This is a genomic window from Pseudoalteromonas sp. A25, assembly GCF_009176705.1.
Taxonomy (GTDB): domain Bacteria; phylum Pseudomonadota; class Gammaproteobacteria; order Enterobacterales; family Alteromonadaceae; genus Pseudoalteromonas.
The window spans coordinates 2,875,214-2,932,884 of sequence record NZ_AP021846.1; the positions used below are offsets into that span (position 1 = coordinate 2,875,214).

Here is a 57,671-nt window from a genome sequence, read left to right on the forward strand (position 1 = left end):
TGATGCAAAAAATATGAAGGAACGTCATCGAGATAACGCGGTATATACAGGCTTTGCCCCTTTTGACGACCCACGAATCGTAGTAGCGATTGTGGTTGAGAACCAAAAAGCAGGTGGCGGTGCAATCGCCGCTCCTATTGCTAGGCAAATAATGGATTACTACTTCTCTGCCTACCCGCTAGACACGGAGACGCCATGACCCCGTTGCACAATAAACGTACCATTTGGCAAAAAGTCCACTTAGATTGGCCATTGTTATTAGCATTGACGCTAATGATGTTAGGTAGTTTAACGGTTGTATATAGTGCCAGTGGCCAAGATATGGGAATGATGATCCGTCACAGCACCCGTATGGCGGGCGCTATCATCGCTATGTTGTTTATGGCGCAACTCTCCCCTAGTACCTTAAAACGCATTGTAATTCCGATGTACCTAGTTGGCTTGGGTATGTTGGTTGCCGTACTCTTTGTTGGTGTTAGCAGTAAAGGCGCCCAACGCTGGCTCGACTTAGGTATTACGCGTTTTCAACCCTCAGAGATCATGAAAATCGCCGTACCTATGATGGTTGCATGGTATATTGGCCAACACCGCCTTCCACCTTCAATTTGGAATTTGATTGTTGGCTTTACGATTGTTTTAATACCAACGATATTAATTAAAGAGCAACCAGATTTGGGCACATCAATTTTGATCGCAAGTTCAGGCATTTTCGTGCTTTTTCTCTGTGGCTTAAGTTGGAAGCTTATTGGTATGTTTGCGCTGCTCGCAGGCCCAGCAGGCCTCGCATTTTGGCATTATGGTATGCATGCCTATCAAAAACAGCGCGTACTTACCTTTTTAAACCCTGAAAGCGACCCGCTCGGCTCAGGCTATCATATTATTCAGTCAAAAATCGCTATTGGCTCCGGAGGAGTGGAAGGTAAAGGTTTTCTGCAAGGCACCCAATCCCAACTTGAGTTTCTTCCCGAACGGCACACCGATTTCATTTTTTCTGTGCTAAGTGAAGAGTTCGGTTTATTTGGCGTAGTAATGCTGTTAAGTGTTTACTTATTTATCATCGGGCGCGGTTTATATATTGCAGTAAACGCGCAAGACGCATTTAGCAAACTGCTAGCCGGAGCGCTGACCTTAACCTTTTTTGTCTATGTTTTTGTCAATATTGGAATGGTTTCTGGATTACTGCCCGTAGTGGGTGTTCCTTTACCGCTCATCAGTTATGGCGGTACATCGATGGTGACCTTGATGGCGGGATTTGGCATTATTATGGCTATCGCAACAGATAAGAGGATGCTATTGAAATCATGAACAAAGCGCAAATAAAAATCAGTTTGTGTTTTCTTTTGATAACACTAATTAGCGCTTGTAGTAGCCGTTATCACATCAAACATGACAAAGCCCCTCTTCGGGCCCCGACCGAGCTTGAAATGCAAGATGCGGTGATCACGAATGAGGCCAAAAGTGTCGCGGCAGGACGCCCTTATGTGGTGTTAGGAAGAAAGTATACCCCTATGTCTGATGAGCAAGGCTATACAGAGCAAGGTATCGCCTCTTGGTACGGCAGAAAGTTTCATGGCTATCACACCTCTAACGGTGAAATATTTAACATGTTTGATATGACCGCGGCTCATAAAACCTTGCCATTGCCTAGTTTTGTCAAGGTTACGAATCTAGATAACGGCAAAAGCGCCATTGTACGTGTTAATGACCGAGGTCCTTTTCACGATGACAGATTGATCGACCTCTCTTACGCCGCAGCATACAAATTGGGATACCACCTCAATGGTACAGCCAATGTTAAGGTTGAAGCCATTACCCTTGAACGCCAAGCGCCCCGCTTAACTTACATTCAAGTAGCTGCAGGCAGCCAATTAGATAAAATTCAAGAGATAGCTAACTCATTAAAACAAAAGATGACCCTTGATAACGTCATCACTTTAGAAAATGGACTATACAAGTTGCGTTTAGGGCCTATGCAAGGTGACAAACACGCACAATCGGTCTTAAATAGCTTACGAAAAGGTGAATTTACTCAAGCCTTCTTGCTTTATAGTGAACAACAACTTTAGAATATTGCGGTGACGCTGACTAACCAAACATGAAATTGCGAGCATAATGACTTTATTAAAATCAAAAATTATTACTCAAATTTGCGGCCTTGTGTGTTCTGCTTCTATTTTTGCAGCCAACGCGCAAATTCTGCCCTCTCCTCCTCAAGTAAACGCCAAAGGTTATTTTTTAGTTGATTTTACGACTGGCAAAGTCATTGCTGAAGGTGAAGCTGATACCAAACTTGCCCCAGCTAGCTTAACTAAAATGATGACCAGCTACGTCATTGGTACCGAAATAAACGCAGGTAATATTTCTCCTAGTGATATGGTCACAATTAGTGAGAAAGCGTGGGCAAAGAACTTTCCAGAATCATCAAAAATGTTTATTGAAGTAGGTAAGCAAGTAAGTGTTGATGATTTAAACCGCGGTATTATTATCCAATCGGGTAATGACGCTTGCGTTGCTATGGCTGAGCACATAGCTGGTAGCGAGAGTGCGTTTGCAGATCTCATGAATGCTCACGCAGAAAAACTGGGCATGAGCAACACCCACTTTATCAACAGCCATGGCTTGGATACAGACGAGCACTACACCACACCTCGAGATATGGCAACACTTGGCGCGGCACTAATTCGTGACGTGCCTGATGAGTATGAGCTGTATAAAGAAAAGTCTTTTACCTTCAATGGTATAAAGCAATATAACCGCAACACACTGCTATGGGACGCAAGCCTAGATGTTGACGGAATTAAAACAGGCCACACCTCAGAAGCGGGTTATAGCCTAGTCACATCAGCAACAAAAGACGACATGCGTCTGATTGCTGTTGTTATGGGTACTGCCAGTGAGCGTGCGCGTAAGGTTGAAAGCAAAAAGTTACTCAATTATGGCTTTAGATTTTTTGAAACAATCACGCCTTACAAAGCCGGTGATAGCTTTGTAGATCAACGTATTTGGATGGGTAACAAAGAAACGGTGTCACTCGGTATTTTACAAGATACGCCTATTACCATTCCACGTGGACAACGCAAAAATCTTAAAGCAAACTTTGAGCTAGATAAAACGCTTGAAGCTCCCCTAGCCAAAGGCACTAAGGTAGGCACTTTATTTTTACAACTGGAAGGCGAAGAAATCGCACAATATCCACTTGTAACACTTGAAGAAGTTGGTGAAGGAAGCTTTTTCTCGAAGATTTACGACTATCTACGTTTACAGATCGCGCAATAATCCAAAAATCAGAAATGAACGCCTCCAATGTGAGGCGTTTTTTTTTGCCGTAAAAATGGTAGAATGCCGCCATTATTTTCGGTTAGTAACCATAAACCGATTTGTTGAACTTGCAAGCTAGCAAGATAGTTCCAGTAGTGAGGACACCGTTGTGGTAAAGCCAGTAAAAAATACTAAGTTTGATGAATACTTAGAATTCCCATGCCCGTTCACCTTTAAAATTATGGGTGTTGCAAACGTGAACCTTACGGACCAAGTATTAACCAAACTGCAAGCAATCGCACCTGGTGATTATGCACCAAAAGTGAAGCCCAGCAGTAAAGGCACCTATGAGTCTATTACTGTGGTGGCCACAGTGACATCAAAAGAGCATATTGAACAAATCTATACTGAAATTGGCTCGTTAGAAGACGTACGTTACGTACTTTAATGGACATATCGACTATGAGTCAGCATAAAGTGATCGTGCGCCAACTTGGCCGACGTAGCTATGAACCTATTTGGCAAAAAATGCAAGCATATACCGATCAGCGTGATGACAGCAGTGCTGACGAAATCTGGCTGGTTGAGCATGAGAGTGTCTTTACCCAAGGCCAAGCAGGAAAAGATGAGCATTTACTTGCCCCTGGTGATATTCCCGTGATCAAAGTCGATCGAGGTGGTCAAGTGACCTATCATGGCCCTGGGCAGCAAATGATGTATGTCCTGTTCAACTTGCGTCGTTTGAAAATCGGTGTTCGTGAATTGGTCACCTGGTTAGAACAGTGCATCATAGACTTTTTGGCAGAACATAACATCACAGCATACGCAAAAGCCGATGCACCAGGCGTATATGTTGATAATAGCAAAATTGCCTCTTTAGGACTGAGAGTTCGACGAGGTTGCTCTTTTCATGGCTTAGCACTCAATGTCGATATGGACATGTCGCCATTTTTAAGAATTAATCCGTGCGGCTATGCCGGCATGAATATGGTGCAAACAAGCGAATTAAATGGCCCAGCCTCTATGGAAAAAGTAGGCAATGGGCTCGTCAAACACATGCTAAAGCGACTTAATGCTGAAGTTGTAGAGCACACACAAGGGTTTGAAAACGAATGAGTAAACCAGTAAAAATGGAGCCTGGGGTAAAGCTTCGCGATGCTGAAAAAATGGCATTGATCCCCGTAAAAGTACTCCCCACTGAACGACAAGAAATGCTACGCAAACCTGATTGGTTGAAGATCCGTTTACCAAAATCAAGTGAGCGCATTGATGGTATTAAACAAGCCATGCGTAAGCATGGTTTACATTCAGTATGTGAAGAGGCATCTTGTCCAAACCTATCTGAATGCTTTAACCATGGTACTGCCACATTCATGATCTTAGGGGCAATTTGTACCCGACGCTGCCCATTTTGTGACGTTGCCCACGGCCGTCCACTGAAGCCCGATGCTGAAGAACCAGAAAAGCTAGCACTGACGATTAAAGATATGAAGTTAAGCTACGTGGTCATTACTTCAGTAGATAGAGATGATTTACGAGATGGCGGTGCGCAACACTTTGCCGACTGTATAACAGCCATTCGTAAACATAACCCAGATATCACAATAGAGATTTTAGTGCCTGATTTTCGTGGTCGAATGGAACGTGCACTCGAGATATTAACCGAGACACCACCGGATGTATTTAACCACAACCTAGAAACAGCGCCACGTTTATATAAACTGGCACGTCCTGGCGCCGACTATAAGTGGTCATTAGAGTTATTACGCCGCTTCAAAGAGGCTCACCCTAATGTTAAGACCAAATCAGGCTTGATGGTTGGTCTGGGTGAAGAAATGTCAGAAATCGAAGAAGTACTTAGAGACTTGCGCGCGCATAACGTTGATATGTTAACGGTCGGTCAATACTTACAACCATCTAAACACCACTTACCAGTTAAACGCTATGTGCCGCCGGTGGAGTTTGATGCATTAAAAGAATATGCAGATAACATTGGTTTTACACACGCGGCATGTGGTCCTTTCGTTCGCTCAAGTTACCATGCAGATCAGCAAGCTGCTGGTAAAGAAGTAAAATAACACTGTTAAAAAAGCGCCTTTCAGGCGCTTTTTTTATGCCAAACACATCTCATTACCTCTGTCATTTAAGATCAGGTAAGACCATTATCAAGCACATAATTTGCTACATTCCGTACCTGAATGACAAACTCGTAAAACATAGATTACAATCCTTAACATTGATTTATGGCAAAACTATTTCATTTTTTTATCGACCAGTATATCTTGCTGGACTCTCTCACAAATAAAGGGGCAATTTGTGCTTAAAAATAAAACGCTGGGGAGTATGCTGATCGTCGCAGGTACGACCATAGGTGCAGGTATGTTAGCGCTACCTATTGCATCTGCCGGCCTTGGCTTTACCACAGCTTTGATACTCATTTTGCTGTCATGGCTGCTGATGACCTATACCGCGCTATTGATGCTTGAGCTGCACCAATACGCCAGTGCTGATGCAACACTTAATACCTTGGCTAAATCAATTTTAGGCAAACGGGGGCAGTATGTTGCAAATTTTGCAATGGTCTTTTTGTTCTACGCCTTATGTGCAGCTTATATTGCAGGGGGAGGGGCACAGTTACAAGAAAAAATCAGCAATTTACTTGGCATCGAAGTAGCCCCTCAGGCTGGCTCAATTTTACTGGCCATTGTGGTTGCCTGTGTCGTAACAGCAGGCACTGGTACTGTAGATAAACTCAATAAAATGCTCTTTGCAATTAAAATTACCGTACTTGCCAGCTTGTTTTTTGTATTGAGTCCTTATGTTCACGGGCAACACTTACTCGATATGCCAATTCAACAAGGGCTCGTGCTATCTGCAATTCCCGTTATTTTCACTTCTTTTGGGTTTCATGGCTCAATTCCTTCTATCGTAAAATACGTTGGCTTAGATATTAAATCGCTACGCAGAGTCATGATGTTTGGCGCAGCACTGCCGCTGGTTATTTATGTATTTTGGCAATTGCTCAGCCAAGGCGTTATGAGTCAGCAAAGCTTGATGCAAAGTGAAGGTTTATCAGGCTTCGTCAGCAATATTTCTAGCATTGCACACAATCCTCATATCAGCACATTTGTTACTGTTTTTGCTGACTTGGCCTTAGCCACCTCATTTCTAGGAGTAAGCTTAGGTTTATTTGATTTTTTTGCTGACGCTTTCAAAAAAGGCAATGGCAAACTAGATCGCAGTAAAACAGCACTCATTACCTTTTTGCCACCACTTGGGTTTGCCCTGTTTTACCCTAAAGGTTTTATTATGGCATTAGGTTATGCAGCAATCGCACTGGTAGTGTTGGCTATATTTCTGCCTGTAGCGATGGTTTGGTCGCAGCGCCGCCAAGGTCTTCAAAGTGAAGGCTATCAAGTGCGTGGTGGATCACTTGGGTTAGGTGTCGCCGCATTATGTGGCATATTGATTATCGCCGCACAGGGGCTGCAAATGCTAGGGCTCATTCCTTCTTTAGGTTAAATAACCTCAGCACTGAGTGAGCAAATATTCTCACTTGTGGCGTTAAAGTGTACGTATCGAAAGTTTATAAGTTCGATGGTGCTTAGATATAAAAAAACCCCTGTAATTGGCTAGTCCAACCATCAGGGGTTACTTCAATTTAGTTCTGTCCTGAGACTTCGATTGGATCTGACTCTTTTGGTTTACCTTGTAAAATAGAGATCTCCACTCGCCTGTTACGTCTTCTATCCGCATTGCTTTCATTGGGAACCAGTGGTCTTGTATCAGCATGCCCTACAACTACTAAACGATTTTTATCAAAGCCCGACGCTTTAACCATTTCACTGGCAACTGCAACCGCTCGTGTGGCCGATAAGTCCCAGTTATTGCTATATAACTCGTTACTTACTTGAAAGTCATCAGTGTGCCCTGACACCGTTATTTCTCCGGGTACATCTTTGAGTAAATCTGCAATCTCTAAAATAGTAGGCGTAAATTTGGGTTGTAAAAAAGCACTCCCCGATGGAAAGGCGCCATTTTCTTGAATTCGTATGATAATTTGCTGACCCAGAGACTCGAGCTCTATTGCTCCGTCCATAATCTGCTTTTCTAATTGCTGTGCTATTTTCTTTACAAGCTCATTCACTTGCTCTTGTTCTGCAGCTGATACAGCTTGTGTCATTGCCTGCTCTTGCGAAGTACTTTGTGATTCACCACCGCGTTTATTTCCACGCTGCTCCTGCCTGCCCCCAGCAGAACTCTCTTCACCAGCTTGAAACTCTAGCATTTGCTGAGTCATTTCTACAGTTTGTTGCTGTATCGTTTCAATTGGCGTCGGTTCGGGTTTACCAGGGGTAAACTCCATCGCAATAACACTGGTCCCCTTTGGAATATCTTTTACTTCTATTTTGTTTTGTACACCAAATGCAAACTTCATCGAGCCCGCAATTTGTTTGAATTTCAAAACGTCCATTTCCGAAAATGCTAAAAGCAGAACGAAAAAGCACATCAGCAAAGACATTAGATCTGCAAATGTTCCCATCCAAGCAGGTAGCCCAGGAGGAGGACATTTACACTCTTTTTCGTCAGACATCTGCGCTATTCCTCTTTCTCTTGCGAACGTTTTGACTCTGCAAGGTAGTTTTTCAAAATACCTTCGATGACTTTCGGGTTCTGTCCATCTTGAATGCCAAGAATTGCATCGAGGATAAGCCTTTGATTTAACTCCTCTTCATCCCGTCTTAATTCAAGTTTAGCCTGAATAGGAATAGCCACAACGTTTGCTAAAAAGGCACCATAGAGCGTCGTTAACAAAGCCACCGCCATGGCTGGACCGATAGCCTTTGGGTCATCCATGTTTGATAGCATTGCAACCAAACCAATTAGAGTACCAATCATACCCATCGCAGGTGCGATGTCGCCGAGTTTTTTAAACAAAGACGCCCCTTCATCGTGGCGGTTTGTTGTTAAAGAAATGTCTTTTTGCAAAGTAGCACGCACAACATCAGCATCGTGACCGTCAACCAGCATATCGACTCCTTTACGCATAAAGGAGTTAGGTATTTCCGCCTCTTCTAGTGCCAAAAATCCACCTTTACGCGCCGAATCAGCCAATTCAACCGCTTTTTCTATTAATTCCTCTGGCGTTTCGATTTTAAACATAAACGCTTTGCCCACCACTTTACCAATGGCGAAAAACTTTGGCATGCTAAAGTTAGCCAAAACGATAAAGAGTGAACCACCGAAAACGATTACACCAGAAGCAGCATCGGCAAACATAATTATTTCACCGTCACTACTCATGAACATGGACATCACAATCAGGCCTATTGCGCCTAGGATCCCAATAACGGTTGCTAAATCCACATATCCTCCAGAGAGTTTGATCTATTCTAATTCTTGCCCAAGCGACTCATGCAGATAAGGCATACAAAAGGCGTACCATAAATTATTGAACATAAAACAATACTTATGGCCCATTTTTAACTATCGGCAAGCTACTGAATATCTTAAATCAATTATATTAAAAAGCACTAAATTTGCGAGCAGCATTAGTTCACTTATCACAGCCAGATGCTTTAATAGTATAGTAAAAGCACGCGACAAACTTTGACCTTACCCCTTATTGCCCCTAAAATTGGCCTTTTAAAATTTAGGGCGAAGCACTTTTTGCATGAATGTGTGTCTATTCATGGAACTATTATCAATAGTTTACCAAGTAAAACCACACACATCTAAAAGTAGCTCCAACTCATATAAAAATTGCGAACAAGTATTTTTAAATAGAGTTTGTTCACATCCCTAAGGGGCTGTTGAGTTTTAGCGTCAACACATACACAATGACTATGCTTCGCAGGCTAAGTATTGCTAAAATACTCACCCTGCTGCCACATTCAGTAGATGACAATCCGTCCTAAATAATGGCAAAAATCAGCTAGAAAAAGAGACAAAATCATGGCAACAAAAAAACCAGACAATCTGAGTTTTGAAGAAGCAATGGCAGAGCTAGAAGGGATCGTTCAGTCGATGGAGCAAGGCACATTGACTTTAGAGCAATCTTTAAAGCAGTTTGAAAGAGGCATTGCACTTGCAAACTCATCTAGTAATAAGCTTCAACAAGCCGAGCAAAAAGTGTCTATTCTGATGGCTAATGACAGCCAAAGTTCTGCGCTCCCATTTCAAGGTGATGTGGAATAAATTGTGGAATTAAAAGAAAAATTACATCTAACTCAAGTGCGCGTTGCGGATACTATTGCTAATTACTTTTCACGCTCTCTCGATACTGATGAGACCATTAAAGAAGCAACTTACTACAGTATTAATAACGGTGGTAAGCGATTACGGCCTTTTCTAGTCTATGCAACAGGTCAGATGCTAGGCGCTAAAATAGAGGACCTTGATATCGCCGCAGCCGCTATAGAGTGCGTGCATAGTTACTCTTTGGTACATGACGACTTACCAGCTATGGATGACGATGAATTGCGTCGAGGCAAGCCCACCTGTCACATTGCGTTTAATGAGGCGCAAGCCATCTTAGCGGGAGATGCATTACAAACAATCGCCTTTGAGTTACTTAGTGGACATACCTTTAAAGTACCAATGACTCAACAAATGACTATGCTCAATACCTTAGCTAAAGCATCTGGAATTGAAGGCATGATTGGCGGTCAGGCGCTTGACCTTGCTGCGACAAATAAAGTAGTAACATTAGATGAGCTTGAACGAATTCATAAGCTAAAAACCGGCGCTTTGTTAAAAGCCTCTATTGAGCTTGGAGCGCTATGTGCAATCAATGTTAAAAGCTCAACGCATGACGCGCTCAAACGTTACGCTGAATATATTGGCCTTGCTTTTCAAGTTCAGGACGATATTTTGGATATTGAAGGCGATACGCAATCACTGGGTAAACCGCAAGGCTCAGACATTGAAAACAATAAATCGACTTACCCTGCACTACTTGGCTTAGAGGGTGCAAAGAGTAAAGCTCGAACGCTAATCAGCGAAGCAATTGCCGCACTTGCTGAAATAGACGAAGATACTTCTGTTTTAGCTGATTTAGCCCAATACATTATTGAAAGAGATTATTAAGCAACGCCTATTGAGCGCTGTTCATGACAAATTAATGGCTAATTTGTATAAATAAATAAAACTAACAGCAGCCTTTGTATATAATTGTGCGAAGTTTGCGTAGGACACATAATTAATACCATGAAATTGGATAGTAGCAAGTACCCCTTATTGGCGTTGGCTGACGAACCAGCGCAACTGCGGACAATACCGCAGCACAAACTTACCACACTCAGCAATGAGCTCAGAGAGTATTTATTAAACTCGGTGTCACAAAGTAGTGGCCATTTTGCATCAGGTTTAGGCACAGTTGAGTTGACCGTTGCACTTCACTACGTTTATAACACCCCCGAAGACAGACTGATCTGGGATGTAGGACATCAGGCTTATCCGCACAAGATTTTAACTGGCAGACGTGAGCAAATTCATACTATACGTCAAAAAGACGGATTACATCCTTTTCCTTACCGTGAAGAAAGTGAGTATGACACTTTTAGTGTTGGGCACTCGAGTACGTCTATTTCTGCAGCTCTAGGGATGTCTATCGCTGCGCAAAAAGAAGGTAAAGGCAGAAAAACAGTTGCTGTAATCGGCGACGGTGCGATTACGGCTGGCATGGCGTTCGAAGCAATGAACCACGCGGGCGATGTAAAGTCAGATATGCTGATAATATTAAACGATAATGAGATGTCGATCTCTGAAAACGTCGGCGCACTGAACAATCACTTTGCACGTATTTTATCTGGTAGCTTTTACACCAACATCCGTGAAGGGAGTAAACGTTTGCTATCAGGCGTTCCGCCAGTAAAAGAGCTTGCCAGTAGAATGGAAGAGCATTTAAAAGGGATGGTGATCCCCGGTACATTCTTTGAGGAGTTAGGCCTTAACTACATTGGCCCTATTGATGGCCATGATGTAAATATGCTGGTCGATACACTGCGTAATATGCGTAACCTAAAGGGCCCTCAACTGCTGCACATCAAAACACAAAAAGGCAAAGGCTACAAACCTGCTGAAGCAGACCCTATTGGCTACCACGCCGTACCAAAGTTTGACCCGAGCATTCATAGCCTACCAAAATCAAAACCGAGCGCCCCAACTTTCTCTAAAGTATTTGGCGATTGGTTATGCGACCAAGCGCAAGCCGATAAAAACTTAATGGCTATCACGCCCGCCATGCGTGAAGGCTCTGGCATGGTGAGGTTTTCAAAAGAATTCCCACAGCAGTATTTTGATGTTGCAATCGCAGAGCAGCATGCAGTGACACTTGCCGCAGGTTTTGCTTGTGAAGGATTAAAGCCCGTTGTGGCAATCTATTCAAGTTTTTTACAACGCGCATATGACCAATTGATCCATGATGTCGCACTGCAAAACTTGCCTGTCTTATTTGCTATCGACAGAGCGGGAGTCGTGGGAGCGGATGGCGAAACTCACCAAGGTGCTTACGATTTGAGCTTTATGCGTTGCATTCCAAATATGGTCATCATGGCGCCCAGCGACACCAATGAGTGTCGCCAAATGCTGCATACAGGTTACCTTCATCAAGGTCCAGCTGCCGTGCGTTATCCTCGCGGAAGTGCGGGGGATGCAAGTATCGAATTAGCAATGCAACCTATTGCAATAGGTAAAGGTAAAATAGTTAGAGAGGGCAAAAGGCTCGCAATCCTCAACTTTGGTACTTTGTTGCATAATGCCAAACTGGCCGCCGAGCAATGTGATGCCACGTTGGTCGATATGCGTTTCGTAAAGCCGCTTGATGGCGCTTTGCTAAAAGATTTACTTACCACTCATGAGCACATTGTCACTATTGAGGATAATGCTATTGCAGGTGGCGCAGGCAGCGCAGTGGCAGAGTTTTATGCAAGTATTGGTGAAACGATAAAAATGACGCATTTAGGGCTACCAGATGAATTTATAAAACACGGTACTCAAGAGCAAGTCCATGCTGAACTCGGACTAGATGAACAAAGCATCTTGAAAAAAGTTCAAGAAATTCTATAAAAAAGGAGCATATGCTCCTTTTTTTGTACATGAGGTTTGCTATGGCACAACAATTTAAAACCTTTGCCGAGTTTTACCCTTTTTATTTAGAACAACATCAACACCCTTGGTGCAGAGCGTGCCATTATCTGGGCAGCACATTGGTTTTGGTCAACCTATTTGCGGCTCTTTTTTGGCATAGCTTGAGCTTCATTATCTTAATGCCAATATGTGGCTACGGTTTTGCTTGGATTGGGCACTTTGTGTTCGAGCGCAACCGCCCTGCCACCTTTTCTCACCCTCTTTACTCATTAACAGCAGATTGGGTGATGTATTTTCGCTGGCTAGTTGGTAAAGATTAGCGCATCCAAACTTTTACCTCAGCCAACCCATTGCTTTGCAAGACTTCGAGCTGAGACTCTATATTACTGCTTTGTTCAAATTCAAATGCGTCAAGTTGATCATCAAACACGATAGTTGCAGCACCATCTCCCCCTCTTTGCTTTACTTGGTGTAACGCGATATCTGCTAAGTTAACAGATGCTTCCCAGCCTATCACTTGCCCTCCTAGCAACGGTAAGGGATATAAAGACCAGCCCATAGACACACTAAGCGCAAGGGGTTTGCCATTGGGTAGTTTAAAATCAAACTCGGCCACTGCTTTACATAACTCTCTGGCATAGCTTTCAACATCGTCACGCTTAAAGTCTCTTAACAGCAGCAAAAACTCATCACCACTCCAGCGCGCCACATAATCGGAGCCTTGGGTACGAGTATTCAGTAACGCCGCCATTTGCTGTAAACAACTGTCACCACCAAGCGGACCATAAGCATCATTTACTTTACTGAACTTGTCGATATTTAAAATCATCAACACAAGGCTTTTATTTTGCTGCTGTAATGATTGTGCGTTACGTTGAAAGTGCTCAACGTCTTTAGGCAGCTGATCGAATAAAAAGCGACGACTTCTCAGTCCTGTCAGCTCGTCAGTATGGCTGACGAGTTTGAGCTGTGTATTTACCTGATTAAGCTTTTCATTCGCTTTTCTAAGCTCTGTGGTACGCTCTGCAACTAAATCTTCCAAAGCTTGGTGCTTACGTCGCTCTTGAGCTCTAAATACCCAAAAAATCAGATAGAACAAGAAAGCAAAGCCACATGTGATCAACAGCCTGAAGTACATCGTTTCGTCAAATCTTCTCGGAATGAAGATGTTGATTTGTTTTGCTGTTGCCGCTTGCCAGTCTTGTCCCCTTCTTTTAGCTTGCAACTCAAAAGTATACTCACCTGGAGACAAGTTAGTATAAATAGCATCCTGACGCCTTTGTGTTTCTCGCCAGTCCGCATTGGTTGCACCATTACTTAGTAGCCTATACCTAAATTCAACACTCTGCGGGGCATAAAAATCTATCGCGGTATACTGTACCGTTAGATCTCGCTCACCGGTATTTAGCAATATTTTATTGTTCAGCTCTTCGCCTGATAGCCTGCGCTCGGGCGTAAATAAGGCCTCAAGTTTCAATGCCAGCTCTTCTGAACCAAACAACTGCATATTTTTAGGTATTTTCACAATCCCTTGAGAGCTGGGATACCAAATTGCCTCTTGCGTTTCCATCACGGCATCATGACCAAACCCTGAACAACAACGACTTGCTTTACCATCGAGTTGTCGATCAAACTGACTTATTACCTGATCAACTTTCAAGTTTGTGATTGGTCCTTTAAATTGGGCCACCGGCATTCGATATACGCCTTTTTTAGTGCCAACCCACACTTGCTGAAGTTGCTTATCATAGTGTAAAGAGGTGATGGAACCATATGGTAGGCCATTAGATGCATCTAACTGATACCATTGACCTTCGGGGGTAAGATAGAAAAGCCCGTCACTCCATGAGCCAATCAACGTGGCCACATCTTGGATATGAAAAATGCTGGTAATATAGGCACTCTCTAAAGACGTCTGCCCACCTAACTTTTCAATACCACGGTCGTTATAGCGATAAGCGCCTTTATTAGTGCCAATAAAGCCAAAATTAGGAAAATCAACAACAAAAGTGACAAACTGACTCCCTAAAAACGTGTTGTAGCTAAACGGTGTTAACTCCGAGTACTCTAATCGATACAATCCACGACCTGTACCAAACCACACGCCACCTTCATTTGAAGGACTAATAGAGAACACGGGATTTTGGCGTAGCTCTCGATATGGCAAGCTGCGCAAATTGCCCTGCTCGTAGACAAGTACACCCCGGTCCGTGCCCATCAGTAGCGTCTCACCTTGGAACTCTAAATCATTTACAGTCAGACGCTCCAAACTATTGATATCAATGACTTTTTGATATTGACCATTGGTATCCAAGGTGCCAATACCATAGCGATTCGCAACCCAGATCTGCCCGGTGGGCGAGCGTGTAATGGCTGTGATCCCTTGATTTGCATCGTTACCGACCGAGTAACGCTCCACCTTTCCAGCATGCGCAAACCATAGTCCTTCATTTAAGCTAGCTAACCAAATATTATTTTCACTGTCCTTAAAAATATCTGAAAACCAAACACTTTGCTCCGATTGCACAGGCCGAACTGATTGCCACGGTTCTCGACCTTCTTTAAACATTAAGTTATTGGACGTAGACACCCACAAGCCGCCCTCGCCATCACTCATGAATTTATAGACCGCAGTGTTACCTATCGCGTCATAGCGACGAAGTACTTCATCAATATCAAGAAAGTAGGCACCTAGTTCTGTAGCTAAGAATAGCCGACCATCAATCCAGGCCAAGTCATGCAAAATAGTTTGCGCCAATTGCTGAGGCAAAGATAGGCGACTAGATAATTCCAACCTAAAGGTATTTTCAGTCGAAGCGCTGGCTGGTTTAATCTTTAATAAATGCCTTTCATTTACTAGCCAAATACCATCATTGGCTAATGCCATTTTAGACACAGCGCCCACTATCTGGTTAATTTTAACAGACGACAATTTGCGTGGTTGCACCGCGCTGCTAGCAAGCGACAAGCTATGATGAGAAATATAGTGCAGGCCATTCGCAGCGACCCAAATACTACCTTGGTTATCTTCAATGATATCTCTCACAGGCCCTGAGATATTCAATGATTCAACAGCAAATGTTTGAGGGTTTAAGCGGTGCACGCCGCGACGAGTTCCTACCCACAGCATGCCATCTTTACCAACAAGTAATTTGTGGATAGCATTAGAGCGCAGAAAGTCTGTATTCTGAGTTGTTAGGTTAGTGAACTTTTGGCCATCGAAACGGCTCAGCCCAAACTGAGTCGCCAGCCAAATATAACCTTGCTTATCTTGTGTAATACTTTTGATAGACTGTGAAGGTAGGCCATTTTGTAAATTCCATTGCTTGACAACATAGTCATTGATAGACGCGTTTGTTGTATGCGCCATAAAGCTGATGACCACAAAAAGTATGAGCCTGAACAATCTATCCATAGTTGACACTATTTTCTGCCTAATATCAGAGTGTTAATACACCAGTTTTAAACAAAGCCTGCAAACAAATCAATGAAAAAATACCTGCAAGGACATCATCCGCCATAATACCAAATCCGCCATGCAAGCGCTTATCGAGCATTTTTATCGGTCCAGGCTTTACAATATCAAAAAAGCGAAATAATAAAAAACCTACGATCAAAGACTGCCAGCTTAAAGCCGCACCAATCATGGTAATATAAAATCCTGCTACTTCATCCCATACAATAGCTGGATGATCGTGCACTTGTACATCTCTTGCGGTCTGTCCACACACCCACAAACCAAAAATACTGATCACAAACGCAAACACTAATTGTAACCACAGCGGAAAAGTCGCCGTTATAAAAATAAAAGGTAAAGCCGCGAAGGTACCCATGGTACCCGGTGCGATAGGAGATAACCCAAGTCCAAACCCTAAACCAAAAAATTGATGTGGGCGTTTAAGGTCAAATTTATACTGCTTAGCCAAATTAACTCCTAGCTAAAGTGTTCAAAGCCAGCCTCTGGAAATGGCCATGCTTGATGGTTGTAAAATAGCTCTATGCAACCATCATTGTTAACTATTTGCCCAATACACACGGGCTCTACCCCATATTGATTGAGCTTTGTTTCAAGCATACTCTTATTGTCATCACTAACAGTAAAGAGCAACTCATAATCATCGCCATAGGCTAATGCCAACTTCAAGCGAAGCTCAACATCGCTCAAACTGTTTAATGCATCAGAAGTTGGCACTTTATCAGCATGAATAACGGCCCCCACGCTAGATTGTTTAAGAATATGCGAAAGATCAGCCAGCAAACCATCTGAAATATCGATAGCCGACGTAGCAACCCCTCTTAATACTTGCCCTGCAGCTACTCTGGGTGATGGAAAGTGAAAACGCTCATTCGCATTTTTAAGATGCTCTGCGTCAATAGACCAACCTTGCTTGCGTGTCTCAATAGCTAACCCTGAATCGCCTAACGGGCCGGTGACATAAATCCAATCACCATTTTTAGCGCCCGAGCGCGTTAACGCCTTGCCATTGGGTACGATGCCTTTGGCACATACTGTGATTGTGAGTGGCCCTTGAGTTGTGTCACCACCAATAATTTGTACATTGTAGTACTCAGCAATTTCGTGCATTCCATCGGTGAATTCTTCCAACCATTGCGTATCAATATTCGGCAATGTAAGACCTATGGATATCCATGCGGGCTCAGCGCCCATCGCCGCCAAGTCACTTAAATTGACAGCAATAATACGATGCCCCAAAGCGCGAGGTGGTATATCGGCAAAAAAATGAACGCCTTCAACTAATGTATCTGTGGTAATAGCCAATTGACAATTTTCAGGTACATTTACTAAAGCACAATCATCCCCGATCCCAAGGTCGACATCTCTGCGCGAAATGCCGCGACCGGTAAAATAACGATTTATGAGTTCAAATTCCTTCATACACAAAAAAGCCGGCCAACGCCGGCTCTCCTTATCTTTAGCCTTACTTTCGCAACTCTTTTACGGCTTTGTCCAAGACACCATTAACAAATTTATGGCTATCTTCAGCACCAAAAATCTTGGCAAGCTCAATCCCTTCGTTGATCGCAACCTTATAAGGTACGTCTTCTCTAAATTTAAGCTCGTATGCACTTAATCGTAACACCGCTCTTTCAACTTCATCTAAATCATCAAACGGTCTCGATAGATGTGGCTTTACAATTTCGTCAAGTTGTTTTTGGTTAACGGCAACGCCGCGCGCCAAATCTTTAAAATACTCAACGTCTACTTTAGATACATCGTTTTCGATCAACATTTGCTGTTCAATATCAGCGATTGGGTTAGCGCTTAGTTGCCATGAGTAAACGGCTTGCAAGGCCAATATACGTGCTTTACGTCTTGCTGCTGGTTTCACAGAGGATCCTCTTAAATTTGCTCTAGCACGTTTACCATTTCTAAGGCACCAAGTGCAGCTTCGCCGCCCTTATTGCCCATTTTGGTACCCGCACGTTCAATGGCTTGCTCAATACTTTCAGTGGTCAGTACGCCAAATGCAACTGGAATATCATAATCCATAGATACATTTGCCAACCCTTTATTTGATTCATTAGCAACTAAATCAAAATGCGGTGTTCCACCACGAATGATCACACCTAATGCAATGATGGCATCAAACTGCTTTTTCATCGCAATGCGCTTAGCTGCTAAAGGTAACTCAACTGCACCAGGTACGTATACCACAGTGATATCTTCATCACTTACACCACCGGTACGCTTTAACTCATCCACAGCACCTTCTAGCAGGCTTTTACCAATAAAGTCGTTAAAACGAGAAATAACAATGGCAAATTTTTTGCCCGGTGCATATTTGTTACCTTCAATAATGTTCATTAGATGATCCTAATCTTATAAATACCAATGCTGAAGCATGTACCGAAAACTTCGGTAAAGCAATTGCCAAATTGGGGCGCATAATAGCACAAATTTACCCATCCCCAAACAACTAAAAACGGGCCTGTATTAGGCCCGTATTTTCGTTACCATTGAGTACTATCTTGGCTCAACATAATCAGTTACTTCGAGATGGAATCCCGATAATGCGTGGTACTTTTTAGGCATACTCATCAAACGCATTTTTTGAATGCCTAAATCGGCAAGAATTTGTGAACCGACCCCCACTGTACGAGAGGTCCCTTGAAACTTACGAACATTTACTTGTTCGCCTTGGTCTTGAGCCGCAAACGCCTTAACCATCGCCTCTATTTCATGACTTTGCTCTTGTTTACCCAGTACCACCAACACGCCATTATTTTCACTAATATACTGCATCGCACTGTGTAAACTCCAACTTCTGTCGGCACCGCGATCTGATAACAAAATGTCATTAAACGTACTTTGCAGGTGCACTCGCACTAACGTGGTATCACCGGGCTTTACTTCGCCTTTTAGTAGTGCGTAATGGAGTTGACTGTCAATAGTATCTTTATACGTCACTAGATCAAACTCACCATACTCTGTTGGCAGCTTACACTGAGCCACTTTTTCAATGGTTGTTTCGTTTAAATTTCGATACTCAATTAAATCAGCAATAGTGCCAATTTTAATACCGTGCTCTTTGGCGAACACTTCTAACTGCGGACGACGCGCCATGGTGCCATCGGGGTTTAAGATTTCAACAATGACCGACGACGGCTCAAGACCCGCCAAACGAGCAAGGTCACAGCCCGCTTCAGTATGACCCGCTCGAGTCAATACACCACCCGGTTGCGCCATAATTGGGAAAATATGTCCGGGTTGAACAATATCACTGGGTACAGCCCCTTTTGCAACTGCAGCTTGAACAGTACGCGCTCTATCTGCAGCTGAAATACCGGTCGTTACCCCTTTGGCGGCTTCAATTGACATTGTAAAGTTAGTAGAAAACTGTGCACCGTTGTTGCGCACCATCAGTGGCAAATCTAATTGTTGGCAGCGCTCTTGAGTCATTGTTAAACAAATTAAGCCTCGACCATACGTTGCCATAAAGTTAATCGCATCTGCCGAAATATGCTCGGCAGCGATAATTAAATCACCTTCATTTTCACGGTCTTCATCATCCATCAAGATAACCATTTTACCGGCTTTAATGTCATCAATGATTTCTTGTGCGCTGTTCAAATTCATAATCTACCTATCTAATTAAGGTTTATTGGGGTTATTTTATAAAGCCCGCTTTGGCTAACAAACTGGCTGTGAGAGTAGACTCGCTAGCCTGAGGTTGCGCTCCTAGCACTAAGCGCTCTAAATAACGGGCGATCTGATCGACTTCTAAATTTACCTGACTACCAACTTTAAAATCGGCAATCGTGGTCTCTTGTGCTGTATGAGGCACAATGGTTAATTTAAATTGCTGCTGCTTCACTTCATTCACAGTCAGGCTAATACCATCAACAGCAACAGACCCTTTATGGGGTATATACTTCATCAGCTCAGCTGGCGCTTCGAGCCAATATTCGGTCGCTCGCGCATTGGCCTCTACGGCAACAACAGTAGCAATACCATCCACATGCCCCGACACTAAATGCCCACCTAAACGAGAAATGGGTTGCAAAGCTTTCTCTAAATTAACTTTCTGACCTTGTTTATAGTGAGAAAACTGAGTGAGCTTTATGGTTTCGTTTGATAAATCAGCTCTAAAGCCATCTTTAAACTTCTCTACCACTGTTAAGCAAACCCCGTTTGTCGCAATGCTATCTCCAAGGTTAACATCACTCATATCTAAGTTGTCGCTACTGACACGCACGATAAGGTCGCCTTGTGACGGTGTTAACTCGCTAAGAGTTCCTGTTGCTTCAATAATACCTGTAAACATATTGCCTCTTTAATTAGCGGGTTCTGGCCGTAATACGAATATCATCGCCTATTTGGCAAACATCCAAAAACTCTAACTGAGTAAGCTCATCCATTGCGGTGATTTCCGGTAAGCTAAATAAACTTTTGCCATCGCAGCCAATTAATTTTGGTGCTAAATATACCACATATTCATCAATTAATTTTTGCTGTGTAAACACCCCCGCTAAGGTGGCACCCGACTCCAGCCAAACGTGATTGACACCCCGCTGCGCTAATTGCTCTAAAGCTGCACGACAAGATATTTTTTGCTGTTGTGACTTTATCTCAATTTGTTCTACGTAATGAGGCCATTGCTGTTGATTATCAAGGCGTGTGCGTAAAATTAAAATGGGGGCGTCTATTTGAAATAGTGCCAGATCGGGCGTTAACCTATTTTGTGAATCGATGATCACTCTAAGTGGCTGTCTTACACTTTGACCTTCGGGTAATTCAATCTCTAACTCGTCCAGTCGCACGTTAAGCTTGGCGTCATCCGTAATAACCGTATCGGCACCACTTAGTATCGCACAGCTTTGCGCTCTAAAAATTTGTACGTCTTTGCGTGCATCAGCACCTGTGATCCATTTACTTTGACCGTTTTTCAGCGCTGTTTTACCATCTAAGCTGGCTGCCAATTTACAGGTAACAAAAGGTAAGCCTTGCTCCATACGCTTTAAAAAGCCCTTATTTAAGGCTCTTGCTTGCTCTTGCATTAAACCTGAAGCGGTTTCAATACCCGCATTTTCTAGCATTGCTAAGCCTCTACCCGCCACTTGAGGATTAGGGTCAACCATCGCGGCCACCACACGAGTCACGCCAGCTTTAATCAAACCTTCGGCGCAAGGCGGGGTGCGACCGTAGTGACTACATGGCTCTAATGTCACATAAGCGGTTGCGCCTTTTGCGTTTATACCAGCTTGTTTTAAAGCATTAACTTCCGCATGCCCTTCCCCTGCACGTTGATGATAACCTTGCCCTACTATCTGGTCATTTTTAACAATCACACAACCAACATTTGGGTTGGGTGTCGTTGTAAAACGCCCTTTTGCCGCAAGCTCAATGGCCAACGTCATGTAACGGCGATCATCGCTTGTAAACATGCTTAGTCACCCAGTCTTGCTATTTCTTCACCAAACTCGCGAATATCCTCAAAAGAGCGATATACCGATGCAAACCGCACATAGGCCACTTTATCAAGCTTCTTCAGTGCTTCCATAATGCATTCACCAATGAGATGGCTAGACACTTCTCGCTCACCAGTGGCTCGAATTTTTGATTTTATTTCGTGGATCACTTCATCAATTTGCTCGGTACTAACTGGGCGCTTTTCTAAGGCTCTTGCCAATCCGTTTATCAACTTATCTTCATTAAATGGTTCACGAGAACCATCTTGTTTGATCACCCGAGGCATCACCAGTTCAGCACCTTCAAATGTCGTAAAGCGCTCATGGCATTCGATACACTCTCGGCGTCTTCGTACTTGGTGGCCAGAGCTCACTAAGCGAGAGTCTATTACTTTGGTATCTTTAGCAGTACAAAAAGGACAGTGCATATATGTTTCACTTTAGAAATCTGACAAAAAAGGCCGCTAAATAGCGGCCTATATCATAACAAAAAATGCTGTTTTGTGCGTAGAATTATGCGTAAACCGGTAATTTAGCGCAAATTGCTTTCACTTTTTCTTTAACCTGAGCTTGTACAGATTCATCATTGATGTTGTCTAATACATCACAGATCCAACCTGCTAACTCTTTTGACTCTGCTTCTTTGAAACCACGGCGAGTGATCGCTGGAGAGCCAATACGCAGACCAGAGGTTACAAACGGCGAACGTGGATCATTTGGCACTGAGTTTTTGTTCACTGTGATATTCGCACGACCCAGCGCTGCATCTGCATCTTTACCTGTGATGTCTTTATCAATTAAATCTAGTAAGAATAAGTGGTTATCTGTTTTACCAGATACAACTTTGTAACCACGCTCTTGCAGTACAGATACCATTGCTTGTGCATTAGCAACAACTTGCTTTTGGTAAGCTACAAACTCAGGCTGCAGTGCTTCTTTAAATGCTACCGCTTTTGCAGCAATTACATGACATAAAGGACCACCTTGGCCACCTGGGAATACCGCACTGTTTAACTTTTTGTAAATATCTTCATCATTACAAGCTGAAATGATCAAACCACCACGAGGACCCGCTAACGTTTTGTGTGTCGTCGTGGTCACAACGTGTGCGTGAGGAACTGGGTTTGGATAAATGCCTGCAGCAACAAGACCTGCCACGTGAGCCATATCAACAAGTAAGTATGCACCTACTTTGTCAGCAATTTCACGGAACTTAGCCCAGTCAACAATGCCAGAATAAGCAGAGAAACCGCCAATGATCATTTTAGGCTTGTGCTCAAGTGCTAGCGCTTCAACTTGTGCATAGTCAATCTCACCCGTTTCTTCATTTAAACCGTACTGGATCGCATTGTACGTTTTACCTGAAAAGTTTACGTGTGAACCGTGAGTAAGGTGACCACCGTGCGCTAAGCTCATGCCTAATACTGTATCATGTGGCTGAAGTAGTGCTTGGAAAACCGCAGCATTTGCTTGAGAACCAGCATGCGGCTGAACGTTAGCATAGTTTGAGCCAAACAGCTCATTTGCACGGTCGATTGCTAGTTGCTCAACGACATCTACGTATTCACAACCACCGTAATAACGCTTACCAGGATAACCTTCAGCGTATTTGTTTGTTAACTGAGACCCCTGTGCCTCTAGAACACGTGGACTACAATAGTTTTCAGACGCGATAAGCTCGATATGTTCTTCTTGGCGCGTTGTTTCTTGCGCAATCGCTTTCGCTAATTCAGGGTCAAAATCTGCAATATTCATGTTACGTTCTAACATGGGGTCTCCTAGGTGCACGTATGGTATTAAAAGCCGTATTGTACGCTCAAACGCGTTTGATGCCTATGATCTTGGCATGAGCATATTTAAACAGGGATTGAATTTATTTCACAGTATTAAAAGAATGATATTTTTTTATTTAAACATTAATTTAATTAATGTTTTTTGTAGTAAGAATTAAGTATTTTTATGTTTAAGACAGACCGCCCTTTGCAAAGAGCGGTCTAGCATGACGGTTAATTACAGCAATTTAGCAAAAATTGCAGCCTTAAGCCTATCGTAATCCGCTGTCATCGGCTGTGCCAAACAATCTTTATTCAAGGCTTGTTGCAATACTTCTGGCATGTCAATTTGCTGCCCGAGTACTTGTTCTACTGACTCTTTAAATTTTGCAGGGTGCGCTGTCGCTAGAAATATACCTGTACTGTTTGCTGTCTTATCTAATGTCAGCCCTTCATAAGCAATGGCAGTATGCGGCTCGGCGATATATCCACGTGCCGCAACCTCTCGCATCACTTCCTGAGTGCGTTGCTCATCGACACAACGTGAATAAAATTCATGTTTGTCAAATTGACCACTGTCTAACATGCTTTGAACACGAGGCCAATTATTAGGTTTACTCACATCCATTGCATTTGATAACGACTCAATGGTCTCATTTGGTGACCACTCACCTGACGCGATATAACGTGGAACTGTATCATTTTGGTTAGTTGTAGCCGAGAGTTTTCTGACTGGTAAACCAATGACTGACGCTATCATTGCAGCACACACATTACCGAAATTACCGCTTGGCACCGAAATATGCACATCACTACGCTGCTCCTTTGGCAGCTGCGCTAGTGCTTCAAAGTAATAACAAACCTGAGCAAGCAACCTGCTGATATTAATTGAGTTTGCTGAGTTTAAACCCAGCTTTTGTTTTACTTCATCATCTAAAAATGCTTGCTTAACTAAACTTTGACAGTCATCGAAGCTTCCTTCAACGGCATAACAATGAATATTACCACCGAGCGTAGTGAATAGCTTTTGCTGCGCCAGTGAGATTTTGCCTTCTGGATATAAGATAACCACGTCAACATTCGGTTTATTGTAAAACGCATGCGCAACTGCGGCACCGGTGTCGCCACTGGTTGCGGTTAAAATGGTGACACGCTCACCTTCATTGAACAGACCAATACACTCGGCCATAAAACGACCGCCAAAATCTTTAAACGCTAAAGTAGGGCCATGAAATAGTTCTAAACAGAAATTTGTATCATCAACTTGTGCCAGTTCAACAGGAAAGTTAAACGCACGAGTGACCATTTCAGTCAATGTATCTTTAGGTAATTCGTCACCAATTAAGTGAGCGAGTATTTGTGCGCTACGCTCAACAAAAGGTAAATCTAATAACGCTTGCACATCGTCTAAACGCGTTAGATCTGTTGGAAAAAACACCCCTTGATTACGCCCTAGCCCTGTTTTAACAGCTTCTGTAAACGATACTTTTTGATGTTCATCTTTTAAGTTAACCAATTGCATTACAAATTTACTCCTTGAGAAATAGCACGAGTGCCTAAGTTATCGAGTTTACAGATATGGCTAAAGCCATGTTCATTAATATAATTTTTTTCAAGCCATTGCTGGCATTGCTGCGCTTCATCTAATGTTTTACAAATAGCAAATAAGGTTGGCCCTGCACCTGAAATACTCACTAATTGAGCACCATACTCAGGTAAAGCCACTTTGGCATCGCTAAAACCAGTAATTAAAGACTGCCGATATGGTTCAGCCAAATCATCTTGCATCAATGCAAGTGCTTCATCAAAACGCCCACTTTGCAGCAAAATACAGTAACTAGATAAACGCTGTGCAAATTCTACCGCATCATGCGTAGACATGTTCTGCGGTAATACGCCTCTGGCCTTTGCGGTATTAAGAGCAAAGCCTGGGTAGGCAGCCACATAGTACCACTGCTCATCAACGGGCAAAGCAAGTGCTTTGTTAGGTACTAAATCGGCAGTTAACTGCAAGCCTCCCAAGTAGCACGGCGTAATATTGTCATAATGACGAGCACCGCTGACTTTACCTTCAAAGTCAGCCATCAATTCGATCATCTGAGACTGAGACAGCTGAGTGTCTGCATATTTGTCTAAAGCAACAAATGTGGCAACTACGGAACAAGCACTAGAGCCAAGCCCCGAACCTATTGGCAGACGCTTTTCCAACGTCAGCAGGGCTGCAGGCATGCTTGGTGCGACATGCTCTCTGAAATGCAATAAACACTGGAAAGATAAATTCTCCTGCGCGTCGCTTGGTAGTTTAGCAGCATACGGACCCACACATTGAAATGTATCTTGCTCAGCGTGTTCAATATGAACAACATCGCCTAGCAAAGTGCCATCAATGGGCGCAAGAGCTGCGCCTAATGAATCAAAACCAACACAAAAGTTACCAATCGAAGCAGGTGCATAAATCGAAATCATCAAAAGCTCCCTTCCCTAAAGTGTTTTCAATATATCAGCAAAGACACCTGCTGAGGTCACTTCAGCACCCGCACCATAGCCACGTATCACAAACGGGCGAGGTTGATAATACTGGCTCAAAATAGCCAACGCATTTTCTCCGTCACGGATATCATAAAGCGCATGCGTTTTATCAACCGCTTCAATTCCCACACGACAGTGACCATTTTCGATACTGCCTACATAACGCAGTACCTTGCCTTCGTTGGCCGCACTTTGAATTTTGTCAGCAAAACTTGCATCAAGCTCAGGTAGGCGCGCCATAAACTCTTCAACAGACGTACCTTGCGCAAAATCAGCAGGCACAACCGGCTCAACTTCGATATCACTAAGCTCTAAGTTCAATCCCGACTCACGCGCAATAATAAGCAGCTTTCTCGCCACATCAGTGCCAGATAAGTCATCTCTTGGATCTGGCTCAGTAAAGCCATTGCTTTTGGCTTTTTCAGTTGCTTGAGATAAGCTCAAGCCATCTTGTAATGCACCAAACATGTACGATAAAGAGCCCGATAAAATACCATTAAACGACAACAGCTCGTCACCTGCACCAAATAGCAATTGCAAGTTATCAAGTACTGGCAGACCGGCACCAACATTGGTTTCGTATAAGAACTTTCTTTGTTTACTTTGCGCCGCTCGCGTCAATGCTTGGTAATATTCATAACTGCCAGTGTTAGCCTTTTTGTTCGCTGCAACAACATGAAAACCAGCATTTAAAAAGTCAACATATTGATCAGCAAGATGCTGAGAAGAAGAGCAATCTACCAAGACGGGGTTTATTAAATGGTTTGCTTTAACAAATTCCTCAACACGTTCTAAGGAAAAACCTTGCTCTTGGTTTGCCAGCTCAGACTGCCAAGTGTCAAATGGTACGCCGTCAGCATTTAAATAAAACTGTTTTGAGTTAGCAACCCCGTATAAATTAAGCTTGATATTACGCTTTTCTAACCATGCCTGTTGCTTTTCAAGCTGCTTGATAAGCTCTTGCCCAACCAAACCACAGCCCAATAGAAATACGTCAATTGAAGGAATATGCGTGAAGAAATTCTCGTGGCAAACCTTCACCGCATCGTTGCACCTTGTACCATCAATAACAGCTGAAATAGCACTTTCTGTAGAATCTTGTGCAATAGCCACGATGTTCAATTGTGCTTGTGCCAAAGACGCAAAAAACTTAGCGGCTAAGCCTTTATGGGCTTTCATATTATCGCCAACTAAGGTGACGATTGCCAAATCTCGCTGTACTTGCACCGGTTCGATTAATCCTGCTTGAGCTTCTAACTCAAATGCTTGCTCTAACGCATTGAGTGCCAACTCAAGATCGCTATCGTGAACACAAAAGCTAATACTAAATTCACATGAACTCTGGGTGATAAGGACTATTGAAACATTATCATTGGCCAATGCATTGAAGACACGCGACGCCATACCCACTTTGCCTTTCATGCCTGGGCCTGAAACTGTTAACATAGCTAAGCTTTCTAGGCTAGACAGTGCTTTAACTGCTTCATCACCACGACGTTCATTACTGATCACAGAACCTGCAACATCTGGATTGTGCGTATTTTTTATTTCACATGGCACAGAAAACTTAGCGCAAGGTAAAATGGTTTTGGGGTGCAATACTTTGGCCCCAAAGTATGACAGCTCCATGGCTTCTTTATAAGACAGCCAATCCACTTTGGTCGCCTTTTTAATAAAGCGCGGGTCGGCGTTATAAACACCATCAACATCAGTCCAAATTTGGCAAACTTGCGCCCGTAAACAAGCTGCCGCAACGGCTGCGGAGTAATCAGAGCCATTGCGGCCTAATGTGGTCAACTCTCCACGCAAATTGCTCGCTGTAAACCCTGGCATAATATAGTACTTACTTGGACGAGCGTTCATTGCTGATGCAAACTTAGGCTGGCTCAATTGTAAATCCACCTCAGCATCTAAATAACCACCATGACTAACAATACAGTCTGTTGCGTCAAGATATGTGGCTTGCGCCCCCAACATAGCCTGCATTAGCGCTACGCTGATGCGTTCACCAAAACTAATTACATAGGCTCTGATAGGATCTGGGCAATTTTTTAATAATTTAACACCAGCTAGTTTATCCTTGAGTTCATCCAAGCTTGGCCAGTGCGCAACAACACCATAAAGCGTTTCAACTTGAGCGTGTAGCGAGTGTGCTCGCTCACACAACGCCTCCCATTTTGCAGCATAGTCTTGCCCTTGCTCAGCTAGCGCCGCTAGTTCAACAAGTTGATCGGTCATGCCGCCGGGGGCTGAGAGCACAACTAACGCCTCTTCCCCTGCTTGATTTAATATTAAGTTTTGTACCTGTTTAAGACATTCAAAGTTAGCCAGCGAAGAGCCGCCAAATTTCAAAACACGCATGGTTATATTTCCTCATTCCTAAAACGAAAAAGGCCTGTGTTCGTAGTGAACACAGGCCTTTTTTAAATACGCACTGACCTATGCCACTATCCAGATTGGATGGTGGTTGTAATAATGGTCGTAGTGTTAAAATTTGTTTTCATGTTTTTAAGCTTGCCCGAAATATAGGCACTTTGTCAACAGATAAAATAGACAATTAATATGCAAAATAATCATGGTAAGTATAAGCAATTGCAAAATGTATGCAGCCTAGTCTCAAAAGGTAAGTCTCAGAGCAGTAAAAATGGGAACATAGAGATAACTTTAATAAGCTGTAAATGATGCGCTAACGGATGCCGTAGCGATGCAATAACTCTATTAAACGGGCGCTATCAATCGGTTTTTCTAAAAATGCAATAGCACCTAGTTGCGTTACACGTTGCTTCATTTCAGGTTGAATATCAGCAGATATAACAATGACAAAAGTTTCGATATTGGCATCTTTTTTTATGTGCTCAAGCACTCCAACACCATCCAATCTTGGCATCGTTAAATCTAAGCACAGTAAGTCCACATGTTGACTTTTCAGCTGTTCAATTGCCTCTACGCCGTCATTTGCTTGTTGAACATCAGCGTCCAACACTTTGCTTAAACAGCGAACAACTTGTTTTCTGGCAACAGCTGAATCATCACATACTAATATTGAGTAATTCATCAAAATAAATCTATCGCTTTGTAACCAACGCACTTATAACACAATATTGTGTATCCAGTAAGGGGGGCTAGACATAATGATAATAAAGCGCTTTTTCTTAACTAAAAAGCAAGATATTTATTTATTTTTAACCCTTTATTGGCTAACTTTACCTGTAGCCGTACTAAAATAATTACTATTTGGGGAGCCAAAGTTCATTCATGCTGCAAAAAAGCCTATCGAAAAAGCTACTCACGAATGTGCTGTCGGTTTATTTCTTACTTACGTTCGTTGTGACTTGTGGTCAAGTTGTCGCTGAGTATGTCAATACCAAAGACTACATACGCAACGAGTTGACTATGCTGCAAAAAACGTTCAGCCGCAGCCTGACACGCGCGATTTGGGAGTTAAACACCAAACAAACTGTCACGACGGCTGAAGGTCTGCTGGCTATCCCCATGATCGAAGGTATTATCGTACGCGATGATAGTGGTGAAATAATTTCTCAACTAGGTCGTTCACTCGACATTCACGAATTATATAGCCAACAATTAGTGCAAGAAGAAGCCATTATTGAAGATACACCATCAGGCTTATTTGGATATACCTTCCCGCTTATCTTTGAGTTTTCAGGCCGCGCAACTCAAGTTGGCGATGTAACTCTATTCTCATCTCGTGATGTTGTGTTTAGTCGCATTATGATTTCGATTTATTTTTTGATTGGTAATGCAATGATTAAAACAACGTTCTTGATCATTCTGTTTTTAATTGCATTTCGACGCTTGCTAACTGAACCCTTAACAGACCTAACCGACCAAATCGAAGAAATAGAACTTGACGATATCGATGGTAAAAAGATAGACATTGGCACCACCGAGCGTAATGAACTCAAAGTAATGGAAGAAGCGTTTAATAAACTAATCGACAAGGTCGCTGAGTATCGTAAACAACTCGATCAAACACAAAAAGAACTCATTATTAGCAATGAAAAACTAGATCAACACAACCTTCAGCTTGAGCAAGAAGTTGCGAGGAAAACTTCAAACCTAAGTCAAGCAATGATGGATCTTCAACAGCAAAAGTATGAGTTAGAAAAGCAAAAGCTTACATTAACTGAAGAGGTTGATCTTCGCAGTCAAACCGAGCAAGAGTTACTGACAAAACAAAAGGAGCTGGAACGCTATGTTGATGAACTAAACATGGCGCAAGAGCGCCTCGTTGGCTCTGAGAAAATGGCAGCATTAGGTGGGTTAGTTGCAGGTATCACTCATGATATTAACACCCCAGTTGGGATAGGCGTTACAGCAACGTCATTTTTACAAGAACGCTTAAACAAGCTAGAAGCCGCCTATAAAGAAAAAACGCTTTCTCCAAAAGCACTCGAAGAGTTTATTAATGAAGCCAAGCAAAGCACCAGTTTATTAACTACAAACTTGGACAGAGCGTCGGAGTTAGTTGCAAGCTTTAAACAAATTGCAGTGGATCAGGCCAGCGAAGCGGTGCGAAAAATAAACTTTAAAGAATACTTATCTGAAGTTGTGCGTTCATTGCATCCTAAAATCAAAAAAACAAAGCATACTATTGATATTAACTGCCCTGATGATTTGATTTTAAATTTACCTGCGGGCGCAATCAGCCAGATTTTCACTAATCTGATCATGAACTCATTGATCCATGGTTTTGAAGGCATTGATAAAGGTATTATCGATATCAGTATTACTGATGATCACGATGATGTAAAAATTGTGTATAAAGACAATGGCCGAGGCGTCAGTAAAGAGCAACTTGAAAAGCTGTTTGACCCATTCTTTACAACCAAGCGCGATCAAGGTGGTAGCGGATTAGGCACCCACATAACCTTAAACTTGGTCAAGCAAACTTTAAATGGCGATATTGAGGTGAACAGTGAAGAAGGAAAAGGCTTAACCTACTTCATTAAATTTCCAAAAAATATGCAAGCACCAATGAGCATGTTTAGCTAAATCGCACATGCCAAATACAAAGTTTTGTATTTGGCACTCCCCTTTGACTTCAAATTATTGTTATTATGCCCGTCTATTTTTAAGCACGGATACTCATAATATGTGGTTCAGTAACCTGATCTGTTATCGATTCAAGCAAGACGTTTCATACAACCAAGACGAATTTGAAAAAGCGTTAGAACAAGATGTGTTTCGACCTTGCGGCAGCCAAGACATGAGTACGTTTGGTTGGACAAAAGCGCTAGGAAAACATGGCAACAGCTTATCCCACTTCTCACAGAATAGTATTCTGCTATGTGCTAAGCGTGAAGAAAAAGTACTGCCAGCGTCAGTGATCAACGACATGGTAAATGAAAAAGTAGAACTTATTGAGCGAGAAGAAAACCGCCCAGTTAAAAAGAAAGAAAAGGATGAACTAAAAGAGAACATTCTAAGCACTTTGTTACCTCAGGCATTTAAGAAATCAAGCCTGCAATTTGCATTTATAGATCAAGATAATGGTTGGGTAATAGTCAATAGCGCTAGCTTCAATAAAGCTGAAGAACTATTAGCACTGTTAAGAAAGTCTCTTGGCACTTTGCCAGTCGTGCCCGCATTTGCCAACTATGATCTCGATGTTTTTCTTACCGATTGGCTGACTAAGTTTGAGGCCCCTGAAGGATTTGCAATTGGCACTGACGCTGAGTTGCAAGAGCCCGATGATAATGGTGCTCAAGTGAAACTCAAGCAACATGACTTATCCTCAGACGAAATCAAAAGTCACTTAGAAAACGGAAAGCGTGTTACCAAACTTGCTTTTGACTGGCGTGAACGCGTTAAATTTATGCTTCAAAATGACGGCTCAATAAAACGCCTGAGCTACGCTGAAGCGCTTAAAGAACAAAATGCGGACATTCCTAAAGAAGATATGGCAGTAAAGCTTGATGCAGACTTTATATTAGTTAGTGAGGAAGTTAAGGAACTATTAGAAGAACTCACGCAAAGTTTAGGCGACAGCTCAGATATGTAAGTTAAAATAGATATGCCGACACAGTCGGCTTATCTTCTGTAATAAAACACGAGTCATAGGGCTATGCAAACATCGTTTTGACATCTTCAAGTAAATCTTGATACTCATCACTGGTAAACATATCCACAGAACGAACAATCCCTTTTTGCTCATAAACTTGTAATGATGCTGCTTTATCAGAAACCTGTAAAATGCCCTCTAAAATACCTCCAACACGGATAAAATCCACATAACTATCTTCATTAGGTTTGTAGTTTGGATTAGCCCAGTTTTCAGCAACTTCTATAAACTCTTCGGTAAATCCCCACTCCCGCATAATGGCACCACCAATTCTACCTGCCAGCTTTTGAATTGCGTGAGCTAAAAAGCTTGGGTTTGCAAACACTTCAGGGTGGCGCTCAGCCTCTGTTAATATCGGCAACACACCAATATTAAAAACCAAAGACGCGAGTGTAATTGTGTCTCTGTTTAATGAGGTATGTTTGTGAACACGTAAGTAAAATTCCATGGTAGAAATGGCTTGGCAAGCCACTTTTAATGTTTTTTGCCATGCTTTATCCATATAAGTTTTAATCAACTTGTTGTTTGAAACAAACAGCTGCTCCATAGCCATGGCAGTCGCTATGTTTTTTATTTGTCTCAGCCCGATACGGGTAACCGCTTGATTGAGCGTGTTGACCTTTACAGAACGCCCCATAAATGCGCTATTGGCAACCTTTATCATCCGTGCTGATAATGCAGGATCATGAGAAATGACATCTGCCATCTGCATCAAGTTGACGTCTGGATCGTCTGCAGCTTGACGAACTTTAACCGCTACGTCCGGTAACGTGGGTAGCACTAACGTATCATTATTTATTCTATCTATAAGGATGGTAAGTAAAGCATTCTCTGTTGACATAGGTTCAATCCTAAAACTACTCAGTGGCATTAACATACTGTTGTTATATAGTTTTAGTATTGTCTAACATCAGCATAAAGTTAAGACATAGATACAAAAATAATCCCTATTAGCTATCAAAGCTAATTTTCTGGTAATTACATCGCGTCGATGCAGAATAATTTTTGTCAATGAGGTAAGGTAGTCCGGTAATTTTAACTTCCAATAACAATTAAAGAGAGCAATATGAGACTTTCTAAAATAAGCCAAGCATTAATCATTGCTAGTTCTTTAGCCTTAAGCGCATGTTCAGAGCCAACAAACAACTCTCCTGAGGCGCAAAGCGCACAAAAAGAACAATCGGGCTATACGTTAGTTAATACACCACAATCACGCCTAGATATTTACACTGAAGTGACATTAAACACCGATTTATCGCACCTTAGCGACAATCAAAAACACATGATTAGCAAGTTAATCGATGCATCAAAAATTATGGACGACCTATTTTGGAAGCAAAGCTTCGAAATGGATAAAGAGACATTCTTAAGTCGTATCAGCGACGACAAAGTTCGTAAATTTGCTGATATCAATTATGGTCCTTGGGATAGACTCGACGGTGACAAAGTTTTCCTAAACAGTTTTGATGAAAAAACCCCCGGTGCTGAGTTCTACCCTCATGATATGACCAAAGAAGAGTTAAATAACTCCGATTTAAAAGATAAAGCAGGGTTATATTCAATTGTTAAACGCGATGAGCAAGGTAAGCTATACACTCTACCTTATTCAAAAATCTATGAAAAAGAACTCACTCAAGCTGCCCAACTTTTACGTGAAGCAAGTAAGCTTGCTGAAGATAAAGAATTTGCTAACTACTTAATACTGCGTGCAGATGCCTTATTAAACAACAGCTACCAAACTTCTGACTTTGCGTGGATGGATATGAAAAATAACCCCATTGACGTGGTTATTGGCCCTATTGAAACGTATGAAGACCAGTTATTTGGCTATCGCGCAGGGTTTGAATCGTATGTACTTGTGAAAGACCTAGCATGGAGTGAACGTTTAGCTAAATTTGCTGCATTTTTGCCTGAACTACAAACCGGGTTGCCTGTTGATGAAAAATATAAACAAGAAGTGCCAGGCTCAGACGCTGATCTAAATGCATATGATGTCATCTATTATGCAGGTCACTCAAACGCAGGTAGCAAGACCATTGCCATTAACCTGCCGAACGACGAACAAGTTCAGCTAGAAAAAGGAACTCGTCGTTTGCAACTTAAAAACGCAATGCGTGCTAAGTTTGACAAAATTATGCTACCTATCGCAGACCAACTAATCGTGCCAGAGCAACGTAAACATATTACCTTTGATGCATTCTTTGCCAACACTATGTTCCATGAAGTGGCACACGGTTTAGGTATTAAAAACACCATTACCGGCAAAGGCACCGTACGTCAATCTCTACAAGAGCATGCGAGTGCCATTGAAGAAGGTAAAGCTGATATTCTTGGCCTTTACATGGTTGAGCAGCTATTGAATAAAGGTGAAATTACTGAGGGAACGATTGAAGATTACTACATCACCTTTATGGCGGGGATCTTCCGTTCAGTACGCTTTGGTGCGTCAAGTGCGCATGGTAAAGCAAACATGATCCGCTTTAACTTCTTCAAAGAACAAGGCGCGTTTTCTAAAAATGAGCAAGGCTTGTACAAAGTAGATATGGATAAGATGGCTACCGCGATGGAAAAGTTGTCTAGTCTTATCTTAACTCTGCAAGGTGACGGTGATTACCAAAAAGTGGATCAATTGATCGCAACGCACGGTGACATTAAAGAGGAGCTACAGGCTGACTTAGCAAAACTGTCAAAAGCCAACATTCCTGTTGACGTCACATTCAAACAAGGTAAAGCAGTGTTAGGTCTTAAGTAATTAAGATTTCGTACTCTACCTCAGCAAAAAAGGGCACCTAGGTGCCCTTTTTGTAAAAATGCCTGATTAAATACAATAACGAGCGAACAAGCTACTCACTGTTGCAGCGGTTGGCTTTCCATGTTGCCAATCACCGCCTTCCACACCACTACCGGCAATATCCATATGAACATAGGGCAAAGGTAAATCAGAATCACTACCGTGCTTATCTAGCCCACCCACAATGGCCAGAAACGCCATAGGGAATTGGTGACCGCGCGCAGTAACCGCAGAAGGTGCATTGTTACTTGAAAGTACATCATCCGCCAAGGTACGTGGTTTTACAAAATCATAATCTTCACGGCGACTACGTGATAGTTCCGCACCATCAGCCCACAAATCGCCCATATCAGCCAACTGACGAGAAACACTAGCCGCACGAGCCGGGCCATTTTCAACATAGGCGCTATAAGGGCCTACCGCTCTTGCTGCGTGACCGGTCAATGTAGCAACGGTAAATAGCTCTGGATTTACCTCTGACTTAGCAAGGTCTTTCATTTCACTTAGCAAATCGCCCATCGCTAAGCGCCCTTCTGCATCGGTATTACCAATACGAACTTTTAGCCCTTCACGGCAAGTAATAATTTCATCCGGCACAAAACAATCAGAGCCAATAGAGTTGCGTACCACAGCAAGGTAAGCAACCACTTTGACACCCTTAGGTTGATAATCAGCAACCGCTTTCATAAAACCTGCTACCGATGCTGCACCGCCTTTATCGCGACTCATACCCGCCATAAAACCGCCTACCTTCAAGTCTGCACCACCAGTGTCATACACAAGCCCCTTACCAACAAACATGAGGGTGCGGTTTACTTCATCACTTGGCGTATAAACCAGCTTTACAACACGAGGGTGGTGACGCTCAACAGCATATGAGGCACGCGCGACAGTACCCAGCATAGGATATTGTTGTTCAATGGTATTGATATCACTGATAACCTCAACAGACACGCTGGTATTTTTAAATAACTCAACACAGTAATCAGCAAATTTTGGTGGTGCCATACGCTCAGGCTCGGTGCCACATAAATCGCGCGCCGCATATTGGCCTGCCGCCAAGGCGTTTAGCTGCTTACACAATGCTTCATCAGCGCCGACTAAACTGATTTGGCTCACAGGCTCTATGCTTTGGCCGCGGTATTCACGCGCTTCTAGCGGCTGCCAAAGTGCTTGGCAAGCACCTAAGTAAGCAACTTGTAGGGCATTTTGGTAGCGCGCATCTTGAGGCATACCCACAACCAACATAGTTGGCGCTTTGCACCCCGCCGCTTTTGCTTCGTTGATAGCTGACTTTGCCGCATCAAAAATACGGCGCACATCATCATAATCGCGATTAAGTGGGCCTGTTGGAGAAATAACCAAACGTTTACCAGGTAACTCATCAGCAAGCACCAATGTGGCTTTACTTGATATTCTCGCATCTACAGCTAGATAGGGTGCTACGGCTTTGTTAAGACGCTCATCTTGTAGATCATGCACATTGGCAGCTATCACAATCACTGCATCGGCGTTATTACTTACTAAATCATTACACGGTAATGCCAGAGGAAAAGACATAAAAAAGGCCCTCAGTTACAAAAATAAGGGCCCGATTATGGGATATTTGATAATGCTTTACCAGTAAAGTCGCTATTGTGTATTTTCGTTCACTGACCCTGCTCGATTATGTTTACTAATCACGGACCAAGCTTCAAGCATTACCAGTACACTGACCACCAGCACAATGATATCTAATATCACTAGTAACCAATTTCCTTGCTGATAGTATTCTTGTAACTTAATTACGCCGGCAAAAAAAGCCATTAATAAAACAAAGCTCATGGGGATCAAGGTATATTTTGCAGGACGCCCTAACTTGATCAAGTAGACAGAAATCACAAGCAAAGTAAGGCTTGCAAGTATCTGATTGGTTGAGCCAAATAGCGGCCAAATAATCATACCACCGCTCCCTGATGAACCACCCGCACCAAAAGCAAGGAGTAAACAACAACCCACTGCAATCAAGGTCGCTACAATACCATTTTGCAACGCCTTTAGCTGATAGATATCTCCCCACTCTTGAATAATATAGCGCTGTAGCCTAACACCGGAGTCCATTGTGGTACCGGCAAACAACACCACCATCACTGCAAGCAAAGTAGCTGCAATTTCTGTGGGGATCCCCCAACCACTGCTGATCAGATTAGAGCCGCCGGTGATAAACGCCCCCACACTGCCAGCACCTAAATGGCTGTATATTTCGTGCCACTGCTCAGGCGACACGGCAAGCATGACACCACTGACAGCCACAAGAGTAATAAGTGCCAGCGAGCCCTCTCCTACTGCGCCTAAATAACCAACAAAGCGACCGTCTGTTTCTTTGTTTAGCTGCTTTGAGCTAGTTCCTGAAGATACGATGCCATGAAAGCCCGATACCGCGCCACAAGCAATAGTAACGAATAGCAAAGGGATAATACTGGGTGTTTCACTGGCCATATGGGTATTAAATGCTGGCGCGGTAATATCTGGCATAACAACAAATACCGCACCATATAGCAGTATCAAGCCAACCAATAACTGCAAACCATTGATAAAATCACGCGGCTGCAAAAGCATCCATACAGGCAGCAAAGAAGCCACAGCCGCATAGATAAACAAGATCACAATCCAGCTTGCTTTATCGGTTAATCCAAACAACTCAGAAGGTAGGGCCAAAGGCATACTAGAGCCCATATAAATGGTGGCATACAAAATAGCCACCCCGACCACGCAAAGCGGCACCAAAGGCACTTGTCGTTTTAGCAATTGGCCAATCACTAGCGCAACGGCTATCGCTGCCCAAGCAGGAAACACGGCACTGGGGTTGGCAACAAATGAGTTGGCGATCACCACACCAAATACCGCATTAACCATAAGTAAAACAAGAAACACCACAATCATAAACAATGCACGAGTACGTTTGCCTATCACCGTTTCTGACAGCGCTCCCATAGACTTGCCTTTATGGCGAGCACTGGCCCAAAGAGCCCCCATATCATGAACACCGGCAAAGAAAATAGTACCTATCACTACCCATAACACGGCAGGTACCCAACCCCAATAAACCGCAATGGCAGGCCCAACTATCGGCGCAGCACCAGCAACAGAAGTAAAATGGTGCCCCCATAACACCACTTTGTTGGTCGGCACAAAGTCCACCCCATCATTTAGTTCATGTGCCGGCGTGACAAAATTATCGTCCATTTTGAAGATTTTTTCGGCGATAAATTTGGAATAAACAAACCAGCCAAATAGCATACCAATTATGCCAAATAGCACTATCATGATTGACTGCATTCTAGGCTCCTGCTCTTATTTTTGTATTAGCTTAGCGTGTGAAATTAACATAGTTAACAAAAAAAGCACTTACCTTTTAGTCGCAGTCAAATAGCCCAAGTTGAGCTTGGTCGTTTTTGCTCTCGAGAAGACCAATATTAATCCCTATCAAACGCACGGGTTTACTCGGATAACGAGCCAGTAACTCTTTTAGCAAAGTAGATAAAACATCAACGTTTAAACTGTCGTATTGACACTCCTTACTCACAACTTGAAAGTCAAAAAATTTCACTTTAACACCCAGCTTGTTCATACCTCTACTTTCAATATAAGGCTGAGCGCGACGTGTCAGTTCAGGAAATAGTGATTCAACTAAACGGCGGGTTAACTCTAACGCATCGCTAGTATCTTCACTAAATGTAGTCTCAACTCCCACAGACTTTCTCACTCTGTGTGTTTCAACTTGCCGCTCATCAATCCCATTACAACGCCGCCAAAGCACTAAGCCAAACTTACCAAAGCGCTGATATAGAAAATCTTCACTGCTTTTTTTGATATCACAGCCATATTGAAAACCAAGCGCCAATAACTTTTGCTGTGTCACTTTGCCCACACCGGGGATTTTTTTCAAAGGGAGTGTATCAATAAAGTCATGCACTTCATTGGGTGTAATAACAAATTGACCGTTTGGCTTGTTTTCATCGCTGGCTATTTTGGCTAAAAATTTGATGGGGGCGATACCCGCTGAGGCGGTTAAGCCCGTTTCACGTTCGATATCAGCGCGAATTTGCTGTGCTATCAAGGTGGCACTGCCTCCCAACTGCGCACAGTCTGTTACATCCAAGTAAGCTTCATCTAAAGACAGCGGTTCGATTAGATTGGTATAGCGAGCAAAAACCCCTCTTATTTGCGCAGACACTTCCTTATAAACAGACATTCTGCCGGGCACTATCACTAAATGAGGGCATAATTTCTTAGCTTGATAATTGGACATAGCTGAGCGGACACCGTATTCACGCGCCAAATAGTTAGAAGTAGACAAAACGCCACGATGGCTATTTCCACCAATCGCCATAGGGACTTTTGCAAGTTCTGGATTGTCGCGCATCTCAACGGCGGCATAGAAACAATCCATATCAATATGTATGAATTTTCTCATGTTCAAAATACTGTGTTTATATACAGATTATTATGTTCATAACTTTCGGTATCTTGCAACTTTTACTCGCGCTTTGAATGCTCTAAACTGGTTTAGTCTTGACGTTAATCGTCGAACCTAACTTATAACAAGGATTTAGCATGCAATTTAGTCGACTAGGCAGTAGCGAACTCGAGGTTTCTAGAGTCTGTTTGGGGAGCATGACCTGGGGTTTGCAGAACAATCAACATGATGCCGATGAACAAATTAACTATGCACTAAGCCAAGGTATAAACTTTATTGATACGGCTGAGCTGTACGCCGTGCCACCATCAGCACAAACCTATGGTAAAACTGAAGCCATCATTGGCAATTGGCTGGCTCGACATCGCGAAAAGCGCGAGCAGTTAGTAATGGCAACAAAGATCTCAGGCGGCGGTGTCAGCTGGATCCGCGAAGGCGCGCCTATCTGCGGGCAATCTATTATCCAAGCCGTTGATGCTTCTTTATCTCGTTTAAACACCGATTACATCGACCTTTACCAACTGCACTGGCCAAACCGCACTTCGCCTCACTTTGCAAAGCATTGGCCCGGTATGGTGACATTCTCAAAGGTCGACCGAGATGCAGAAATCGAGTCAATGCTGGATATTTTACAAGCTTTGCAAACGTGCATTAAACAAGGAAAAATCCGTCATTGGGGGTTATCCGATGATACCACTTGGGGCATAAATACTTATTTACGTTTAAGCTCAGAGCATAACCTCGCCAGACCCGTTGCAATTCAAAACGAATTCAACTTATTGCACACGAAAGATTGGCCCTATTTGATTGAAAATTGCGTTCATGAAGACATAGCCTATTTACCATGGTCACCACTGGCGGCGGGCTCATTAACCGGTAAGTATATTGATGGTGCAAGGCCTGAGGGCTCGCGCTGGACTTATATGCAGCGCAATGGTTTGTTTAGAGATACGCCACAAGCAAACCAAGCAGTGAAAGAATACAACTCGATAGCCAAGCAATTTGGTGTAACTCCCGCACAACTAGCGCTTGCATGGGTCAATCAAGTAGATGGCGTTACTTCAACAATTATTGGCGCTACAACAATGTGCCAATTAAAAGAAAACATCCATGCCTTTGATTTGCATTTAAGTGAGGCGCAACTTAATGACATTGGTGCTGTGTTACAACGCTTTCCATCCCCCTACTAACTCAATACGCACAGGAGCAGCCTAGCTCCTCCTGTGCCTTAAGCAATTAATCTTTATTCTTAATTGGCGTATACTACGCGGCCAAATTAAATCATCAGTGATATGAGCATCATGCGAAACCTCAACTCAACAGCTGTGAATATACCTTCAGGTAGCCACTTTACTCGCCATACAGCTCGAGCAATTGTGATAAAAGGCGAAGAAATTTTGTTGCTATATACCGCCCGATATGATGATTACTCACTACCTGGTGGTGGTATGGATAAGCACGAAACCATTGAACAGGCGCTACTGCGAGAACTACAAGAAGAAACAGGCGCTAAAAGTTTAACCCACATAACGCCTTTTGGACGATATGAAGAATACCGCCCTTGGTACAAACCTGACTATGACAATATCCACATTGTGTCAGATTGCTACGTGTGTGAAATATGCGGTGAATTTAGCAAACCGCAAATGGAAGACTACGAGCATGCCAATGGCATGAAACCCGTTTGGATCAGCCTTGATAAAGCGATTGCGCATAATCAAAGTACGTTAGAAAGCAGTGAAAAACAGGGACTGTCACTCGTTCGAGAGTTACATTTATTACGTAAAATAAAAGCAGAGCTAATGCCTTAGCAGCATTTGTCACTAAAAGCGTATGTTTTTATAAGATTTTTTTGAAAACTTATTCCTAACAGCAACCCCCCATATACGTGAGCGCATAATTTATCTACAATGGTTTGTCGATTGTTGGAGGTAATATGAGCAAAGTGTTGTGCCATGTAAGCTTTATCGTGCTGTTTATAATGCCCCTATTGCACGCGCATGCATTGACGTTTTATGCCGAAGACTTGCCACCTTACCACTTTAAAAATGCCAAAGGACTTGCCTCTGGTGCGCTCGTTGAAATTACCCAAGCAGCCCTTAAACACGCTGATCTTGAAGGGGAGTTTTCGATTTTGCCCATGGCCAGAGCCTACAAAGAGCTGCAAGAAAAGCCAGATGCATTGATGCTCTCATTACTTAGAACAGCTGAGCGAGAGACAGACTTTATTTGGATATCTCAAACCTACTTCGCCGACGCTTACCTTGTAAGTTTAGCTAGTAACCCGATTGACCCAGCAACTCTTGATGCAGCGCAACAGTTTCGCGTCAGTACCATTCGAGGTTACTCAAGCGCACGATTTTTACAACAAGCTGGGTTCAGTGAAGATGAGAATCTAGTCTTAGTTGGGCATTACAAACAACTTTGGCAATTGCTCTATAAAGGACGAATCGATTTAGTGCTTACGAACACGCTCACCCTCGAGAATGAAATACTCCGAAGCGGTCTAAACCCAGAACTTATAGAAAAAAAGCTCCATTTAACTCGTTTTCCTTCTCAGCTATGGTTAAGTGCGAGTAAAGAGCTAGACCCACAAATTGCTACCAAGTTAAGTGCAGCTATGGAGTACGTCAAAACCAGTGGCATCTATGCGCAAATCCTCACACGTTGGCAGCTCCCGCTACCTCAGTCTGATAAGTAATACTCCACACTGGTCACCACTCTTACCGTCTTTATCTGTGGTGTATTGCTGTCTCTATCACTAATACTAAACTGGCCTTGCCGTGCCGACTTTATTTTACCCAACTGCGAGTCAGAGTCTTTAGCAAACTTGAGCGCGACTTCTCGTGCTTTTTGTGTTGCTTCTTGCACCATTTGCGGCTTGATGTCATTAAGGCCGGTAAACATATATTCAACGCGGTTTTGGTAATCGTCTTGGGTTATAGCAATCCCTTGTTTTGCCAACGAGTTTAGCTCTCTCAAGGCTTGCTTAACTTTTATAGGTTGGTGACTAAACACCGTCATTCCCGACTTAGCGATATAGCGAAAACCACGCTCATTTTGACTGTACTCTTGCGCATATTTGTCAACAATGGAAGGGGTTGCCTGAGTTATCTCTGCATCATCAAAGCCATGTAAAGTCAAAAAAGCACGAATAGCCGAGTTCTTTTTTTCTAATCTGGCAACCAATGCTTCTAAGTCATTGTCTGCATCTTTATAAAACACAGGCCAGATAACGGTATCGGCCATTACTTCTTGCTCAGCTAGGCCTTTAACATGAACCGTCCGCTCCATGGCTTTTATATCTTGAAACGCTTGAGATATCAGCCATGTACTAAGCACTAACCCCGCTGCAATAATACTTGCAGCACCAATATGTTTGCTGATTGCTTCTTTCACTGCAACTACTCCAAAATAAGTTATTAGATCAAAGTCTCATCGGTTAAGGCTCGATCAATAGCCAAAAACTGATTAAAGTGATATCACACGAAAATTATTACCAATGAATATACTAACTTAGCCACACGAGCCTTAACCTACCATGTACCATTGGAGGCTCTCAATCCAAACAGTTTAGGTGAAAGGGTTTCAAACAGGACAGTCAATGAGCATAAAACAAATTGGGCAATTTTTTAATCCTCAGTCAGTTGCCGTTATCGGTGCGTCTAATTCACCTGAGCGTGCAGGTTTTGTCGTTATGCGTAACTTGCTACAAGGCGGCTTCAAAGGCCCTATTATGCCAGTTAGCCCTACAAATAAAGCCGTCCATGGCGTGCTCGCTTATCCAAGTATCACAGCGCTGCCACAAGTACCTGAGTTAGCGGTAATTTGTACGAATAAAAATACGCTCGAAACTCTGCTCCAACAATTAGCAGAGATAGGCTGTAAAAACGTAGTTATTATTGCCGCGGGGTTAAATAACCGACAAAAAACCACTTTGAAAAAAGTGGCAAAGCTACACAGCATTCAACTACTGGGTCCAAATTGCTTGGGCTTACTCGTGCCCCACATAGGCCTTAATGCGAGCTTTTCACATACAGTAGCAGCCCCGGGTAACCTTGCATTTGTATCGCAATCTGCGGCAGTTTGTTCCACTATTTTAGATTGGGCGCAAAGCAAGCGAATTGGCTTTTCGTATTTTGTTTCAGTGGGCGACTGTTTAGGTATCGACTTTGATGAGCTACTAGATTTTTTAGGCCGAGATGCAAAAACCAAAGCCATCTTGCTATATATTGATAATATTGACGATGTCAGACGATTTATTTCCGCGGCACGAGCTGCGGCATTTAGCAAACCTGTGATTGTCATTAAAACAGGCAGAACACACGCCGGCGCTGAAGCAGCCTATATACATACCGGTGGAAAAACCTCTGACGATACAGTTTATGATGCCATGTTCCAACGTGCGGGCATGCTCAGAGTTAATGATTTAAGAGAGCTTTTTGCCGCGACTCAAACCTTAGCATTGCACCCTAAATTATTACAAGTAGAGCACCTTACCATTCTCACCAATGGGGGGGGACCCGGTGTTATGGCTGTAGACACACTCTTACAACGCTCAGGTAAACTAGCCCAACTTGAAGCGCATACTCGCGCTGCTTTAAATGCCGTTATCCCCCAATCTAACAAAACTTCTAATCCTGTGGACTTATTTGGCGATTCATCGCCACAGCGATATAAGCAAGCGCTTGAGATTTTACTAAAGGCACCGGAGGTAAAAAACTTACTTATTATTCACACGCCTTCGGCGCTGGCGCCCAGTGAAGAATATGCAAAAATTATTGCCTCTACTTTACACACGCTCCCCAAAATGGCGCGACCTTTTGTTATGACTAACTTTATGGGAGAAAATGCAGCCTATGCTGCTCGAGACATCTGTGCCGAAAACGACATTCCAACTTATCGCACACCCGAGGGAGCAGTTGGTGCCTTTATGCACCTGATCAGCTATCGCCGTAACCAAAAGCACTTAACCCAAACACCTGAGTCAAAAAGTGACAACACACAGATTGATGCGCGCGGGGCTAACAAAACCATTCAATCTTTACTCAGGCAAGGGCATACGCAGTTATCAACACACTTAGCGCGTCAACTGTTGTGCCATTACGATATTAATTGTATCGAAACTCGGGTTGCACTCACGCCAAGTGAAGCCAAAGAGGTGTCGATTGAAATGGGCTTTCCTATTGCGCTCAAATTGATTAGCCCCTCTATCGCCTCAAAATCTGAAGTCGGTGGTGTAGTGCTAAATTTGAACGACAGTAATGAAGTAGAGCAAACGGCTTTTGCAATGCTACTGCGTATTAAAAAAGCCTACCCCGATGCGTCGATTGAAGGTTTTTCCTTACAAAGAATGGCGCCTAGAGCCGGCGCACAAGAGTTGCGTATTGCGGTTAAAACTGAAGAGAATTTTGGTCCTGTGATTTTGTTAGGTGAAGCTGGCACGGGCCTAGAGTTTTCACAAGCGGCTGTCGCACTTCCTCCTTTGAATATGAATCTTGCCAAATATTTAATCGCAGCCGCTCACGATAAAGGCGCACTAAAAGAGCGCGCAATACCAGACAAAGTGGATAAATACCGGCTCTGCGATTTACTCACCCGCGTTTCTCAGTTGATCATTGATCAACCTGATATATGGAGTATTGAACTTAACCCAATCTTGGCAAGTAATGGTCAATTCTTAGTGCTTGATGCAAATATTACGCTTGCCCAGTACCAACCCACACCTGGCAAAAAACGCTTAGTGATCCGACCATATCCAAAAGATTTAGTGCAGCATGTCACATTAAAGAACGGCCAACACGCGACTTTAAGGCCGATTAGGCCAGAAGATGAACGCGCTCACCAAGAGTTCGACCAATCTTTATCAAAAGAAGACCGATACCGCCGTTTTTTTGGTGAGTTGCCGCAGTTCAATCATGAACAACTCGCTAAAATGACACAAATCGATTACGACCGTGAAATGGCGTTTATTATCAGTGAGCCTTATAAAAATACGCATCGCACACTCGGTGTTTCAAGACTGCTCATTGAACCAGACAACGATAGTGCCGAATTCGCTATCGTTGTTCGCTCAGATAGCCAAGGCTTGGGCTTAGGACGGTTGCTTATGCGTGCCATAATAGACTATGCAAGCAAACAAAGAATAGCGAGCTTAAGCGGTATCACCTTGCCAGAAAACACTGGAATGATTGAGCTATCGAAAAAGCTAGGCTTTACTATCACAAGAGATTTTGAAGAAGGGACTGTGAATATGCAATTGCAGTTGAGTACATTATGCTAAACACATACCGAGAAAAAACAGCAGCACTGCTAGAGGGTAGCGGTCATTTTTACAAAGCCGGAAAATACTTAGACCTATTTCTAATCGCATTGATCATGACCAACGTCATAGCCATTGTGTTAGAGTCGGTACCAAGTTTGGCAAAACAATACCAGAGCGAATTTTTACAACTGGAACTTATCTCTGTTGCCATTTTTACCTGTGAGTATTTACTTAGGCTTTGGAGTTGTGTTGATAAGTTAGAATATAAACACCTGTCTTGTAGCGACATAAAAAAGCGCATTAAATACTTCTTCTCTGCGCTGGCTATCATTGATTTACTGGCCATTTTACCCACTTTACTCATGGTGTTCATCACCTTCGACTTACGCTTTTTACGCGTTATTAGGCTATTACGTATTTTTAAACTCACCCGTTACTCTAGAGCAATGCAACTGCTGTTAGCGGCTTTTAAAGAGGAAGGTAGTAGCTTACTGGCAGCATTTTTTATCATGTCTGTTGTGTTGATCATGGCTTCATGCGGAATATATTTGCTCGAGCACGATGTACAACCCAGTAAGTTTGGCTCTATCCCACAAGCTATGTGGTGGGCAATGGCAACCTTAACCACCGTAGGCTATGGTGATGTTGTGCCGATTACCGCTGCGGGGCGCTTTTTTGGTGGGGTTATCACTTTACTCAGTATGGGCATGGTTGCTATCCCAACCGGCTTACTCGCTTCAAGTTTTGCCGACCAACTCCGTAAACGCCGAGATGCTTTTAATGAAGCGGTATTACATAGTCTGCACGACGGCGTTATCGATCCCAAAGAGAAAGAGCACCTTGAAATGCTGCGTATAGAATTAGGGTTAAGTCACACAGAAGCAAATCAAGCAATCAAAATGATGAGCAGTCAACGCGCCCATGCCCTCTATTGCAGACACTGTGGCAACAAGTTGTAGCTGCCGCAGTGCGCATTAAGAAAAAACTGCCTGCCAGTTCTTTTCGCACAGCTCACTGACATGCTCTCCCAATTGTGGTTCACAAAACAGCGCTCCTTGAAAATAGTCGCAGCCAAGCATGCGTAAAAACCTTAGCTGCTCAGCGGTTGTGATCCCCTCAGCGATACATTGCATTCCTAAACTGTGAGCCAAAGATAAGCTGGCATGAACAATGACCTCATGTTCACTATCAACGCCAATATCCACTACAAAACTGCGATCAATTTTCAACACATCTATCGGAAATTGCTTCAAGTAGGTCAATGACGCATAGCCTGTACCAAAGTCATCCATAAACAAACGACAACCGAGCAACTTAAGCTGATACATTTTTTCTATTACCCGAGGAATGTCGCTCATCATAATAGACTCTGTAATTTCGAACGCCACGTGGCGGCCCGCAACACCAGTGCGAGTAAGCACGCTCTCAATTTGGCTTATCAATTCGGCGTTTTGAAAATCTAGCGCAGCAAGGTTCAACGAAATATACAACTCACTATCATGCGTGTGCCACTGTTTTAACTCAAACAGTGCGCGTTCTAAGGTTTGCAACCTAATTGCTGAGCACAGCCCTGTCTGCGCAACATTGTGTTCAATATCCTTCAGATCACCCTGTAAATAGCTAGGCCAGTTAACCGATACTTCAAAACCATCTATTTTTTTACTTGTTCCACTAATGATCGGCTGATAGCTATTTGAAAAGTCGCCATTTTCTATTGCTCTGCGTAAATCTTTTTCAAGTTGAAATGAACGTTGAACTTGTTTGTTCATCTCTTGTTTAAAGAAATGAACGCCAGCCTGGGGCTGATGCATTGCGTGACTCAGTGCAAGCTTAGCATTTTGGCAAAGAGAAAAAGCTTCAACACCATCTTCAGGTGAACAAGCAACCCCAAAACACACATCCAAAGATAAGTCATGACCGTTGATTGCCAAGGGTTGTTCAAAGTGCTGCATTAGCTCACTGATACAGCGGGTAACCTCAGACACACCTTTTGCATGTTCCAATAAGATATAGAATTCACGTCCACCTTCAACACCAATGCTATCTTGTTCCCTAAAACTTTGACGCATAATGCTCACAAGGTGGCGCACTGCATATGCATATTGCTCTGCTGATAGCGCTTCTTGATACCTTTTCAATCGTTTAAAACGCATTGCTACAACGAACACTGGTGACGAATTGTGACTTTGAGATAAAGCGTGTTGTACTCTATCAATAAACAAAACCTTATTGGGTAATTGCGTTACAAGATCATAATTGGCCAGTTGATATAGCTCCTGCTCTGTTCGTTTTTGCGAGCTGATATCGGTCATAACCACAACGTAATTCTCCAGCTCTGCATTTGCATCTGCGATAGCACTGACTTTTATCAAAACAAAGCAGACTTCTCCGCTTGGTTGAGTCAATCGCTCTTCAGCACTGTAGTGCTCACCCGGCTTTAACTTCGTCATCGCACGCAAATAACTCATTCTAGTTTGCCTACTCAAACCAAGATGAAGCTTAGTACTAGAGTCTGGTTCAGCTTCAATATCAAAAGCCTGCTGCAAAGCGGTATTACAAGCTTGAATGCGCAAGTTTTTATCAAGAATAAACACCCAATCTCGGGTTTGCTCAAATGCAGCACCAAATAACCTTGCTCGCTCTTCAAAAATACGCTCGCGCGTTAAGTTAGTGTACGTGCCGGTTACTCGCTCCGGAATGGTTTCACGCCACCCCATCACCTTGCCGTAATCTTTATACCAACGCCAATAGCCCTGCTTATGCTGCAACCTATAAGTGCAATTAAAAGTGCCCTTATTCGTAGAAACAAACTCTAGCCACTCTATTCTAAACAAGGCCCGATCATTTGGATGAATAATTTTTAAGTATTCATCCAACGTGACATTATCATGAGGATAGTCCAGTTCAGTCGTTAACCTTGGTTGATAAATTAAGTGATTGTCTAGTTGCCAATCCCATACGCCAGAACCACTACTTTCGAGCGCTAACTTCAGTCGAGCTTCACTATTTTGCGTTTCTTTATGGGCGGCGATGATCATCTGCTCTACTTTATTCTTGCGATACATCCACAAACTAAAACAAAGCAATGCAAACAATATGTAAGCTCCAATCGCCATCGGTGAGCGCCAAAATGGATACTTAACATTAATACTTAATTTGGCAGGCTCAGTATATTCACCAGTAAACGGATCCTTCGCCCATACTTTCAACTGATAACTACCAGGGTTGAGTTTTGGAAATACCACTCGGTTGTTACTTCGCGTTAAGGTTTTTTGTCCACCAGATATTTGATACTCATATACAACTCTATCTTTGTAATCAAACACCATGGCGGAGAAAGCAACCTCCAAACCAATATCATCGTGGTTTAGCTCTAAGTGTTCAATTTCTTTTAAGCCATTAATATCAAGCTTGCGCGACATCAATTCAACTGAAGTGATATTAACCCTAGATAATAAAGGCTTACGAGGCCGGTTTACTGCAGGGTCAAACCAAGTAAAACCTTTTAAGGACCCATAAACAAGTGTCCCATCGGGAAGTTGTTCAGAAGCGCCCCAGTTAAACTCATTAGAATATAAGCCATCCTCAGTGATAAATTGTTGCATGTGCAAATTATCTGGGTCTAACCGCCAAATTCCTTTATGTGACGACATCCAGATCATGCCCGCATTATCTTGGCGCATCTCATACATTGGGGTTTCTAGTTTGAGCTGCCGTAAATCAATAGTGTGAGCCACTTCATAACCATCTAATGTCAAGCCAATTAAGCCCATATTAGACATGGCTAACCATAGAATATTATTCTTATCTATGGTGTAAGTAAGTATATTGTCTGGTGAATGCTCATTGGCATTGGGGGATGCATAAACTTTCTCTAAAGTCTGGCTGCTTGGGTCAAAACGATACAATATTCCACCCGAGAAATACAACGGCTGCTCAGGCTTGTCTGGCAAGGGCGCACTAAATCCCATAGATAAAAATGGGTCTTGTGTTTGCAAATCACCAGCAAGTTTTGACAGCTTCTGGTTTTCTATGTCGTAATGGAAAAAACCTTTGTCATTGTTAATGAAATACACATCACCACTTTGCAGTAACGTAATACCAAATACAAAATCTTGCATCACCTCTTTATATTGCGAGTCCTTAACTGAAGGTCGCCTAATATCATGGGTTTTAGGATTAAAAGCAAAAAGGCCTCGATTTGTGAGCAGCCAAAATTCATCACGGTATAAATACATTCGATAAATAGAAAATTCAGGCTGAATAGCCTCACCGAGATAGCCTTTTAGGTAATACCTTGTTTTTTCTGTATTGGGGTTGTACCGAGTTAACCCATCGTTTGTAGCAGCCCAAATCATGCCATCATACGCTTGTAGGTCCCAAACATTACTGTGCGAAAAACCTTCGCCTTTGACCGTCAGAGCATTCACATTGGTGAAAACAGACTGCTTTTTGGGTAAGTAAAAAGCACCATCCATTTTTGTTGCTACCCAAAGTGCTCCCTGTGAGTCTTCAATAAAGTCTACAATCGCGGTGTCTGTGAGACTATATTGGCTTTGCGCAATCCTTTGATCTCGAGCTATTTCCTTTGTATCAGCGTTAAAGTACATCAACCCTTTGTCTGTGCCCAAAACTAACTTGTCGGGCTTGGTCACTATTTTCCAAATATTCAGATCGCTGATAAGTGTCTCGTACTCCCAGCGGTTGTCTGTGTATTCAAACATCTGCTCAAGCTGACTAATATCTACCTTATACAGCCCTTTGACAGCCCCAATTAACAACGTATCAGGGTCGAGTAAAGCAAACGACTTAGTATGCAACTGAAACTCATGTTCTATGGTATCAATATGTTTAACCGAGATGAGCTTTTTTAATTTTTGATGATAAATAAATGCGCCTTGCGAACTGGCAATAAACAAATAATCATCAACCGCCATTAAAGCTCGAACAAAGCCAAGCTCTTTATCGATAGGCAGCGGAATTTCGATACTTATTTCACCTGAGTTTATATCTAACAAAGACACGTTATCACCACGGGCCAACCACAGTTGATCTGCATTTTTAGCTAGCACGGCATTCACGCCAAGTTGCAGGAACTCTTCTTCACTGCGAGCAGAATTCATATACTGCCGAAAAGCATCTTTTTGTGGGTCGTAGCTATATATGCCAAATGCCCGGGATGTTATCCAAATACGACCTTGGGGATCTTGATAGATCACATCAATTACTGCTTCATCAAGTATGCCGTTTGGTCCTTTAACACTGAGCACCTGATAACCATCGTAACGGTTTAGTCCCCCTTCTGTTGACAGCCATAAAAACCCTTTTTTATCAAACATCAAAGAGTTCACATAACTTTGAGATAACCCCTCAGCGGGAGACAATCGATAAACTTGCGACGCATGCGATAGGGGTGTACTAAAGCATAAAATCACTGAAAAAAGCAGTACTGCGAGCTTTGAAAAAATGTTTTGCATACGTCAAATAGGTTACATTAATTAGATAAACACATTGCCACAAGATCGCGCTTTTGCGCAACATAACTGTCGAAATACGGCTGTAATTGCATCGGTAAAACACACTCATAAAAACCGAGTTGCTGATAAAAACTAGATAAGTGTCTGTAAGCAAAGGTATAAACAGTACAGGTTTGCTGTGCAATAACCTGAGTCAGTAACATCCGAGCAATCCCCCTACCACGGTGCTCACTGGCCACTAACACTGATGACAATAGTAATATGCCTTGAATATTTTGCACCCGACATGCCGCTACTATCTCAGAGTCTTTCACAACCCAATTTTGATCCTGCTTGTTCGCTCGGCCGCGTCCTCGGTGATGTTTATAAAACTTATTGATCAGAGGCGTTGATATGGCATCTAATTGCAGAGTCTGCACTCTAACCTGCAAGCATAATACTTAAGTAATACTCAAAGCGCTGTTTTAAGGTGTCTTGTTCAGACAGGGGGCGATTGTTTATGGTTTCATAAACAGCTTCACGTGTATTTTTTGCGCGCTTAATTTGATAAGCCCAAAACGAAGCTTCATAGTCTAATTGAATTTGATATTTTTCTTGTCTGGGTAATTTGCACAAGTTAAAACTCATAACCTATCCACATCATTGCATACATTTGTAGGAGGCTTAGTGTAACACACCTTTATTTATTGCAATTAAGCTTTGCTGATAAGTAAAGCTAAAAATCTAAGGATTGTTGATCGTTCTGTTGCTTATTTTGCCCTTCGAGCTTGTTCTTATTGGCTAAGTAACGTTTATAACGCTGTTGACACAAAACAATGACTTTGCGTTTTTGAGCATTGCTTAAGGTATTCCAGGCAAAGCGCTCCTCTCTGCTACGATAGCAACCTTTGCAATAACCTCGATTATTAACCTGACAGATCCCCTTACATGGACTTGGGATCTCAAAAATCTCTATCTGTTCCATAATGCCCACATCAATCAACTAACTTCAGTATAACGTGATTTAGTGCTCAGATAGCAAACAAAAAACCACTCTTAGCTGAGTGGTTTTAATCAATAGGTAAATATAGGCTTTGTTAAGAGACTAATTTTCTTTTAAGCGGCTCTGCATAAATAGCAAGCACCTGCGCTTTTAGTTCTTCTGGCACCTTTTCTAGCCATTGTAGAAAGTCTTGTTGCTCTTGAGAGCTAGTTTTACTGTCCTCTCCCGCAGCTATGTAATTACTTGGGTGCAAGTAGTATTGACCTAAAATCTGCTGATCTATACTTTGTGCTAACTGCTCAGGGGTATCGCAGTTATCAGTGATAGGCTGGCCAAATGCCACATGCACGTGCCCTTTATCAGAGCGGATCCCTTCAACAATACTTTCAATATCTTCACCTTGCGCCTTCACATAAGCGCCGAATTCTCGCTTATGAACAAGCTCTTTTGCTTTGGCAACCGCACATGGCTCATATTGATACGATATAGACACAGGTACTATTTTTAAAGTACGAACATAATCGTCAAACGATACCTTGAGCTTTCGACCCTGTAATTGAAGCATTTTTAACAAAGCAGGATCGGTCTGATCAACACCATCTTTGGCACGACCTTCTTTTTGTGCAATCCAAATAGAGTGTCCAGACTGCAAGGAATCATAAATATATCCAGACAACTCAGTCAGCGCTTTTAGCATCTCTTTTGGCGCCTTCGCCGAGCGCTTAACGATAAAGCTCTTGTTTAAACGCATTAATTCAGTAATGTACGGCACCTGTAACAAGTTGTCACCAATTGCAATACGCACGGTATTCATCTTGTATTGGTGTAACCCCCAATTCATCAACGCGGGGTCTAACACGATATCTCGGTGGTTAGATACAAACAAGTAAGCCTCGTCTTTATCTAATTGCTCTAAACCTGAATAGCTTACCTTAGATGTAGTCTTGTTAATTAACATTTCAAGATAATACGCTACCTCATTTTGTACCTGCTCAACCGTCGTAAACCGCCCCCACTTACCGCGCAGCCGCGCACGTACAAGCGGTCTTGCAAGCACCGACCAGTGACTTAACCAAGCAGGCAGATTGTACTTTGCAATAACATCTATAAAGGCGTTATCGGCTAGTAAACGCCCAAGCGCTGCGGGTACTTCATCATCGTTATAAGGTCTTATCTGTGCGTACTTATCCACTAAACTACTCATTTATCTAAGGATTAAACTTCAAAACACGGTATTTTATCGCGCTTACCTGCAGTAAGCCAAGATTATCAAGTCTGACCACCTTTGCAAGTACCGCTTTTGCTATTTCTTCTGCACTTTTCCCATATAGCGAGCACGATTAGGCGAGCCATCAATACGAGCAGCACCCAGGCGCTGAGTAACGTAAGCCAATGTGGTAATACCTCATGTTGTATTTGATGCATCGGCTCGACTGTAAAACCATATTCAGACACTAAAAAATCAGTTAAAAACCCAAACAAAATGGCCACCCCTATCACAGCGCCCAAATACGCAACAACAGCTCGTTTACCTAACTCCTTAGCAACTACACCCAGTGTTGCTATATTCGTTGCAGGGCCTGCAAGCATAAACACTAAAACTGCGCCTGGCGAGACACCAGCCATAATTAACCCTGCAGCAATAGGGGTAGAAGCGGTTGCACAGATGTACATTGGAATACTAATTAAGATCACAACCAACATGGCCAGCACACCGCTGCCCCATTGACTCAAAAATGACTCTGGAACATATGTTTGTACTAAAGCAGCAAAAAATAACCCTATCATCAGCCACACCATGGTATCTGAAAGTAACTTATTACTACTAAACTTTACTGCTTGAACAAGCTTATCCATTAACGTCTGTGCTTGCGAGGTAGTATCACTTGCACAACAACTATCGCTACTATCTTGCTTTTGTTCTGGCGCGCAACAGTCTGAATTTTTCTCATTAACAATGCTTTTATCATCACAACAACTCGCGTGTACCAAAGCTGCTTCCTTTGGGGTGCAGCAACTTGGTTGAACGATATTAGATTGAGGTTTTGTAGCATCACAGCTGTGATGGCTCGTTGTGTGCAACACACTCGCTGTCGATGTAGCTTCAGCGGTTTGCTCATTTACTGGTTTTGGTTTTTTTTCTTTACCAACTAGAACCCCCGCGACGATCGCACTACTGACGGCTGCTATCGGCCTTATTACAGCCATAAAGGGACCAAGTAACACATATGACACTGAAATGGAGTCTACTCCTGTTTCAGGTGTTGAAACTAAAAATGCCGTAGTCGCACTTTTAGAGCCCCCCGCTCTTCTTAGCCCTATTGCAGCGGGGATGACACCGCAAGAGCACAAAGGCATCGGCGCACCAATCAAGGCCGCTTTTATGGTGGTCCATAACCCCTCTTGCCCCAGGTGCCGCTGCAAGAAGTCTTTTGCAATAAATACATTGAGTAAACCAGCAAGGAGCAACCCAAGTATCAACCAAGGTGCTGATAATAAAAATAGCTGCCAAAAATTAATTACAAGTTCCATCAACATCCTCCAACGCGGTTAAAATTGAGCAAAAATCTGCACTTTCTGGCCCACCACAGCAGCGCTTTGCCAACTTCGACAAAGACTGTTCGAATCGTTGCAACTCAGCAATACGGCCCCTAACCAATTGCAGCTTTAGTAACGTGATCTCTTTAACCTCTTCACAACTATGCTGGTGCTTTTCTATTTGTATCTGCAACAATTCACGAATTTCTTTTAGGCTAAAGCCCACCTCTTTTGCACGCAAAATGAACTGCATTTGTCGTTGTTGCTCCTGAGTATACATACGATACCCCGATTCAGTTCTCGCGCTAGGGGTTAATAGCTTATGCTGCTCATAGTATCTTAGTGTGTCTGTTGAAACACCTAATGACTTTGCCAACTCGCCTATTTTCATCTTTGTCTCCTTTATTGTGTGATAAAGTATAAACCTTAGAGCTAACACCAAGGTCAAGATTTTTTGGAAAAACTATGAACATTGTATTACTTGATGCAAAGACCCTTGCTGATACTTCACTGTCGCCATTCCAGCAGTTTGGACAATTCACTGCGTATGACAACACCCCACCCGCGCTAGTAGTAGCACGCTGTCAACATGCTGATATTGTGATCACTAATAAAGTACGCCTAGATGCAAAAGAACTTGCTCAACTGCCAAACTTAAAGCTTATTTGTGTAGCGGCAACGGGAACTAATAACATCGATCTCAATGCTGCTAAAGCACAGGGCGTAACAGTCACCAATGTCGCTGGCTACTCAACGGCTTCCGTTGTTCAACACACTTTTACCCTATTAGGCAATTTGCTGGGTAATGTACATCAGTACATAAAAGACTGTGAGCAGGGCCTTTGGCAACAAAGTGATATGTTTTGCCGATTGGACCACCCAATTACAGAAATCGCTGGCAAGTGTTTTGTCATTGTAGGTTACGGCACGTTAGGCAAAGCAGTTGCAAAGGTTGCCAGTGCTTTTGGTGCTCAGGTTATCATTGCTGAACACCAACATAGCAAAACAATACGACCCGGACGCACCGCCTTTGAAAGCGCGCTGCAACAAGCAGATATCGTTACCATTCACTGTCCGCTTAATGACAAGACCAAAGACCTTTTTGAACACTCCACGCTTGCGCTGCTCAAGCCATCAGCGGTGCTTATCAATACTGCACGTGGTGGCATAGTCAATGAAAAAGCACTCGTCAACGCATTAGAACAAGGGCAAATTGCCGGTGCAGCAGTTGATGTTCTATCTAACGAGCCGGCACAAAGTAATAACCCCTTACTAAACTATAAGGGCAATAATTTACTACTTACTCCTCATATTGCGTGGGCAAGTAAAGAGTCCATTGAAAGATTAGTGCAAAATCTCACACAAAATATCAAAAGCTATGTTCAAGGACATACTCAAAACATCGTTGAGTAAGCTGTTGTCTAAAAAGCTAAAAAGTGGTTAATTTAGCTAAATATTTTGTTTTTGTTACAATAGAAATAATTAGCAACACACTATAACGTAATGATACAAAATACATTTTTCATTTTGGCAAAAACTTTGCTTAGATAGATACAAATATTGTTAAGGATCATAAAAAATGAAAAAACTACTTTTAATTGCTGCGCTTGCAACCCCATTACTTTCAGGCTGTATTGTTGCAGTATCAGACGGCGAAGTTGAACATCGCTGGGCTAAACACAACGGTAATTGGGAAAAAACCTTTCATGACAATCGCCAGAAAATTGCTAAGTTAAGTATCGGCGCCGACTATCAAAGTGTATTAGATTCGTTTGATACACCAGAGTTTACTGAATTAGTAAAAAAAGGCGATAACGTTTATCAAGTATTGTACTTTGGCACCAACAGTAAGCACTCAGATGGTAAAGTCACCAAAGATGAATGTACGCCGCTTGTTTTTAAAGACTCAAAGTTAATTGGCTTTGGCCAAAGTGCAATGGCTGAAATTTTATAACGTTTTTAATACCAAACTAGTTAACTAAGCGGTCAAAGTTTCTCGATTTATTTGTTCTAAAAGAGAAGGTTTTTAAAGCGTTTGGTGTCACCTTTAGTCCCTCAAAATGACTGAGTGTTATTGCAGAAAATAGGTGGGAATAATCAGTCTCACCTATTTAACCTCAGCTTCGTAAAGGGCCAAAAATAGTTAATATCAATAAAACTTGCCTGGGATACAATCTGACCACGGGGCTTTCTTCAAACTGGCCGTTTTTATATAAGAGTGATCGGGCCATCACAGGTGAATATACTGAGAGCGTGAAGAAATTCGCTTATCCAGCGCTGAGGTTACTTACCACCACTATGCGCTCTTGATTAGCGTGAGCCTGCGATAACGCATCGTCGGCTGCTTTTAAACAGCACGCAATACCAATAGAAAAGTCTCTGTTTACAATCACTGTACCAATACTAATACTGACGTGCGCACATATCGGAGATGCCTTGTGAGGCAGCAATAGTTGGTCGACCGCATCATGCATTGCCTGACAAAGAGACTCAACTTGCGCCGGTTCCTCCCCTGTAACCACAACACAAAAACGCACACCATCATAACGTGCTACAAAGCCTTGGCGGTGATTAATAACTTCTTCTAACGCATGTGCCACCTTTACTAGGCACTCATCACCGCCAGCATAGCCATGCACGTCGTTGTAAGCTTTGAAGTAATCGATATCGACTAGCATCAACGCCAAACTTTGCTCTGTACTTTGACATAGTTGCCACTGCTGCGCTAAGTGTTTATCAAGCAACCGACGATTGGGTAGTTCTGTTAGCCCATCAATTGATGCTAATTTCTCTAACAAATCACTTTTTTGCTTCAGAGCGAGGTGAATTTTAACTCGAGCTTTAACGATTAAAGGACTAAACGGTTTGGTTATGTAATCCACAGCGCCTATCTGCAGCCCTTTCACTTCATCACTGTAACTGTTACTTAAAGATATAATGATGACAGGGATCATATAGGTTGCTGGCGATTCTTTTAACTTTTCTAAAAACAAAACACCACTGTCATCAACTAACCTAATATCCGTAATAATTAAATCTACGTTTTGTGAAGCAATAATTTCTAATGCGCTCGCCGAGCTGTCACATATCGTAACTTGGCAGTCTTCGCTTAGGGTGTTTTCCAATACAACTCTGTTTAAAGGGTCACTGTCGACAACAAGAACATGGGCACTAGATAACATTCACCTTCCTTTATTCTGCATCAATATATACTCTCGAGCTTGAGTTAAACGCATCATTAACTGTGTAACCAAGTGACTCTGTTGTAATTGATTAGTTTGCTTTAAATACTGCTCTAACTGCATAGCCGCTTTGGACAATGCAACAAAACCAATTCCACCGGCAGCCCCCTTAATGTTGTGCGCCATCATTTGTAGTTTAACTACATCATTTTGTGCAACAACCTTTTGTAAATATTCTGTACACATATTAGCAAACTTATCAAGCATTTTATTTAATAACTCAGCATTACCCATCATTTGCTGAAGCGCTAA

52 protein-coding genes (2 of these 52 running past the window's edge) are annotated in these 57,671 nt (G+C 42.7%); 22 read left to right on the top strand and 30 right to left on the bottom strand.

What is annotated here, in order from left to right:
• The 8 genes from mrdA to GDK41_RS12435 form a co-directional block, all read left to right on the top strand.
• Positions 1 to 199, top strand: partial view of a penicillin-binding protein 2 gene (gene mrdA / locus GDK41_RS12400; protein ID WP_152086692.1) — the 3' end only. 1,670 nt of this gene lie to the left of the window's left edge; 199 of the gene's 1,869 nt are visible here — the last part of the coding sequence; its start codon lies beyond the left edge, outside the window; the stop codon is at positions 197 to 199.
• Positions 196 to 1,305 carry a rod shape-determining protein RodA gene (gene rodA, locus GDK41_RS12405; protein ID WP_152086693.1) on the top strand — a complete coding sequence of 370 codons (1,110 nt, stop codon included), beginning with the start codon at positions 196 to 198 and terminating at the stop codon, positions 1,303 to 1,305. The genes mrdA and rodA overlap by 4 nt, the downstream gene beginning before the upstream one ends.
• Positions 1,302 to 2,066 carry a septal ring lytic transglycosylase RlpA family protein gene (locus GDK41_RS12410; RefSeq protein ID WP_152086694.1) on the top strand — a complete coding sequence of 255 codons (765 nt, stop codon included), beginning with the start codon at positions 1,302 to 1,304 and terminating at the stop codon, positions 2,064 to 2,066. The genes rodA and GDK41_RS12410 overlap by 4 nt, the downstream gene beginning before the upstream one ends.
• Before the next feature lie 46 nt (positions 2,067 to 2,112).
• Positions 2,113 to 3,276 carry a serine hydrolase gene (locus GDK41_RS12415; protein WP_152086695.1) on the top strand — a complete coding sequence of 388 codons (1,164 nt, stop codon included), beginning with the start codon at positions 2,113 to 2,115 and terminating at the stop codon, positions 3,274 to 3,276.
• A 151-nt stretch (positions 3,277 to 3,427) separates the two neighbouring features.
• Entirely contained in the window at positions 3,428 to 3,706 is a 279-nt protein-coding gene (gene ybeD / locus GDK41_RS12420; protein ID WP_070987446.1) for a DUF493 family protein YbeD, read from the top strand.
• A 14-nt stretch (positions 3,707 to 3,720) separates the two neighbouring features.
• Positions 3,721 to 4,374, top strand: coding sequence for a lipoyl(octanoyl) transferase LipB (lipB, locus tag GDK41_RS12425; RefSeq protein WP_152086696.1), 654 nt, complete (start codon positions 3,721 to 3,723; stop codon positions 4,372 to 4,374).
• On the top strand, positions 4,371 to 5,336 hold the full coding sequence (gene lipA, locus GDK41_RS12430; protein ID WP_152086697.1) for a lipoyl synthase: 966 nt from the start codon (positions 4,371 to 4,373) through the stop codon (positions 5,334 to 5,336). Before lipB ends, lipA begins: the two co-directional genes overlap by 4 nt.
• A gap of 238 nt (positions 5,337 to 5,574) precedes the next feature.
• The gene (locus GDK41_RS12435; protein WP_152086698.1) at positions 5,575 to 6,780 is read left to right on the top strand and encodes an aromatic amino acid transport family protein; all 1,206 of its coding nucleotides are present in this window, start codon (positions 5,575 to 5,577) and stop codon (positions 6,778 to 6,780) included.
• Positions 6,781 to 6,919: 139 nt separating this feature from the next.
• On the opposite strand, the gene GDK41_RS12440 is transcribed toward GDK41_RS12435, so the two are convergent.
• Together GDK41_RS12440 and pomA are read right to left on the bottom strand one after the other, a co-directional pair.
• Complete coding sequence (locus GDK41_RS12440) at positions 6,920 to 7,852, bottom strand: flagellar motor protein MotB (protein WP_152086699.1); 933 nt, start codon at positions 7,850 to 7,852, stop codon at positions 6,920 to 6,922.
• A 5-nt stretch (positions 7,853 to 7,857) separates the two neighbouring features.
• A complete protein-coding gene (gene pomA, locus GDK41_RS12445; RefSeq protein WP_152086700.1) occupies positions 7,858 to 8,625 on the bottom strand; it encodes a flagellar motor protein PomA in 768 nt (255 codons plus the stop codon).
• A gap of 588 nt (positions 8,626 to 9,213) precedes the next feature.
• Between pomA and GDK41_RS12450 the strand changes: the two genes are divergently transcribed.
• From GDK41_RS12450 to GDK41_RS12465, 4 genes are all read left to right on the top strand, one after another.
• Positions 9,214 to 9,456 (top strand): exodeoxyribonuclease VII small subunit, encoded by a 243-nt coding sequence (locus tag GDK41_RS12450; protein WP_152086701.1) that lies wholly within the window; start codon positions 9,214 to 9,216, stop codon positions 9,454 to 9,456.
• A gap of 3 nt (positions 9,457 to 9,459) precedes the next feature.
• Positions 9,460 to 10,347, top strand: a complete 888-nt coding sequence (gene ispA, locus GDK41_RS12455; RefSeq protein WP_152086702.1) for a (2E,6E)-farnesyl diphosphate synthase — start codon at positions 9,460 to 9,462, stop codon at positions 10,345 to 10,347.
• Positions 10,348 to 10,467: 120 nt separating this feature from the next.
• Positions 10,468 to 12,327: a 1-deoxy-D-xylulose-5-phosphate synthase gene (dxs, locus tag GDK41_RS12460; protein WP_152086703.1), complete on the top strand. Its 1,860-nt coding sequence runs from the start codon at positions 10,468 to 10,470 to the stop codon at positions 12,325 to 12,327.
• A 41-nt stretch (positions 12,328 to 12,368) separates the two neighbouring features.
• Positions 12,369 to 12,668: a DUF962 domain-containing protein gene (locus tag GDK41_RS12465; protein ID WP_152086704.1), complete on the top strand. Its 300-nt coding sequence runs from the start codon at positions 12,369 to 12,371 to the stop codon at positions 12,666 to 12,668.
• On the opposite strand, the gene GDK41_RS12470 is transcribed toward GDK41_RS12465, so the two are convergent.
• The 14 genes from GDK41_RS12470 to GDK41_RS12535 all read right to left on the bottom strand — a co-directional run bounded on the left by GDK41_RS12470 (position 12,665) and on the right by GDK41_RS12535 (position 28,635).
• Positions 12,665 to 15,754 (bottom strand): diguanylate cyclase domain-containing protein, encoded by a 3,090-nt coding sequence (locus GDK41_RS12470; protein WP_442960212.1) that lies wholly within the window; start codon positions 15,752 to 15,754, stop codon positions 12,665 to 12,667. The two genes, GDK41_RS12465 and GDK41_RS12470, sit on opposite strands and share 4 nt — an antisense overlap.
• A gap of 34 nt (positions 15,755 to 15,788) precedes the next feature.
• The gene (locus tag GDK41_RS12475) at positions 15,789 to 16,274 is read right to left on the bottom strand and encodes a phosphatidylglycerophosphatase A family protein (RefSeq protein ID WP_152086706.1); all 486 of its coding nucleotides are present in this window, start codon (positions 16,272 to 16,274) and stop codon (positions 15,789 to 15,791) included.
• An 8-nt stretch (positions 16,275 to 16,282) separates the two neighbouring features.
• Entirely contained in the window at positions 16,283 to 17,245 is a 963-nt protein-coding gene (gene thiL, locus GDK41_RS12480) for a thiamine-phosphate kinase (RefSeq protein ID WP_152086707.1), read from the bottom strand.
• 43 nt (positions 17,246 to 17,288) lie between these two features.
• Positions 17,289 to 17,699 carry a transcription antitermination factor NusB gene (gene nusB, locus GDK41_RS12485; RefSeq protein WP_152086708.1) on the bottom strand — a complete coding sequence of 137 codons (411 nt, stop codon included), beginning with the start codon at positions 17,697 to 17,699 and terminating at the stop codon, positions 17,289 to 17,291.
• An 11-nt stretch (positions 17,700 to 17,710) separates the two neighbouring features.
• On the bottom strand, positions 17,711 to 18,175 hold the full coding sequence (ribH, locus tag GDK41_RS12490) for a 6,7-dimethyl-8-ribityllumazine synthase (RefSeq protein WP_152086709.1): 465 nt from the start codon (positions 18,173 to 18,175) through the stop codon (positions 17,711 to 17,713).
• 159 nt (positions 18,176 to 18,334) lie between these two features.
• A complete protein-coding gene (gene ribBA, locus GDK41_RS12495; protein WP_152086710.1) occupies positions 18,335 to 19,447 on the bottom strand; it encodes a bifunctional 3,4-dihydroxy-2-butanone-4-phosphate synthase/GTP cyclohydrolase II in 1,113 nt (370 codons plus the stop codon).
• 31 nt (positions 19,448 to 19,478) lie between these two features.
• On the bottom strand, positions 19,479 to 20,135 hold the full coding sequence (locus GDK41_RS12500; RefSeq protein WP_152086711.1) for a riboflavin synthase: 657 nt from the start codon (positions 20,133 to 20,135) through the stop codon (positions 19,479 to 19,481).
• A gap of 13 nt (positions 20,136 to 20,148) precedes the next feature.
• Positions 20,149 to 21,255: a bifunctional diaminohydroxyphosphoribosylaminopyrimidine deaminase/5-amino-6-(5-phosphoribosylamino)uracil reductase RibD gene (gene ribD / locus GDK41_RS12505; protein ID WP_152086712.1), complete on the bottom strand. Its 1,107-nt coding sequence runs from the start codon at positions 21,253 to 21,255 to the stop codon at positions 20,149 to 20,151.
• A gap of 2 nt (positions 21,256 to 21,257) precedes the next feature.
• Positions 21,258 to 21,707: a transcriptional regulator NrdR gene (gene nrdR, locus GDK41_RS12510; RefSeq protein WP_152086713.1), complete on the bottom strand. Its 450-nt coding sequence runs from the start codon at positions 21,705 to 21,707 to the stop codon at positions 21,258 to 21,260.
• A gap of 85 nt (positions 21,708 to 21,792) precedes the next feature.
• A complete protein-coding gene (gene glyA, locus GDK41_RS12515; RefSeq protein ID WP_152086714.1) occupies positions 21,793 to 23,049 on the bottom strand; it encodes a serine hydroxymethyltransferase in 1,257 nt (418 codons plus the stop codon).
• A gap of 240 nt (positions 23,050 to 23,289) precedes the next feature.
• A complete protein-coding gene (thrC, locus tag GDK41_RS12520) occupies positions 23,290 to 24,573 on the bottom strand; it encodes a threonine synthase (protein ID WP_152086715.1) in 1,284 nt (427 codons plus the stop codon).
• Positions 24,573 to 25,517, bottom strand: coding sequence for a homoserine kinase (thrB, locus tag GDK41_RS12525; protein WP_152086716.1), 945 nt, complete (start codon positions 25,515 to 25,517; stop codon positions 24,573 to 24,575). The genes thrC and thrB overlap by 1 nt, the downstream gene beginning before the upstream one ends.
• A 15-nt stretch (positions 25,518 to 25,532) precedes the next feature.
• Positions 25,533 to 27,941 (bottom strand): bifunctional aspartate kinase/homoserine dehydrogenase I, encoded by a 2,409-nt coding sequence (gene thrA, locus GDK41_RS12530; RefSeq protein WP_152086717.1) that lies wholly within the window; start codon positions 27,939 to 27,941, stop codon positions 25,533 to 25,535.
• 325 nt (positions 27,942 to 28,266) lie between these two features.
• Complete coding sequence (locus GDK41_RS12535; RefSeq protein WP_152086718.1) at positions 28,267 to 28,635, bottom strand: response regulator; 369 nt, start codon at positions 28,633 to 28,635, stop codon at positions 28,267 to 28,269.
• 200 nt (positions 28,636 to 28,835) lie between these two features.
• Between GDK41_RS12535 and GDK41_RS12540 the strand changes: the two genes are divergently transcribed.
• Positions 28,836 to 30,596, top strand: a complete 1,761-nt coding sequence (locus tag GDK41_RS12540) for a sensor histidine kinase (RefSeq protein ID WP_152086719.1) — start codon at positions 28,836 to 28,838, stop codon at positions 30,594 to 30,596.
• A 100-nt stretch (positions 30,597 to 30,696) separates the two neighbouring features.
• Positions 30,697 to 31,605, top strand: coding sequence for a recombination-associated protein RdgC (gene rdgC / locus GDK41_RS12545; protein ID WP_152086720.1), 909 nt, complete (start codon positions 30,697 to 30,699; stop codon positions 31,603 to 31,605).
• 61 nt (positions 31,606 to 31,666) lie between these two features.
• Here the strand turns inward: rdgC and GDK41_RS12550 are convergent, their stop codons facing one another.
• Complete coding sequence (locus GDK41_RS12550) at positions 31,667 to 32,506, bottom strand: HDOD domain-containing protein (protein ID WP_152086721.1); 840 nt, start codon at positions 32,504 to 32,506, stop codon at positions 31,667 to 31,669.
• Positions 32,507 to 32,731: 225 nt separating this feature from the next.
• Here GDK41_RS12550 and GDK41_RS12555 point away from each other — a divergent pair, with 225 nt between their 5' ends.
• Positions 32,732 to 34,417, top strand: coding sequence for a dipeptidyl-peptidase 3 family protein (locus GDK41_RS12555; protein WP_152086722.1), 1,686 nt, complete (start codon positions 32,732 to 32,734; stop codon positions 34,415 to 34,417).
• A 66-nt stretch (positions 34,418 to 34,483) separates the two neighbouring features.
• Here GDK41_RS12555 and GDK41_RS12560 read toward each other — a convergent pair whose 3' ends face one another.
• The 3 genes from GDK41_RS12560 to dinB form a co-directional block, all read right to left on the bottom strand.
• Complete coding sequence (locus tag GDK41_RS12560) at positions 34,484 to 36,016, bottom strand: M17 family metallopeptidase (RefSeq protein ID WP_152086723.1); 1,533 nt, start codon at positions 36,014 to 36,016, stop codon at positions 34,484 to 34,486.
• Positions 36,017 to 36,088: 72 nt separating this feature from the next.
• The gene (locus GDK41_RS12565) at positions 36,089 to 37,774 is read right to left on the bottom strand and encodes a carbon starvation CstA family protein (RefSeq protein WP_172971612.1); all 1,686 of its coding nucleotides are present in this window, start codon (positions 37,772 to 37,774) and stop codon (positions 36,089 to 36,091) included.
• 76 nt (positions 37,775 to 37,850) lie between these two features.
• Positions 37,851 to 38,912, bottom strand: a complete 1,062-nt coding sequence (gene dinB / locus GDK41_RS12570; RefSeq protein WP_152086724.1) for a DNA polymerase IV — start codon at positions 38,910 to 38,912, stop codon at positions 37,851 to 37,853.
• 140 nt (positions 38,913 to 39,052) lie between these two features.
• Here dinB and GDK41_RS12575 point away from each other — a divergent pair, with 140 nt between their 5' ends.
• The 3 genes from GDK41_RS12575 (at position 39,053) to GDK41_RS12585 (ending at position 41,616) form a co-directional block, all read left to right on the top strand.
• On the top strand, positions 39,053 to 40,105 hold the full coding sequence (locus GDK41_RS12575) for an aldo/keto reductase (RefSeq protein ID WP_152086725.1): 1,053 nt from the start codon (positions 39,053 to 39,055) through the stop codon (positions 40,103 to 40,105).
• A 102-nt stretch (positions 40,106 to 40,207) separates the two neighbouring features.
• A complete protein-coding gene (locus GDK41_RS12580; RefSeq protein ID WP_172971613.1) occupies positions 40,208 to 40,726 on the top strand; it encodes an NUDIX hydrolase in 519 nt (172 codons plus the stop codon).
• 125 nt (positions 40,727 to 40,851) lie between these two features.
• On the top strand, positions 40,852 to 41,616 hold the full coding sequence (locus GDK41_RS12585) for a substrate-binding periplasmic protein (protein WP_152086727.1): 765 nt from the start codon (positions 40,852 to 40,854) through the stop codon (positions 41,614 to 41,616).
• Here GDK41_RS12585 and GDK41_RS12590 read toward each other — a convergent pair.
• Complete coding sequence (locus GDK41_RS12590) at positions 41,601 to 42,275, bottom strand: SIMPL domain-containing protein (protein WP_442960213.1); 675 nt, start codon at positions 42,273 to 42,275, stop codon at positions 41,601 to 41,603. The genes GDK41_RS12585 and GDK41_RS12590 overlap by 16 nt on opposite strands.
• A 244-nt stretch (positions 42,276 to 42,519) precedes the next feature.
• On the opposite strand from GDK41_RS12590, the gene GDK41_RS12595 reads away from it, so the two are divergent.
• Positions 42,520 to 45,198 carry a bifunctional acetate--CoA ligase family protein/GNAT family N-acetyltransferase gene (locus GDK41_RS12595; protein WP_152086728.1) on the top strand — a complete coding sequence of 893 codons (2,679 nt, stop codon included), beginning with the start codon at positions 42,520 to 42,522 and terminating at the stop codon, positions 45,196 to 45,198.
• Entirely contained in the window at positions 45,192 to 46,139 is a 948-nt protein-coding gene (locus GDK41_RS12600) for an ion transporter (RefSeq protein WP_152086729.1), read from the top strand. Before GDK41_RS12595 ends, GDK41_RS12600 begins: the two co-directional genes overlap by 7 nt.
• A gap of 15 nt (positions 46,140 to 46,154) precedes the next feature.
• Here GDK41_RS12600 and GDK41_RS12605 read toward each other — a convergent pair whose 3' ends face one another.
• The 7 genes from GDK41_RS12605 to zntR form a co-directional block, all read right to left on the bottom strand.
• The gene (locus GDK41_RS12605; protein ID WP_152086730.1) at positions 46,155 to 50,657 is read right to left on the bottom strand and encodes an EAL domain-containing protein; all 4,503 of its coding nucleotides are present in this window, start codon (positions 50,655 to 50,657) and stop codon (positions 46,155 to 46,157) included.
• Between the two features lie 17 nt (positions 50,658 to 50,674).
• Complete coding sequence (locus GDK41_RS12610) at positions 50,675 to 51,076, bottom strand: GNAT family N-acetyltransferase (RefSeq protein ID WP_172971614.1); 402 nt, start codon at positions 51,074 to 51,076, stop codon at positions 50,675 to 50,677.
• 1 nt (position 51,077) lies between these two features.
• Positions 51,078 to 51,284, bottom strand: coding sequence for a DUF3283 family protein (locus GDK41_RS12615; protein WP_152086732.1), 207 nt, complete (start codon positions 51,282 to 51,284; stop codon positions 51,078 to 51,080).
• Positions 51,285 to 51,372: 88 nt separating this feature from the next.
• The gene (locus GDK41_RS12620) at positions 51,373 to 51,621 is read right to left on the bottom strand and encodes a DUF1289 domain-containing protein (protein ID WP_152086733.1); all 249 of its coding nucleotides are present in this window, start codon (positions 51,619 to 51,621) and stop codon (positions 51,373 to 51,375) included.
• Positions 51,622 to 51,733: 112 nt separating this feature from the next.
• Positions 51,734 to 52,843, bottom strand: a complete 1,110-nt coding sequence (locus GDK41_RS12625) for a 1-acyl-sn-glycerol-3-phosphate acyltransferase (protein WP_152086734.1) — start codon at positions 52,841 to 52,843, stop codon at positions 51,734 to 51,736.
• Between the two features lie 65 nt (positions 52,844 to 52,908).
• Entirely contained in the window at positions 52,909 to 54,171 is a 1,263-nt protein-coding gene (locus GDK41_RS12630) for an SO_0444 family Cu/Zn efflux transporter (protein WP_172971615.1), read from the bottom strand.
• On the bottom strand, positions 54,155 to 54,568 hold the full coding sequence (gene zntR / locus GDK41_RS12635) for a Zn(2+)-responsive transcriptional regulator (protein WP_152086736.1): 414 nt from the start codon (positions 54,566 to 54,568) through the stop codon (positions 54,155 to 54,157). The genes GDK41_RS12630 and zntR overlap by 17 nt, the downstream gene beginning before the upstream one ends.
• Positions 54,569 to 54,642: 74 nt before the next feature.
• On the opposite strand from zntR, the gene GDK41_RS12640 reads away from it, so the two are divergent.
• Entirely contained in the window at positions 54,643 to 55,590 is a 948-nt protein-coding gene (locus GDK41_RS12640) for a D-2-hydroxyacid dehydrogenase (RefSeq protein ID WP_152086737.1), read from the top strand.
• A gap of 166 nt (positions 55,591 to 55,756) precedes the next feature.
• The gene (locus GDK41_RS12645; protein WP_152086738.1) at positions 55,757 to 56,131 is read left to right on the top strand and encodes a DUF3192 domain-containing protein; all 375 of its coding nucleotides are present in this window, start codon (positions 55,757 to 55,759) and stop codon (positions 56,129 to 56,131) included.
• A 313-nt stretch (positions 56,132 to 56,444) separates the two neighbouring features.
• On the opposite strand, the gene GDK41_RS12650 is transcribed toward GDK41_RS12645, so the two are convergent.
• Both GDK41_RS12650 and GDK41_RS12655 read right to left on the bottom strand, forming a co-directional pair.
• Positions 56,445 to 57,359 carry a GGDEF domain-containing response regulator gene (locus tag GDK41_RS12650; RefSeq protein ID WP_152086739.1) on the bottom strand — a complete coding sequence of 305 codons (915 nt, stop codon included), beginning with the start codon at positions 57,357 to 57,359 and terminating at the stop codon, positions 56,445 to 56,447.
• Positions 57,360 to 57,671: the end of an ATP-binding protein gene (locus tag GDK41_RS12655; protein ID WP_152086740.1), read on the bottom strand. The gene runs 3,405 nt beyond the window's last position; 312 of the gene's 3,717 nt are visible here — the last part of the coding sequence; its start codon lies off the right edge, out of view; its stop codon occupies positions 57,360 to 57,362.

Excerpts from the sequence above, each read along its gene's own strand:
- rodA (WP_152086693.1), top strand. The coding sequence starts at position 196 with ATGACCCCGTTGCACAATAAACGTACCATTTGGCAAAAAGTCCACTTA.
- GDK41_RS12410 (WP_152086694.1), top strand. The coding sequence starts at position 1,302 with ATGAACAAAGCGCAAATAAAAATCAGTTTGTGTTTTCTTTTGATAACA.
- GDK41_RS12415 (WP_152086695.1), top strand. The coding sequence starts at position 2,113 with ATGACTTTATTAAAATCAAAAATTATTACTCAAATTTGCGGCCTTGTG.
- lipB (WP_152086696.1), top strand. The coding sequence starts at position 3,721 with ATGAGTCAGCATAAAGTGATCGTGCGCCAACTTGGCCGACGTAGCTAT.
- lipA (WP_152086697.1), top strand. The coding sequence starts at position 4,371 with ATGAGTAAACCAGTAAAAATGGAGCCTGGGGTAAAGCTTCGCGATGCT.
- GDK41_RS12440 (WP_152086699.1), bottom strand. The coding sequence starts at position 7,852 with ATGTCTGACGAAAAAGAGTGTAAATGTCCTCCTCCTGGGCTACCTGCT.
- GDK41_RS12450 (WP_152086701.1), top strand. The coding sequence starts at position 9,214 with ATGGCAACAAAAAAACCAGACAATCTGAGTTTTGAAGAAGCAATGGCA.
- dxs (WP_152086703.1), top strand. The coding sequence starts at position 10,468 with ATGAAATTGGATAGTAGCAAGTACCCCTTATTGGCGTTGGCTGACGAA.
- GDK41_RS12465 (WP_152086704.1), top strand. The coding sequence starts at position 12,369 with ATGGCACAACAATTTAAAACCTTTGCCGAGTTTTACCCTTTTTATTTA.
- thiL (WP_152086707.1), bottom strand. The coding sequence starts at position 17,245 with ATGAAGGAATTTGAACTCATAAATCGTTATTTTACCGGTCGCGGCATT.
- ribH (WP_152086709.1), bottom strand. The coding sequence starts at position 18,175 with ATGAACATTATTGAAGGTAACAAATATGCACCGGGCAAAAAATTTGCC.
- ribBA (WP_152086710.1), bottom strand. The coding sequence starts at position 19,447 with ATGAATTTGAACAGCGCACAAGAAATCATTGATGACATTAAAGCCGGT.
- GDK41_RS12500 (WP_152086711.1), bottom strand. The coding sequence starts at position 20,135 with ATGTTTACAGGTATTATTGAAGCAACAGGAACTCTTAGCGAGTTAACA.
- ribD (WP_152086712.1), bottom strand. The coding sequence starts at position 21,255 with ATGTTTACAAGCGATGATCGCCGTTACATGACGTTGGCCATTGAGCTT.
- nrdR (WP_152086713.1), bottom strand. The coding sequence starts at position 21,707 with ATGCACTGTCCTTTTTGTACTGCTAAAGATACCAAAGTAATAGACTCT.
- glyA (WP_152086714.1), bottom strand. The coding sequence starts at position 23,049 with ATGTTAGAACGTAACATGAATATTGCAGATTTTGACCCTGAATTAGCG.
- thrC (WP_152086715.1), bottom strand. The coding sequence starts at position 24,573 with ATGCAATTGGTTAACTTAAAAGATGAACATCAAAAAGTATCGTTTACA.
- thrB (WP_152086716.1), bottom strand. The coding sequence starts at position 25,517 with ATGATTTCGATTTATGCACCTGCTTCGATTGGTAACTTTTGTGTTGGT.
- thrA (WP_152086717.1), bottom strand. The coding sequence starts at position 27,941 with ATGCGTGTTTTGAAATTTGGCGGCTCTTCGCTGGCTAACTTTGAATGT.
- GDK41_RS12535 (WP_152086718.1), bottom strand. The coding sequence starts at position 28,635 with ATGAATTACTCAATATTAGTATGTGATGATTCAGCTGTTGCCAGAAAA.
- GDK41_RS12540 (WP_152086719.1), top strand. The coding sequence starts at position 28,836 with ATGCTGCAAAAAAGCCTATCGAAAAAGCTACTCACGAATGTGCTGTCG.
- rdgC (WP_152086720.1), top strand. The coding sequence starts at position 30,697 with ATGTGGTTCAGTAACCTGATCTGTTATCGATTCAAGCAAGACGTTTCA.
- GDK41_RS12550 (WP_152086721.1), bottom strand. The coding sequence starts at position 32,506 with ATGTCAACAGAGAATGCTTTACTTACCATCCTTATAGATAGAATAAAT.
- GDK41_RS12555 (WP_152086722.1), top strand. The coding sequence starts at position 32,732 with ATGAGACTTTCTAAAATAAGCCAAGCATTAATCATTGCTAGTTCTTTA.
- GDK41_RS12560 (WP_152086723.1), bottom strand. The coding sequence starts at position 36,016 with ATGTCTTTTCCTCTGGCATTACCGTGTAATGATTTAGTAAGTAATAAC.
- GDK41_RS12565 (WP_172971612.1), bottom strand. The coding sequence starts at position 37,774 with ATGCAGTCAATCATGATAGTGCTATTTGGCATAATTGGTATGCTATTT.
- dinB (WP_152086724.1), bottom strand. The coding sequence starts at position 38,912 with ATGAGAAAATTCATACATATTGATATGGATTGTTTCTATGCCGCCGTT.
- GDK41_RS12575 (WP_152086725.1), top strand. The coding sequence starts at position 39,053 with ATGCAATTTAGTCGACTAGGCAGTAGCGAACTCGAGGTTTCTAGAGTC.
- GDK41_RS12580 (WP_172971613.1), top strand. The coding sequence starts at position 40,208 with ATGAGCATCATGCGAAACCTCAACTCAACAGCTGTGAATATACCTTCA.
- GDK41_RS12585 (WP_152086727.1), top strand. The coding sequence starts at position 40,852 with ATGAGCAAAGTGTTGTGCCATGTAAGCTTTATCGTGCTGTTTATAATG.
- GDK41_RS12595 (WP_152086728.1), top strand. The coding sequence starts at position 42,520 with ATGAGCATAAAACAAATTGGGCAATTTTTTAATCCTCAGTCAGTTGCC.
- GDK41_RS12600 (WP_152086729.1), top strand. The coding sequence starts at position 45,192 with ATGCTAAACACATACCGAGAAAAAACAGCAGCACTGCTAGAGGGTAGC.
- GDK41_RS12605 (WP_152086730.1), bottom strand. The coding sequence starts at position 50,657 with ATGCAAAACATTTTTTCAAAGCTCGCAGTACTGCTTTTTTCAGTGATT.
- GDK41_RS12615 (WP_152086732.1), bottom strand. The coding sequence starts at position 51,284 with ATGAGTTTTAACTTGTGCAAATTACCCAGACAAGAAAAATATCAAATT.
- GDK41_RS12620 (WP_152086733.1), bottom strand. The coding sequence starts at position 51,621 with ATGGAACAGATAGAGATTTTTGAGATCCCAAGTCCATGTAAGGGGATC.
- GDK41_RS12625 (WP_152086734.1), bottom strand. The coding sequence starts at position 52,843 with ATGAGTAGTTTAGTGGATAAGTACGCACAGATAAGACCTTATAACGAT.
- GDK41_RS12630 (WP_172971615.1), bottom strand. The coding sequence starts at position 54,171 with ATGGAACTTGTAATTAATTTTTGGCAGCTATTTTTATTATCAGCACCT.
- zntR (WP_152086736.1), bottom strand. The coding sequence starts at position 54,568 with ATGAAAATAGGCGAGTTGGCAAAGTCATTAGGTGTTTCAACAGACACA.
- GDK41_RS12640 (WP_152086737.1), top strand. The coding sequence starts at position 54,643 with ATGAACATTGTATTACTTGATGCAAAGACCCTTGCTGATACTTCACTG.
- GDK41_RS12645 (WP_152086738.1), top strand. The coding sequence starts at position 55,757 with ATGAAAAAACTACTTTTAATTGCTGCGCTTGCAACCCCATTACTTTCA.
- GDK41_RS12650 (WP_152086739.1), bottom strand. The coding sequence starts at position 57,359 with ATGTTATCTAGTGCCCATGTTCTTGTTGTCGACAGTGACCCTTTAAAC.